This is a genomic window from Yokenella regensburgei (genome assembly GCF_003634235.1).
In the GTDB taxonomy this organism is placed as follows: Bacteria; Pseudomonadota; Gammaproteobacteria; order Enterobacterales; family Enterobacteriaceae; genus Yokenella; species Yokenella regensburgei.
The window spans coordinates 1,030,162-1,085,663 of record NZ_RBIZ01000003.1; the positions used below are offsets into that span (position 1 = coordinate 1,030,162).

At 55.3% G+C, this 55,502-nt stretch carries 57 protein-coding genes and 3 tRNA genes (2 of these 60 only partly in view); 33 read left to right on the forward strand and 27 right to left on the reverse strand.

Going from position 1 to position 55,502, the window contains the following annotated elements:
• From sufS to ldtE, 3 genes are all read left to right on the forward strand, one after another.
• Positions 1–128, forward strand: partial view of a cysteine desulfurase SufS gene (gene sufS / locus C7387_RS05160; RefSeq protein ID WP_120816219.1) — the 3' end only. It extends 1,093 nt beyond the left edge of the window; the window shows 128 of its 1,221 coding nt (coding positions 1,094–1,221); its start codon lies beyond the left edge, outside the window; it ends in the stop codon at positions 126–128.
• Between the two features lie 12 nt (positions 129–140).
• Positions 141–557 (forward strand): cysteine desulfuration protein SufE, encoded by a 417-nt coding sequence (gene sufE / locus C7387_RS05165; protein ID WP_006820167.1) that lies wholly within the window; start codon positions 141–143, stop codon positions 555–557.
• A 97-nt stretch (positions 558–654) separates the two neighbouring features.
• A complete protein-coding gene (gene ldtE / locus C7387_RS05170; protein WP_120816220.1) occupies positions 655–1,659 on the forward strand; it encodes a L,D-transpeptidase LdtE in 1,005 nt (334 codons plus the stop codon).
• Positions 1,660–1,724: 65 nt separating this feature from the next.
• Here the strand turns inward: ldtE and lpp are convergent, their stop codons facing one another.
• The 3 genes from lpp to ynhH form a co-directional block, all read right to left on the reverse strand.
• Complete coding sequence (gene lpp, locus C7387_RS05175) at positions 1,725–1,961, reverse strand: murein lipoprotein Lpp (protein WP_001082307.1); 237 nt, start codon at positions 1,959–1,961, stop codon at positions 1,725–1,727.
• 310 nt (positions 1,962–2,271) lie between these two features.
• Entirely contained in the window at positions 2,272–3,693 is a 1,422-nt protein-coding gene (pykF, locus tag C7387_RS05180) for a pyruvate kinase PykF (protein WP_038257233.1), read from the reverse strand.
• A 7-nt stretch (positions 3,694–3,700) separates the two neighbouring features.
• The gene (gene ynhH, locus C7387_RS23345; protein WP_420378143.1) at positions 3,701–3,931 is read right to left on the reverse strand and encodes a protein YnhH; all 231 of its coding nucleotides are present in this window, start codon (positions 3,929–3,931) and stop codon (positions 3,701–3,703) included.
• Between the two features lie 222 nt (positions 3,932–4,153).
• Between ynhH and fumD the strand changes: the two genes are divergently transcribed.
• Positions 4,154–4,366 (forward strand): fumarate hydratase FumD, encoded by a 213-nt coding sequence (gene fumD, locus C7387_RS05185; RefSeq protein ID WP_006820163.1) that lies wholly within the window; start codon positions 4,154–4,156, stop codon positions 4,364–4,366.
• Positions 4,367–5,104, forward strand: coding sequence for an extracellular solute-binding protein (locus C7387_RS05190; protein ID WP_120816221.1), 738 nt, complete (start codon positions 4,367–4,369; stop codon positions 5,102–5,104).
• On the opposite strand, the gene C7387_RS05195 is transcribed toward C7387_RS05190, so the two are convergent.
• The 4 genes from C7387_RS05195 to C7387_RS05210 form a co-directional block, all read right to left on the reverse strand.
• Positions 5,084–5,830, reverse strand: coding sequence for an ABC transporter ATP-binding protein (locus C7387_RS05195; protein ID WP_120816222.1), 747 nt, complete (start codon positions 5,828–5,830; stop codon positions 5,084–5,086). The genes C7387_RS05190 and C7387_RS05195 overlap by 21 nt on opposite strands.
• On the reverse strand, positions 5,827–6,804 hold the full coding sequence (locus C7387_RS05200) for a FecCD family ABC transporter permease (protein WP_420855515.1): 978 nt from the start codon (positions 6,802–6,804) through the stop codon (positions 5,827–5,829). Before C7387_RS05200 ends, C7387_RS05195 begins: the two co-directional genes overlap by 4 nt.
• Before the next feature lie 13 nt (positions 6,805–6,817).
• On the reverse strand, positions 6,818–7,885 hold the full coding sequence (locus tag C7387_RS05205) for an ABC transporter substrate-binding protein (RefSeq protein ID WP_006820159.1): 1,068 nt from the start codon (positions 7,883–7,885) through the stop codon (positions 6,818–6,820).
• 143 nt (positions 7,886–8,028) lie between these two features.
• Positions 8,029–10,200: a TonB-dependent siderophore receptor gene (locus tag C7387_RS05210; RefSeq protein ID WP_120816721.1), complete on the reverse strand. Its 2,172-nt coding sequence runs from the start codon at positions 10,198–10,200 to the stop codon at positions 8,029–8,031.
• A 421-nt stretch (positions 10,201–10,621) separates the two neighbouring features.
• Here C7387_RS05210 and C7387_RS05215 point away from each other — a divergent pair, with 421 nt between their 5' ends.
• The 9 genes from C7387_RS05215 (at position 10,622) to C7387_RS05255 (ending at position 18,379) form a co-directional block, all read left to right on the forward strand.
• The gene (locus tag C7387_RS05215; RefSeq protein ID WP_120816224.1) at positions 10,622–11,452 is read left to right on the forward strand and encodes an ABC transporter ATP-binding protein; all 831 of its coding nucleotides are present in this window, start codon (positions 10,622–10,624) and stop codon (positions 11,450–11,452) included.
• Positions 11,449–12,465 carry a FecCD family ABC transporter permease gene (locus tag C7387_RS05220; RefSeq protein WP_120816225.1) on the forward strand — a complete coding sequence of 339 codons (1,017 nt, stop codon included), beginning with the start codon at positions 11,449–11,451 and terminating at the stop codon, positions 12,463–12,465. Before C7387_RS05215 ends, C7387_RS05220 begins: the two co-directional genes overlap by 4 nt.
• Complete coding sequence (locus tag C7387_RS05225) at positions 12,462–13,514, forward strand: FecCD family ABC transporter permease (RefSeq protein ID WP_120816226.1); 1,053 nt, start codon at positions 12,462–12,464, stop codon at positions 13,512–13,514. The genes C7387_RS05220 and C7387_RS05225 overlap by 4 nt, the downstream gene beginning before the upstream one ends.
• 12 nt (positions 13,515–13,526) lie before the next feature.
• The gene (locus C7387_RS05230; protein WP_120816227.1) at positions 13,527–14,483 is read left to right on the forward strand and encodes an ABC transporter substrate-binding protein; all 957 of its coding nucleotides are present in this window, start codon (positions 13,527–13,529) and stop codon (positions 14,481–14,483) included.
• A complete protein-coding gene (locus C7387_RS05235; RefSeq protein WP_120816228.1) occupies positions 14,480–15,382 on the forward strand; it encodes a MurR/RpiR family transcriptional regulator in 903 nt (300 codons plus the stop codon). Before C7387_RS05230 ends, C7387_RS05235 begins: the two co-directional genes overlap by 4 nt.
• A 69-nt stretch (positions 15,383–15,451) precedes the next feature.
• Complete coding sequence (locus C7387_RS05240; protein ID WP_040904037.1) at positions 15,452–16,219, forward strand: basic amino acid ABC transporter substrate-binding protein; 768 nt, start codon at positions 15,452–15,454, stop codon at positions 16,217–16,219.
• Positions 16,220–16,283: 64 nt separating this feature from the next.
• Positions 16,284–17,048 (forward strand): amino acid ABC transporter permease, encoded by a 765-nt coding sequence (locus C7387_RS05245; protein ID WP_006820150.1) that lies wholly within the window; start codon positions 16,284–16,286, stop codon positions 17,046–17,048.
• Complete coding sequence (locus C7387_RS05250) at positions 17,035–17,757, forward strand: amino acid ABC transporter ATP-binding protein (RefSeq protein WP_120816722.1); 723 nt, start codon at positions 17,035–17,037, stop codon at positions 17,755–17,757. Before C7387_RS05245 ends, C7387_RS05250 begins: the two co-directional genes overlap by 14 nt.
• A gap of 307 nt (positions 17,758–18,064) precedes the next feature.
• A complete protein-coding gene (locus C7387_RS05255) occupies positions 18,065–18,379 on the forward strand; it encodes a hypothetical protein (protein WP_038257262.1) in 315 nt (104 codons plus the stop codon).
• 255 nt (positions 18,380–18,634) lie between these two features.
• On the opposite strand, the gene C7387_RS05260 is transcribed toward C7387_RS05255, so the two are convergent.
• Positions 18,635–18,856 (reverse strand): hypothetical protein, encoded by a 222-nt coding sequence (locus tag C7387_RS05260; protein WP_120816229.1) that lies wholly within the window; start codon positions 18,854–18,856, stop codon positions 18,635–18,637.
• Between the two features lie 255 nt (positions 18,857–19,111).
• Here C7387_RS05260 and C7387_RS05265 point away from each other — a divergent pair, with 255 nt between their 5' ends.
• From C7387_RS05265 to C7387_RS05275, 3 genes are all read left to right on the forward strand, one after another.
• Complete coding sequence (locus C7387_RS05265; RefSeq protein ID WP_120816230.1) at positions 19,112–20,434, forward strand: sensor histidine kinase; 1,323 nt, start codon at positions 19,112–19,114, stop codon at positions 20,432–20,434.
• Positions 20,427–21,050: a response regulator transcription factor gene (locus C7387_RS05270; RefSeq protein WP_006820146.1), complete on the forward strand. Its 624-nt coding sequence runs from the start codon at positions 20,427–20,429 to the stop codon at positions 21,048–21,050. Before C7387_RS05265 ends, C7387_RS05270 begins: the two co-directional genes overlap by 8 nt.
• Positions 21,051–21,128: 78 nt before the next feature.
• Positions 21,129–21,608 carry a GlcG/HbpS family heme-binding protein gene (locus C7387_RS05275; protein WP_006820145.1) on the forward strand — a complete coding sequence of 160 codons (480 nt, stop codon included), beginning with the start codon at positions 21,129–21,131 and terminating at the stop codon, positions 21,606–21,608.
• A 36-nt stretch (positions 21,609–21,644) separates the two neighbouring features.
• Here C7387_RS05275 and C7387_RS05280 read toward each other — a convergent pair whose 3' ends face one another.
• Positions 21,645–23,213, reverse strand: a complete 1,569-nt coding sequence (locus tag C7387_RS05280) for a GGDEF domain-containing protein (protein WP_120816231.1) — start codon at positions 23,211–23,213, stop codon at positions 21,645–21,647.
• Positions 23,210–24,628, reverse strand: coding sequence for a putative bifunctional diguanylate cyclase/phosphodiesterase (locus tag C7387_RS05285; protein WP_120816232.1), 1,419 nt, complete (start codon positions 24,626–24,628; stop codon positions 23,210–23,212). Before C7387_RS05285 ends, C7387_RS05280 begins: the two co-directional genes overlap by 4 nt.
• Before the next feature lie 363 nt (positions 24,629–24,991).
• Between C7387_RS05285 and C7387_RS05290 the strand changes: the two genes are divergently transcribed.
• Positions 24,992–26,968 carry an alkyl/aryl-sulfatase gene (locus C7387_RS05290; RefSeq protein WP_120816233.1) on the forward strand — a complete coding sequence of 659 codons (1,977 nt, stop codon included), beginning with the start codon at positions 24,992–24,994 and terminating at the stop codon, positions 26,966–26,968.
• Between the two features lie 38 nt (positions 26,969–27,006).
• Here C7387_RS05290 and C7387_RS05295 read toward each other — a convergent pair whose 3' ends face one another.
• Positions 27,007–27,147, reverse strand: coding sequence for a hypothetical protein (locus C7387_RS05295; protein ID WP_006820141.1), 141 nt, complete (start codon positions 27,145–27,147; stop codon positions 27,007–27,009).
• A 153-nt stretch (positions 27,148–27,300) separates the two neighbouring features.
• On the opposite strand from C7387_RS05295, the gene C7387_RS05300 reads away from it, so the two are divergent.
• From C7387_RS05300 to C7387_RS05320, 5 genes are read left to right on the forward strand one after another with little or no spacing between them, the layout of a single operon-like run.
• On the forward strand, positions 27,301–28,416 hold the full coding sequence (locus C7387_RS05300) for a BamA/TamA family outer membrane protein (protein ID WP_120816234.1): 1,116 nt from the start codon (positions 27,301–27,303) through the stop codon (positions 28,414–28,416).
• Positions 28,417–28,444: 28 nt separating this feature from the next.
• The gene (locus tag C7387_RS05305) at positions 28,445–29,380 is read left to right on the forward strand and encodes a porin family protein (RefSeq protein WP_120816235.1); all 936 of its coding nucleotides are present in this window, start codon (positions 28,445–28,447) and stop codon (positions 29,378–29,380) included.
• Positions 29,380–30,510 (forward strand): BamA/TamA family outer membrane protein, encoded by a 1,131-nt coding sequence (locus C7387_RS05310; RefSeq protein WP_120816236.1) that lies wholly within the window; start codon positions 29,380–29,382, stop codon positions 30,508–30,510. The genes C7387_RS05305 and C7387_RS05310 overlap by 1 nt, the downstream gene beginning before the upstream one ends.
• Positions 30,511–31,617, forward strand: coding sequence for a DUF4056 domain-containing protein (locus C7387_RS05315; protein ID WP_006820137.1), 1,107 nt, complete (start codon positions 30,511–30,513; stop codon positions 31,615–31,617).
• A 9-nt stretch (positions 31,618–31,626) separates the two neighbouring features.
• On the forward strand, positions 31,627–32,418 hold the full coding sequence (locus C7387_RS05320; protein WP_120816237.1) for an MBL fold metallo-hydrolase: 792 nt from the start codon (positions 31,627–31,629) through the stop codon (positions 32,416–32,418).
• Between the two features lie 40 nt (positions 32,419–32,458).
• Here the strand turns inward: C7387_RS05320 and C7387_RS05325 are convergent.
• The 3 genes from C7387_RS05325 to C7387_RS05335 form a co-directional block, all read right to left on the reverse strand.
• A tRNA-Val gene (locus tag C7387_RS05325) sits at positions 32,459–32,535 on the reverse strand.
• A 4-nt stretch (positions 32,536–32,539) separates the two neighbouring features.
• Positions 32,540–32,616 (reverse strand) — tRNA-Val (locus tag C7387_RS05330).
• Positions 32,617–32,618: 2 nt separating this feature from the next.
• A tRNA-Val gene (locus C7387_RS05335) sits at positions 32,619–32,695 on the reverse strand.
• A gap of 266 nt (positions 32,696–32,961) precedes the next feature.
• Here C7387_RS05335 and C7387_RS05340 point away from each other — a divergent pair.
• Positions 32,962–33,792: a CPBP family intramembrane glutamic endopeptidase gene (locus C7387_RS05340; protein WP_120816238.1), complete on the forward strand. Its 831-nt coding sequence runs from the start codon at positions 32,962–32,964 to the stop codon at positions 33,790–33,792.
• A 37-nt stretch (positions 33,793–33,829) separates the two neighbouring features.
• Here C7387_RS05340 and mdtK read toward each other — a convergent pair whose 3' ends face one another.
• Positions 33,830–35,203, reverse strand: a complete 1,374-nt coding sequence (gene mdtK / locus C7387_RS05345) for an MdtK family multidrug efflux MATE transporter (protein WP_038257377.1) — start codon at positions 35,201–35,203, stop codon at positions 33,830–33,832.
• Between the two features lie 234 nt (positions 35,204–35,437).
• Between mdtK and C7387_RS05350 the strand changes: the two genes are divergently transcribed.
• On the forward strand, positions 35,438–36,079 hold the full coding sequence (locus C7387_RS05350) for a riboflavin synthase (RefSeq protein WP_006820133.1): 642 nt from the start codon (positions 35,438–35,440) through the stop codon (positions 36,077–36,079).
• Positions 36,080–36,108: 29 nt separating this feature from the next.
• On the opposite strand, the gene cfa is transcribed toward C7387_RS05350, so the two are convergent.
• Together cfa and punC are read right to left on the reverse strand one after the other, a co-directional pair.
• A complete protein-coding gene (gene cfa, locus C7387_RS05355; RefSeq protein ID WP_120816239.1) occupies positions 36,109–37,257 on the reverse strand; it encodes a cyclopropane fatty acyl phospholipid synthase in 1,149 nt (382 codons plus the stop codon).
• A 301-nt stretch (positions 37,258–37,558) separates the two neighbouring features.
• Positions 37,559–38,749, reverse strand: coding sequence for a purine nucleoside transporter PunC (gene punC, locus C7387_RS05360; RefSeq protein ID WP_006820131.1), 1,191 nt, complete (start codon positions 38,747–38,749; stop codon positions 37,559–37,561).
• Positions 38,750–38,866: 117 nt separating this feature from the next.
• On the opposite strand from punC, the gene punR reads away from it, so the two are divergent.
• Positions 38,867–39,796 (forward strand): DNA-binding transcriptional activator PunR, encoded by a 930-nt coding sequence (gene punR, locus C7387_RS05365; protein WP_006820130.1) that lies wholly within the window; start codon positions 38,867–38,869, stop codon positions 39,794–39,796.
• Here punR and purR read toward each other — a convergent pair whose 3' ends face one another.
• Complete coding sequence (purR, locus tag C7387_RS05370; RefSeq protein ID WP_006820129.1) at positions 39,797–40,822, reverse strand: HTH-type transcriptional repressor PurR; 1,026 nt, start codon at positions 40,820–40,822, stop codon at positions 39,797–39,799.
• Positions 40,823–41,119: 297 nt separating this feature from the next.
• Here purR and cydH point away from each other — a divergent pair, with 297 nt between their 5' ends.
• The gene (gene cydH, locus C7387_RS05375) at positions 41,120–41,209 is read left to right on the forward strand and encodes a cytochrome bd-I oxidase subunit CydH (protein WP_112471396.1); all 90 of its coding nucleotides are present in this window, start codon (positions 41,120–41,122) and stop codon (positions 41,207–41,209) included.
• 167 nt (positions 41,210–41,376) lie between these two features.
• Positions 41,377–42,543, forward strand: a complete 1,167-nt coding sequence (locus tag C7387_RS05380; protein WP_120816240.1) for an MFS transporter — start codon at positions 41,377–41,379, stop codon at positions 42,541–42,543.
• Between the two features lie 39 nt (positions 42,544–42,582).
• Here C7387_RS05380 and sodB read toward each other — a convergent pair whose 3' ends face one another.
• A complete protein-coding gene (gene sodB, locus C7387_RS05385) occupies positions 42,583–43,164 on the reverse strand; it encodes a superoxide dismutase [Fe] (RefSeq protein ID WP_006820126.1) in 582 nt (193 codons plus the stop codon).
• 241 nt (positions 43,165–43,405) lie between these two features.
• On the opposite strand from sodB, the gene acuR reads away from it, so the two are divergent.
• Together acuR and acuI are read left to right on the forward strand one after the other, a co-directional pair.
• The gene (gene acuR, locus C7387_RS05390; RefSeq protein ID WP_120816241.1) at positions 43,406–44,074 is read left to right on the forward strand and encodes an acrylate utilization transcriptional regulator AcuR; all 669 of its coding nucleotides are present in this window, start codon (positions 43,406–43,408) and stop codon (positions 44,072–44,074) included.
• Positions 44,075–44,204: 130 nt separating this feature from the next.
• Positions 44,205–45,191: an acrylyl-CoA reductase (NADPH) gene (gene acuI, locus C7387_RS05395; protein ID WP_120816242.1), complete on the forward strand. Its 987-nt coding sequence runs from the start codon at positions 44,205–44,207 to the stop codon at positions 45,189–45,191.
• Positions 45,192–45,254: 63 nt separating this feature from the next.
• Here acuI and C7387_RS05400 read toward each other — a convergent pair whose 3' ends face one another.
• A complete protein-coding gene (locus tag C7387_RS05400; RefSeq protein WP_120816243.1) occupies positions 45,255–46,073 on the reverse strand; it encodes a C40 family peptidase in 819 nt (272 codons plus the stop codon).
• A 342-nt stretch (positions 46,074–46,415) separates the two neighbouring features.
• Here C7387_RS05400 and grxD point away from each other — a divergent pair, with 342 nt between their 5' ends.
• Positions 46,416–46,763 (forward strand): monothiol glutaredoxin 4, encoded by a 348-nt coding sequence (gene grxD / locus C7387_RS05405; protein WP_006820121.1) that lies wholly within the window; start codon positions 46,416–46,418, stop codon positions 46,761–46,763.
• 78 nt (positions 46,764–46,841) lie between these two features.
• Here the strand turns inward: grxD and rnt are convergent, their stop codons facing one another.
• The 4 genes from rnt to C7387_RS05425 all read right to left on the reverse strand — a co-directional run bounded on the left by rnt (position 46,842) and on the right by C7387_RS05425 (position 49,835).
• On the reverse strand, positions 46,842–47,492 hold the full coding sequence (rnt, locus tag C7387_RS05410; RefSeq protein ID WP_006820120.1) for a ribonuclease T: 651 nt from the start codon (positions 47,490–47,492) through the stop codon (positions 46,842–46,844).
• Between the two features lie 107 nt (positions 47,493–47,599).
• Positions 47,600–48,007: a lactoylglutathione lyase gene (gene gloA, locus C7387_RS05415; RefSeq protein WP_006820119.1), complete on the reverse strand. Its 408-nt coding sequence runs from the start codon at positions 48,005–48,007 to the stop codon at positions 47,600–47,602.
• A gap of 75 nt (positions 48,008–48,082) precedes the next feature.
• On the reverse strand, positions 48,083–49,180 hold the full coding sequence (gene nemA / locus C7387_RS05420) for an alkene reductase (RefSeq protein WP_120816244.1): 1,098 nt from the start codon (positions 49,178–49,180) through the stop codon (positions 48,083–48,085).
• 55 nt (positions 49,181–49,235) lie between these two features.
• Positions 49,236–49,835, reverse strand: coding sequence for a TetR/AcrR family transcriptional regulator (locus C7387_RS05425; protein ID WP_040903586.1), 600 nt, complete (start codon positions 49,833–49,835; stop codon positions 49,236–49,238).
• Positions 49,836–49,971: 136 nt separating this feature from the next.
• On the opposite strand from C7387_RS05425, the gene C7387_RS05430 reads away from it, so the two are divergent.
• Positions 49,972–50,211, forward strand: a complete 240-nt coding sequence (locus C7387_RS05430) for a DUF1289 domain-containing protein (protein WP_006820116.1) — start codon at positions 49,972–49,974, stop codon at positions 50,209–50,211.
• A 15-nt stretch (positions 50,212–50,226) separates the two neighbouring features.
• Here C7387_RS05430 and C7387_RS05435 read toward each other — a convergent pair whose 3' ends face one another.
• Complete coding sequence (locus C7387_RS05435) at positions 50,227–51,663, reverse strand: glycosyltransferase family 39 protein (protein ID WP_166791139.1); 1,437 nt, start codon at positions 51,661–51,663, stop codon at positions 50,227–50,229.
• Positions 51,664–51,854: 191 nt separating this feature from the next.
• Here C7387_RS05435 and C7387_RS05440 point away from each other — a divergent pair, with 191 nt between their 5' ends.
• Positions 51,855–52,751: an aldo/keto reductase gene (locus tag C7387_RS05440; RefSeq protein ID WP_120816245.1), complete on the forward strand. Its 897-nt coding sequence runs from the start codon at positions 51,855–51,857 to the stop codon at positions 52,749–52,751.
• A 21-nt stretch (positions 52,752–52,772) separates the two neighbouring features.
• Here C7387_RS05440 and C7387_RS05445 read toward each other — a convergent pair whose 3' ends face one another.
• Positions 52,773–54,788 (reverse strand): FUSC family protein, encoded by a 2,016-nt coding sequence (locus C7387_RS05445; RefSeq protein ID WP_120816246.1) that lies wholly within the window; start codon positions 54,786–54,788, stop codon positions 52,773–52,775.
• Positions 54,788–55,502 carry the 3' portion of an efflux RND transporter periplasmic adaptor subunit gene (locus C7387_RS05450; protein WP_006820112.1) on the reverse strand. The gene runs 140 nt beyond the window's last position, so 715 of the gene's 855 nt are visible here — the last part of the coding sequence; its start codon lies beyond the right edge, outside the window; it ends in the stop codon at positions 54,788–54,790. Before C7387_RS05450 ends, C7387_RS05445 begins: the two co-directional genes overlap by 1 nt.

A 55,502-nucleotide genomic window follows, 5' to 3' on the forward strand; every position in this document is an offset into this window, starting at 1 on the left:
CCATGCCGCTGATGGCATTCTATGGCGTACCGGCGATGTGCCGGGCGTCGCTTGCGATGTATAACACCTACGAAGAGGTGGACAGGCTGGTCGCAGGGCTCAAGCGTATCCACCGTTTACTGGGCTAGCAGGGAGACAAAATGGCTGTTTTACCCGACAGAGATAAGCTTCTGCGTAATTTTTTGCGCTGCACCAACTGGGAAGAAAAGTATCTCTATATGATTGAACTGGGGCAGCGCCTTGAGCCGCTGAGCCCGGCTGAACATAGCGCAGAGAATATTATTCAGGGCTGCCAGAGCCAGGTGTGGATTGTGATGGAGCAGGGAGAAGATGGCATCATGACCCTGCGCGGCGACAGCGATGCCGCGATAGTTAAAGGGCTTATCGCTATCGTGTTCATTCTTTATCATCAGATGACCGCAAAAGACATTGTCGCCTTTGACGTGCGCCCGTGGTTTGAAAAAATGTCCCTGACGCAGCATCTCACGCCCTCGCGTTCGCAGGGGCTCGAAGCAATGATCCGCGCAATTCGTACTAAAGCGGATTTTTACAGCTAAACTTATATCGCTATGCTCCTGTTTTGCGGGGTGGTTTTTCGCCCCGCGGGTCTTTCAGCTTTCTGGCCGCTTGCCAGTGAATACAGGAATCAAAACGATGATAAGAGCGTCTTTCAGTACACTAACACTTATAGGCGCCCTGAGCGCCTTCTCCTCTGCCTGGGCGCTGGATTACCCCTTGCCGCCTGCGGGCAGCCGTCTCATTGGACACAATCAAACCTACACCGTACAGGAGGGGGATAAAAACCTGCAGGCTATTGCCCGACGCTTTGATACCGGGGCGATGCTGATCCTCGAGGCCAACAACACGATTGCGCCCGTGCCTAAGGCGGGCACTACCGTCACCATTCCCACCCAGTTACTGTTACCGGATGCTCCACGCGAGGGGATTATCGTGAACCTTGCTGAACTGCGGCTCTATTACTTCCCGCCGGGTGAAAACATCGTTCAGGTGTTCCCGATCGGTATCGGCCTGCAGGGGCTGGAAACGCCGGTGATGGAGACGCGGGTCGGGCAAAAAATCCCGAATCCAACCTGGACGCCGACGCCGGGGATCCGCAAACGCTCGCTGGAGAAAGGGATAAACCTGCCCCCTGTGGTGCCAGCAGGGCCAAATAACCCCCTGGGACGCTTTGCACTGCGTCTGGCGCACGGCAATGGCGAATACCTCATCCATGGCACCAGCGCGCCGGACAGCGTCGGTCTGCGCGTTAGTTCGGGCTGCATCCGCATGAATGCCCCGGATATCCAGGCATTGTTTTCACAGGTGCGCACCGGAACGCCGGTGAGGGTGATTAATGAACCGGTGAAATACTCGGTTGAGCCTGACGGTAAACGCTATGTCGAAGTGCACCGTCCGTTGTCGCCGGAAGAGGAACAGAACGTGCAGACGATGCCGTATGTCCTTCCTGCCGGGTTTACCGCGTTTAAGGAGAGTAAAGCGGTAGATCATGCGCTGGTAGAAAAAGCGCTGTACCGTCGTGCCGGGTATCCGGTGGTGGTCTCCACGGAGCAGTCGCCGGTAGCCAGTAACGGCTCAGTTGAGTCAGCGCAGAATGTCTCGCCGGTGAATAGTGCTGAAGGACGCGCAATGCAGGAGTGAGGGGAGCGAGATTCGGGGCAAAAAAAATGGCGCACAATGTGCGCCATTCTATTACACAGGTACTATTACTTACGGTATTTAGTAGCCTGGTTGTCCAGACGCTGGTTAGCGCGTGCTGCGTCGTCTTTAGCAGCCTGAACGTCAGAACGCATTGCGTTCACGTCGTTGCTCAGCTGGTCAACTTTAGCGTTCAGAGTCTGAACGTCAGAAGACAGCTGATCGATTTTAGCATTGCTGGAGCAACCTGCCAGCAGAGTAGAACCCAGGATTACCGCGCCCAGTACCAGTTTAGTACGATTCATTATTAATACCCTCTAGATTGAGTTAATCTCCATGTAGCGTTACAAGTATTACACAAACTTTTTTAGGATGAGAATATTTTTTTAATGCGAATGCACTTATTTTTGATCGTTCGCTCAAAGAAACACCGACTCTGAGAAAAACGTGCAAAAAACTGTGTTAAAACAGGACGCTTCCATCGGATTCATCTTAGATAATCCGCGCTTAAATAGTAAAATCCGATTTGATTTTTTATTGATAGTGACTATCAGTGGGAATAAAAAAGGCGCTCCGGAGAGCGCCTTTTAAACAAACCAATTAGTTTGTGTATTATTACAGGACGTGAACAGAGGCGGTATTGGTGGTTCCGCTCGGTACCAGCGCACCAGAAACCATCACGACAACGTCGCCTTTTTGTGCCAGACCACGCTCAACCAGCTGCAGTGCCACTTCTTTACCCAGACGGTAGAAATCGTCGGTAGAAGCGATTTCTTTCACCAGGTGAGGAATAACGCCTTTGCTCAGCACCAGCTGACGGGCAGTTACTTCGTTGGTGGTCAGCGCGAGGATGGTTGCATCCGGGAAGTATTTACGGATAGCGCGTGCAGATTTACCGCCCTGGGTGGCAACCACGATCAGCGGCGCTTCCAGTTTCTCAGCGGTTTCAACGGCACCACGGCATACGGCTTCAGTGATACGCAGTTTACGGCTGTCGTTGTTGTAGTCCAGACGGCTGGTCATCACGCGGTCAGTACGCTCACAGATGGTCGCCATGATGGTGACCGCTTCCAGCGGGTATTTACCCTTAGCAGATTCACCAGACAGCATAACAGCATCGGTACCGTCGAGGATGGCGTTTGCAACGTCGCCGGCTTCAGCGCGGGTTGGACGCGGGTTCTTGATCATTGAATCCAGCATCTGGGTCGCGGTGATAACGACTTTGCGCGCGCGGACGCATTTTTCGATGATCATTTTCTGGGCGAAGATAACTTCTTCAACCGGGATCTCAACGCCCATGTCGCCACGAGCAACCATGATGCCGTCAGAGGCTTCGAGGATTTCGTCGAAGTTGTTCAGGCCTTCCTGGTTTTCGATTTTGGAGATGATCTGGATGTTCTCGCCGCCGTGAGCTTTCAGGTGCTCACGGATTTCCAGCACGTCAGAGCGCTTACGGATGAAGGATGCCGCAACGAAGTCAACGCCTTGCTCACAGCCGAAGATCAGGTCCTGTTTGTCTTTCTCAGCCAGCGCCGGCAGGGCAATAGAAACGCCCGGCAGGTTAACGCCTTTGTTTTCGCCGAGGTCGCCGTTGTTCAGGACTTTACAGATAACTTTGTTACCTTCAATCGCGGTGACTTCCATACCGATCAGGCCATCATCAACCAGAACGGTGTTGCCCACTTTCAGGTCAGAAGGGAAGCCTTCGTAGGTAACGGCAACGATTTCGCTGTTACCAACAACGGATTTGTCGGTAGTGAAGGTGAAGGTCTGGCCTGCTTTCAGGGAGACGTCATTACCGCCTTCCAGCTTGATGGTACGGATTTCCGGACCTTTAGTGTCCAGCAGAATCGCCGCTTTTTTACCGGTTTTGCTCATCACGTTGCGCAGGTTTTTGATGCGCTGACCGTGTTCAGCATAGTCGCCGTGAGAGAAGTTCAGACGCATGACGTTCATCCCTGCGTCCAGCATTTTGGTCAACATCTCTTCGGATTCGGTTTTCGGTCCGATGGTGCAAACAATTTTGGTCTTTTTCATGACAGTCTTAGTCTTTAAGTTGGGAAGGATATGGAAATCTCGATCCATGGGCGTGCTGCCATGGAGTTAAACCTGTAGTGCGAAAGTTCAGATGCCACGACCTAAGGATAGGTGACATCAAAAAAGCGTGCAGAGGAAAGTGTGCTGGTGGTTCAGCCCAGCAAAGGAGGCGATTTTTTAAGCGTTGAAGTGTGCAATCCAATGCGCTGAAACCATTCAATAAATAAACGAAGCGCATTATACGATGTTACGAGTAAAAAAGAAAATGAAAACGCTGTTTCAAAACGTCAATAGGTTTAATAACAAATTAAAAACCATTTGCCTGCTGTCCGATAACCGTTTGCCGCTTTTAAACTGAAATTAACGTGTCATTCCGCCCAATGACTCGGTTGTTATTTGATATATATAAATTTTTTATCAATAATAATCCTATGAATAACGTCGCAGCGGAGCGTGAGTGATGGGGAATCAGGCAAAAGAAGACGCCCTTTACCAGGAAATGTGTCGGGTCGTGGGAAAAGTGGTGCTGGAGATGCGCGATTTGGGACAGGAACCCAAGCATATCGTGATAGCCGGGGTGCTCAGAACCTCGCTCGCCAACCGCAAAATCAAACGCAGTGCGCTTACCGAGCAGGCGATGGTCGAAGTGGTTAAGGCGCTGGCGGGGGAATAAATGACCGCCTCGTTGATCCTTTTCGCCGCAGGCAGCCTGCGACGTGCGCTGGTGCCGCTGCTGGAGACCTTTCAACAACAAACCGGAATACGCGTGGAGACCCACTTTGGCCCGGCCGGTCTTCTGCGTGAACGTATCGAGGCCGGAGAGCGCTGTAGTTTGTTTGCCTCTGCTAACACGGCGCACCCACAGGCGCTACTGGCGGCCGGGAGTGCAACAACAGTGCACTCGTTTGCTGCCAACCATCTCAACCTCACCGTCAGAAACACGCCCGACACGGCAAATGCCGACTGGCTGAGCCTGTTGCGCAACACATCGCTTCGGGCGGGCACCTCCACGCCGGGCTGCGATCCTTCCGGCGATTACACCTGGCAACTGTTCGACAATATTGAGGCTCTGGTGCCTGGGCTTGGCGACGCGTTGAAGGAAAGGGCGCAAAAAGTGGTGGGTGGGCGTGACAGTGTCACAGTTCCGGAAGGTGAAATCGCCAGCCTGTGGTTGATTCGCCAGAACCTTGTGGATCTGTTTATCGGTTATGCGCATTACGCGCAGGCGCTTGCCGGGCAAAAAGAGGTGCGCGTAGTGGCTATTCCTCCGGCTTACAATCCGCGTTGTGAATACCAACTGGCAGTGCTGGATGATGCGCCTGAGGTGCGTCAGCTTGTCGCGTTTATTACCGGGCCTGAGGGGCAAGCCCGGCTGCGGGAGGTGGGTTTTCTACCGCTGAATGGCGAATAACGGCGCCAGTACCGCACCGTGCGCCAGCGCCAGGCGGCGAACCGGTAATCCGTAGGCTCGCTGCAGATTTTCCTCGCTCAATACGCTCTCGCTTTCCCCCGCCAGCCATTGCCCGTCTGGCAGCAATAACAGCGTGTGGCTGGCAACCTGTAAGGCATGGGTAGGATCGTGGGTGGTGAACACCACGCTACGTCCCTGGCGGTGCGAAAGGTCGCTCAGCAACTGCAGCACCACCTGCTGATTAGCCAGATCCAGCGCCGAGCAGGGCTCATCTAATAAGATGGTCTGGCTGCCGTTGACCAGCGCCCGGGCTATCATGACTAACTGCTGCTGCCCGCCGGAGAGCTCACTGAACGTTCTCTGCGCCAGCGGGGCAATGTTCAGCTGTGACAGCACGGCTGCCACCTGATTTTCATCTTCCTGGGCTGGCTGGGAAAACAGCGGCACATGGCGAGCGCGTCCCATGAGCACGACATCCTGCACGCGCCAGGCAAACGCCGGGCGAAAAGACTGCGGCACGATACTGACGCCGCCCACTATCTCAACATTGCCGGCAAGCGCCGGCAGTACCCCGGTCAGGGTATCCAGCAGTGTGCTTTTTCCGCGCCCGTTAGCGCCGAGCACCGCCCACACGTCGCCCGCCCGGCAGGTGAAGCTCAGAGGGGCAAACAGCGGTTGACGGTGACCAAAGAGCAGCTGCGAGACCTGTAACGACAGGGTATTCATCTGAGCCTCCGTCGGTTGCTGCGAATCAGTAAAAAGGCGAACACCGGGGCACCCAGCAGGGCGGTGAGGATCCCGATGGGAATTTCCGCCTGGGTCAGGGTTCGCGCCACGTCGTCGACCACAATCATAAAGCTGCCGCCAATCCAGAAGGAAACCGGCAGCAGACGGCGGTGGTCGGCCCCCACCAGCAGCCGCGCCAGATGGGGGATAACCAGCCCAACCCAGGCAATGCTGCCGCTGACGGCCACCTGGGCGGCGACCAGCAACGCGCAGCATACCAGCACGCCACGACGCAGGGGCTTGATATCAACCCCCAGCGCCCGGGCATCTTTTTCATCGAGCGACAGCAGATTGATACGCCAACGAAGCATCCACAGCACGCAGCCAGCCATCAGCACCGGCACCGCAAGGATCTGCACTTTATGCCAGTTGGCCGTGGCGAAACTGCCGAGCAGCCAGAAGACGATGTTCGGCAACGTCTCTTCGGTGTCGGCGAGGTACTGCATCAGGCTCACCAGCGCGGCAAAAAAACCACTGAGGATGATCCCGGAGAGGATAAGCACCAGCGTACTTTCCCGATTTTGCAGCGCTGCAACGGCGTACACCAGCCCCAGAGCGGCGAGACCAAAGGTGAAGGTTGAGCTCATCATCAGCATGGGGCTTAAACCCAGCAAAATAGCCAGGGTCCCGCCGAAGGCCGCGCCAGAGGTCACGCCGATGATGTGCGGATCGACCAGTGGATTGCGAAACACGCCCTGAAGCGTTGCGCCGCACAGGCCCAGCGCACCGCCCGCCAGCAGCGAGGTGATAACGCGCGGTAACCGCACCGACCAGACCACCTGTTCGGCAATCCCTCCTGCATCGGCGGTTCTTATCATCTGGCTGATAACCTCAGGCAGGCTGAGTCGGTACTGTCCAAGGCATAGCGAGGCCAACGCCAGCACCACCGTCAGCAGGATGAGCCCAGCCTGCAGGCAGGCAAAGCGCTTATTTGTCACCGTCTGGCTGCCATTGGGTGCGATAAAAACGCTGGTACCAGTCCTGCGCGACGGCATCGACATCTGTATTCAGGTAGCGCTGCGGGTAGAGTTTTTTCGCCATCCACAGTTCGCCAATCGCCATTGCTTCCGGCATCGGGTAGCCCCAGGCTTTGGCATATTCCGGCATCAGCCAGACGCGGTGGTTTTTTACCGCATCAATCTGCTGCCAGCTGGGATCGTTCTGTATCTGTTTCACCACTTCCGGATAGCGGTCCTGAACAAAAATAACTTCCGGGTTCCATTGCAACACCTGCTCAAGGGACACCTGGCGTGCGCCTTTGATGCTCGCCGCCGCTACGTTAAGCGCGCCCGCGTGGTTCATCATCAGCCCGGTGTATTTGCCGGAGCCATAGGTGTTGAGATCCGGGTTGGCCATATACACGCGGACCCGTTTTTCCGCCGGAATATCCGCAACCGGGGCGTTGAATTTTGCCCGCAAACGGAAGGTCTCTTCGATAAGCGTCTCGCCCTGCGGCTGGCGGCCCACCACGTCGGCAATCAGACGAATTCCTTGCTTAAGCCCGTCGTTGTAGGCCTGCTCTTCGTTGCCCATCGTCGGGTTCATTTTATTCTTTTCGCCCGCGCTGTCCTGGCGCAGGGAAATGGCCACCACCGGGATCCCGGCGTTCTGGATCTGCTGGATCATTGCCTCAGGGGCGTAGTTGGCCACGAATACCACCTGCGGGTGCAGCGTCAGCAGGCTTTCAATATTGACCTGGTTGAGATCGCCAGGCGTCGGCAGCTTCTCTATTCCAGGCAAAAAGCGGGCGAATGCCGGGCCGAGCTGCTTTTTCCAGCTGCTCAGTACACCAACGACATCCTGGCCAGCATCCAGCTGCACCAACAGGTTGAGGGTTTGATGTTGAAGTACCACTACCCGATTAACATGGTCAGGGATAGTGACCTGGCGGCCAAGCTGGTCGGTGACGGTGCGGTCAGCGTGTGCGCTTGTCGCGGCAAACAGCGCTGCACCTGCGAGCCACAGGCTCAGCAATAAATGGTGTGGTTTGGTCATAACGTGGACTCAGTAAGAAGGGGGAAATTCGGTGTGTATTAAATTATATAACGATGTGAGGGGCAAACCTTTTACTGAGAAACGCGATATTTTTTGAGGAACAATAAAATGCAGCCCTCTCACTGGAGAGGGCTGGTGGAGGATCAGAACGCCATTTTTACCGTCAACTGTACTTCACGTGGCTCGCCAACCTGGTTACCCAGATTATTGGTGGCGATAGATGAGGTGTAGTAGGTCTTGTCGAACAGGTTTTTGATGTTCATCTGTAGCGTAACCGGGTACTGCAGCTTCAACTGATAAGCGGCAAATACGTCGGCAACGGCGTAGCCCGGCAGATAGTAGTCTGCGCCATTGGTGCCAGAGCGTTTGCTGACGGCGTGACCACCGGCCCCAAGCGTCAGCGTATTGCTGTTCCAGACGTTGTGAATGTCGTAAGACAAATACAGGGAACCGGTATGCTTCGGCACGTTAGGCAGCGGTTTACCGGCGTACTGCGGATCGTCGAGTACCGTGGCGTCGGTATAGCCGTAGCTTGCGATCACGTTGAGGTTATCCGTTAGCGCTCCGGCCACGTCGAACTCCACGCCCTGTGAACGAACTTTGCCCGCCGTTTTCGCCACGATTTCGCTGCCGACCTGCTCGTTATACAGCACGTTGCGTTTATGAATATCGAAGAACGCGAGGTTGGCGGTAATACCGGTAAAGAGATCGAATTTCGCACCTAATTCGTATGCGGTAGACTCTTCCGGCGGCAGTTCGCCAATGTAGCTGGCAATAGACGACTGCGGCATAAACGCCTGCGAGACGTTACCGAACAGTGATACGGCAGGCGACAGCTTGTAGACCAGGCCAAATTTTGGCGTCCATTTTTCATCGCGACTGTCAGTGTTTTCACGGAACGGACGCCCTTTACCGGCAAACTGGGTGTAGTACTGATAACGTACTCCGGTCACCGCAATCCACTTATCGGTGAGGTACAGCGCGTCCTGCACGTAGGCGGCGTAGCTTTCCTGCTGAATACGCTGGTCGCTGTCGGCGGCCGATACGGTAGTGCACTTATCGAGCGTACCGTACACCGGGTTGTAGATGTTGAGGCTGTTTTTCACGTTCTTACAGCGGATCATATCGGTACGCAGCAGATCGTAATTCTCATACGCCACACCGGTCAGGATCTCGTTATAAAAGCCACCAATCAGCACATTGCCCTGTAAATCGGCGCGCGTGGTGTGCATCCGCTGGGTCGAGCCCTGGGTGGCATCCACGCGGCGGGTGAGGTTGCCGGTGGTGGAGTCATAGGCCATCACTCGCGCCTGGTTGTCGCTGTATTTATCCTGGCTGTAGCTATAGTCGAAACGTGCGGTCCACTGGCTGTTGAGGCGATATTCCGCATTTAGCTGAGCAAGGTCCGAGAAACCGTCGGTAATGTTAAAAGGTTCGTCGAAGCGGGTGCGTGGGTCGACGTCAACCATCCGGCCTTTTTGCATATCGTAGATCGTACCGCGATCGAACGGCACGCTATAGTCGCGGTGGGTGTAAGCCACGTTAATCGTCGCGTCATCGCCAAACCACGTCAGGGAAGGGGCAATAAACGTGCTCTTCTCTTTGCCGAAGTTGCGCCAGTAATCCTCGTTCTGGTATTCACCGATCAAGCGGTAAGCCAGACGAGTCCCTTCAATCGGGCCGGTAACGTCAAACTGGCTGGTGCCGCCGCCAAAACTGCTGGAGGTGGCGGAGATGGAACCACCGAAGGTGCGCTCCGGGCGTTTGGTCACCACGTTAATCAGACCGCCAGGGTCGAGGATCCCGTACAGGGTCGACGCCGGGCCTTTCAACACCTCAACGCGAGAGGTCGCCGCGTTAAAGCTGCGCGGTAGCACGGTGCGCAGACCGTTGGTCATGATTGAACCGTCACGGTTGGCACCAAAACCACGGCGTACAAAAGCATCCTGTGTACCGCCAAGAGTGTTGGTCTGCACGACGTTGGCGACGTTATACATCGCTTCGTCGAGCGAGGTGACGTGCTGATCTTCCAGTACCTGATCGCTCACGGTGTTCACCACCTGCGGGATATCCAGCAATGGCATGTTGGTGAGCGTCGCGGTAGCACTACTGACCGGTTGATAACCACTGGTGGTCGGACGGTCCGCCTGGGCGACCCCGCCGACCACCGTCATGGTGTCTTCGTTTTTTTTGTCGTTAGTTGCGCCGTGCTTTTCGGCGGCCATCAGCCCTGGTGAGGCGAAGGTTCCAATAAAAAGGAGTGAGAAAAGTGCACGCCCTTTTTTCCCCGTCATGGTTGGGGTGAATACTGTCATTATCTGTTTCCCAAAAATCCCGCCTGCGCTGTTGCGGCAGAAAAAGCCAATAAAATCATTGCTCATTACATTTTTATCTCACCGGTCAGGCTACGATGGCCGTCCGGATGTGTAATTGAGAATCATTCAATCACGTGAGAATGTAGTAGTAAATGCAAAAGCGTGGAAAAAAATCTGCCGCTGAAAAATTGCCTTTTGGAGTTGTTTCTGTAATGCCGTTAAATAATTAATATTTTGTTATATAAGGAATTATTTTGTTGTTGCTGGCTGGGGCCTTGCCAGAGGTGGTCTGAAATAACCTGAGTTTTTCCAGGGTTTGAGAGGTATTGACTACTACAGCGATAGCTATCATGATCAAAAGAGAATGAGATTTATTTATATTTAGTGCACAACGCCATGCCGTTGCGGCGCAGGAGAGAACATGCCACAGCGGGTGGAATCACAAGTGAGCCATAACGGGCAGGGACTAGTGCTGGAGGCGCTCAGCGCCGGGTACGGTAATCGCGTAGTGGTCGACAACGTTTCTCTGGAAATTCCACCGGGGAAAATGACCGTCCTGGTCGGCGCGAACGGTTCCGGGAAATCAACCCTGCTGGCGACCATCGCCCGCATGCTCAAGCCGCAGGGCGGCAGCGTGCTGCTCGAGGGCGAGAGCATTCACCATCTGCCAACCCGTGAAGTCTCACGGCGTTTAGGCATTCTGCCCCAGGCTCCGCTCACCCCCGAAGGACTCACCGTTTTTGAACTGGTTTCGCGCGGACGCTACCCGTGGCAGGGCTTTTTACGTCAGTGGTCCGACGCCGATGAACGTGCCGTGGAAGACGCCCTGCGGTTGACCGGAACGGCGGCCTTTGCTCATCTTCCCGTCGACAGCCTGTCCGGTGGCCAGCGGCAGCGCTGCTGGATTGCGATGGCGCTGGCACAGCAAACCAGCACCATTTTGCTTGATGAGCCGACGGCGTGGCTGGATCTGCGCTACCAGGTGGAGATCCTCGAGCTACTGCAAACGCTGACCCGCCAGCACGGACGCACGGTGGTTGTCGTCCTTCACGATCTTAATTTCGCCGTCAACTATGCCGATATGCTGGTGTTTCTGCGCCAGGGAAAATTATGCGGCGTAGTGAACGAAGGGGAGTCTTGTACCCCGGAAATGATTAAAACCGTCTTTGACGTCGATGTGCAGATGTCGGTAAATCCTCTTAACGGTAAACCGTTCTTTATTCCTTTCGGCGCCCCGGCGGAGTCCGCATGATGGCGGCTATTTCGATCGCTCGCCCGCAGAGCCGTCGCCGTTCGGGTGTCGCTGTCGCGCTGCTGACGGGGCTATTGGTTGCGGCAAGCGTTATCCACCTGGGCCTCGGCGCACGCTACATTGCGCCGCAAACCGTGGTTCAGGCGCTGACCCATTATGATCCGCATAACTTCGATCACCGAATTGTGGTGACTCTGCGTCTGATGCGCCTGCTGGCAGCCTTGCTTACCGGTGCGGCACTGGGCGTTGCCGGGCTCCTGCTGCAAACGCTGATCCGCAATCCGCTGGGAGAACCGCACATCCTCGGGTTGAACGCCGGGGCGGCGCTGGCGGTGGTGGCGGGCTCTGCCCTGGGGCTGCGCGAACTGGCGCAACCCTGGCTTGCCATCGGCGGTGCCGGAGCCCTGTTCACCGTGGTGATGCTGCTGGCTTCATCAGGCCGTGGAGGCGTGACGCCGCTGAAGGTGACGCTCTGCGGGGTTGCGCTCTCGGCGTTTGCCTCGTCGATAACAGCGGCAATCCTGATCCTTGACGAACAAACCCTGCTGGCGATGCGTACTTGGCTGGTGGGCGATCTTGCCGGGTTGCGCTGGGACATGCTGCAAACGGCAATGATCCCGGCAGGAGCTGGCGCGCTGCTTGCCTGCGCGATTGCGCCGCGGCTCAATATTCTGGCTCTTGGCGATAACATTGCGCGCGGGCTGGGCGTCAATTTACTCGGCACCCGCGTCTGGGGATTGCTGGCGACCGCGCTGCTGTGCGGCGCTGCGGTATCTCTCGCCGGGCCGGTGGGTTTTATCGGTCTGGTAGTGCCGCACCTGATCCGTCGCCTGGTGACGGAGGATTTGCGCATCGCGATTCTGCTTGCCGCACCCACCGGGGCTTTGTTGCTGTTGCTGGCAGATATTGCCGCCCGCACCCTGCTGGCACCGCAGGAGCTTTCCACCGGTGTGATGACCGCGCTGGTAGGGGCTCCGGTCTTTATTGCGATTGCGGTGAGGTGTTTTAAATGAGCCGGGCACTGCACCGCGCCGGTTTTCGCCGCGCAAAATGGGCAGACCGTAGCCTGCTGCTGCGCCCGCGTCCGCTGCTGGTGGGTAGTGCAGTGCTGCTGGTGGCGTTGTTGTTGCTGATGTACAGCTTAACCCGTGGCTCGATGCCCGTTCCCAGCAGTGACATTGCCCGGGCGCTGCTGATGCCGCAGGCGCTCAACGAACAGCAGCAGTTTATCGTCTGGGATATTCGCCTGCCGCGCCTTCTGATGGCGGTGGTGTGCGGCGCTATGCTCGGTATGGCCGGAGCAGCGATGCAGTCGATCACCCGTAACGGTCTGGCCGATCCTGGACTTATCGGAGTGAAAGAGGGCACCAGTATCATGGTGCTGTCGTTAGTGCTGTTCTTCCCGACGGTTGGGCTGCTGTGGCGGCCGTTGGTCGGATTGCTCGGCGGCCTGTCCGTGGCGCTGCTGGTGGTGGTGCTTGCCCGCGATCTCTCTCGTCCTCGTTTCATTCTGATCGGTATCGGCGTCTCCTGGCTGCTGGCGGCAGGCGTTGGCATGTTTATGACCACCGCCGATGTGCGCGATGTGCAAACCGCGATGATCTGGCTCTCTGGCAGCTTACAGTCCTCCACCTGGCCGCTGCTGATGGTGGCGCTGGTCTGGGGATTGCCCGGTGTCCTGCTGCTCTTTTATACCGCCCGGGCGGCTGACGTGGCGCTGCTTGGCGACCATACGGCTACCGGGCTTGGCGTTCAGCTTCCCCGGCTGATGCTGCTGCGTTTTCTCGCGCCGGTACTGCTGACTTCCGCCAGCGTCTCTTGCGTGGGAAGCCTTGGTTTTGTTGGCCTGATGGCCCCACACATGGCGCGTTTTGTGCTGCGCGGGGGCCAGGTTTCACTGTTGTGCGGCAGTGCGTTAACCGGTGCATTACTGGTGCTGGCGACAGACACCATTGGTCGGCTGGCGTTTGCACCTTTGCAGATCCCGGCCGGGATCGTGGTGGCGCTGGTCGGCACGCCGTTTTTTATTCTGTTGCTCTGGCGTCGTCGCGACGCGCTTTAAAAGAAGGACGTTATGCGAGGGTTGATCTCATTATTGCTGCTGGCAAGTAGCGCCGCGTTTGCCGCCCCGGCAACCACCCAGGTTTTTACCGACGATTTAGGTCGCCAGGTGACGGTACCGTTACATCCAAAACGCATCGTTTCGATGCACGACCTGGATATCACTATTCCGCTTATCGAGCTTGGTGTGCCGCCCGTTGCCAGCCACGGACGCACGCGTCCGGACGGCAGCCATTATCTGCGTTCGAGCGCACTGCTGACCGGCGTTGATTTTGATAACAGTGATATCAAGTTTATTGGCACGGCAGATATCGATCTTGAAGCGGTAGCGGCGGCGAAGCCTGATCTCATCATCACTGAGCCAAATCGCAACGTCTCCGTTGAACAGCTGGCAAAAATCGCCCCGACGGTGAGCATCGATCATCTGCTGGGCAGCGCGCCGCGAATCTACGAAAAGCTGGCGCTGCTCACCGGCAGCCAGCCGCGGCTGGCTATTCTTCAGCATCGCTATGCCGCGCAAATAGCCGCGCTCAGGCAAACCGTCGATCCCTCAACGGTCACGGTGTCAGTGATTCAGGCCAATAACGGCAAGGTAACGGTACATCACTCCTATCATGCCCTCGGGCGGGTGCTGCGCGATGCCGGGTTCCGCTTTCCGCCGCTGATAGACAGCATTCCCGACGGTCAGCGCATTGACGTTAGCGCCGAACGTCTGCCGGAGCTGGATGCTGATGTGGTATTCGCTACCTGGCGCTCGGATACCGGTGGCAAACCGCAGGATGAGCTACAAGCCATGGAAACGGTGATACCGGGCTGGTGCGATTTCATGCAAGCCTGCCGCAGCGGTCATTACGTCCTGCTGCCACGTGAAACGGTTATTTCCAACTCCTATGCGGCGCTGAGCCTGATGGTGGCCGAAGTGGAATCGCATATTGCCGGGCGACCGATACCCGGGCAGGAGAAAAAATGACCGGAGTAAGCAAAAAACCGCGCCACCGTCCGGATCTGTATGGCGATCGTTACCGGGCCCGGGCGTATCAGCTTTCGCCGCGCCTGCAGGTGGTCGCGGGGTGGATCAACGACAACCGTGAAGCCGTGCTGGAGCTGACGGCGCTGGAAATCGCGCGAGAAACGCAAACCTCCGATGCCACGGTCGTACGCGCTATTCAGGCGCTGGGGTTTGCCGGGCTGCGTGACCTCAAGCAAACCATGGAGCGCTGGTTCGGGCCGACCATCACCTCGTCGGAGAAAATGCGCTCCACGGTCAGCACGCTCTCGACGGATGTTCACGCGGGTATCGACTTCGTGCTGGAAGGGCATCTGCGTGCCTGCGAGGTCCTGGGCAGGCCTCACAACCGTGCGGCGGTAGCGCAGGCGGTGGCGCTGCTTTCCGGGGCGCGGCAGGTAGCGATTTTCGGCATCGGGGCATCGGGGATCCTCGCAGAATATACTGCCCGTCTTTTCAGCCGTATTGGGTTGCCTTCCTGCGTGCTTAACCGCACGGGTTTTAGCCTTGCCGAGCAGCTTATCAACCTGCAGCGGGGAGATGTGCTGGTGATGATGGGGCAAAAATCGCCGCATCGCGAGGGGATGACCACGCTACGGGAAGCGAAAAGGCTCGGGATCCCCACGGTGCTGCTGACTCAGTCCACGGATTCACGCTTCAGCCAGGAGGCGCAGGTGGTGATTGAAGTCCCGCGCGGCGGTGAGAATGGACGTGTACCGCTGCATGGTACCGTGCTGGTATGCCTTGAGATGCTGGTTTTATCGGTAGCAACCGCGGCGCCGCAAAAAACGGTGAAGTCCCTGAAGCGTATAAATGAGTTCCACCGGGCTATTGGAAAATCGGGAAGTAAACGCAGCGGGTAAATAACGATTGCATCGTCATGATTGTCTATGTATTTTTATGCAAACAATATGCATAAAAAGGTGATTATCATGATTAAGCTATGGATGAAAGTATGCTGCCTCACGGTGGCCCTGGCCGGCAGCGCATACGCGGCACAAGAGACTTATGTGGTGGGTGCCGGCGGTACCTACCGCCCGTTTGAATACGAAAACAGCCAGAAGCAGCTGGAAGGCTTTGATATCGACATCATCAAAGCCATCGCCAAAGCGGAAAACTTCAATATCAAGCTGGTCAACACGCCGTGGGAGGGGATTTTCGCCACCCTCGGTTCGGGTGACCGCGACATCCTCATCTCCGGCATCACCATCACCGACAAGCGTAAGCAGATGGTCGATTTCTCGGCACCATACTTCCCGGCTGAACAATCCATTGTGGTGCCACAGGGCTCTGGCGTTACCTCTCTGGCTTCGCTGAAAAATGAGAAGGTCGGGGTGGTTAACTCCAGCACCGGCGACATCGTGGTTTCTCAGGAGTTGGGTAAAAACAGCACCGCTATCAAACGCTTCGACAACACGCCACTGATGCTGCAGGAGCTGTTTGAAGATGGCGTCAGCGCTGCCGTGGGCGATGTTGGTGTAGTGAAGTACTACATCAAACAGCACCCGGAGAAATCCTTCAAACTGGTTCCGGATGCTAAGTTTGAACGCCAGTACTTCGGTATCGCCGTGGCAAAAGGCAACAGCGAACTGCAGGCCAAAATCAACGACGGGCTGAAGAAAATCGTGGCCGACGGCACTTACGCAAAAATCTATAAAACCTGGTTTGACGAAAACGTGCCTGCGCTGCCGGCTGAGTAAATCGCAATTCATTTTGCGGCTATCGCAGACGCTGTGGTAGCCGCTTTCTTTTCAGGGAACTTTTATGTCGGGATTCCGTTGGGAAATTATTGAGGAGTATGGGCCGCTCTTTGTCGACGGTGCCATTATGACCCTCAAATGCACCATTATCTGTGTGATCCTCGGAACGCTGTGGGGACTGACGCTGGGGCTTGGGCGCATGGCCAAAGCTGAGCACGGGCCGTGGAAGTACGTTCTGCGCTGGCTGGTGCAGTTTCCGGTGCGCTTTTACGTCAGCGCCTTTCGCGGTACGCCGCTGTTCGTGCAAATCATGGTGGTGCACTTTGCGCTGGTTCCGCTGTTCATCAACCCACGTGACGGCCTGCTGGTTACCAGCGGCATGATGAGCAGTGATTTTGCCCGCATGTTACGTTCGGAGTATGGCGCGTTTCTCTCTTGTATTGTGGCGATAACGCTGAACGCCGGGGCATACGTTTCCGAGATATTCCGCGCCGGGATCCAGTCTATAGATAAAGGGCAGATGGAGGCCTCTCGTGCGCTGGGTATGCCGTGGTGGAAAACTATGCGCAAGGTGATCCTTCCGCAGGCGTTTCGCCGCATTTTGCCGCCGCTGGGTAACAACGCTATCGCTATCGTTAAGGACTCATCGTTGGCCTCGGCTATCGGGCTTGCGGACCTGGCTTATGCCGCGCGTACGGTTTCAGGAGCCTATGCAACCTACTGGGAACCCTACCTGACCATTTCTCTGGTCTACTGGGTCTTCACCTTCGTGCTGGCGCAGCTGGTTAACCGTCTGGAAATGAGGTTTGGCAAAAGTGATTCACATTAAAAATCTGCATAAGCACTTTGGTGACAGCCACGTTCTGCGCGGTATTGACTGCGATATCCGCCCACAGGAAGTGGTGTGCATTATTGGCCCATCGGGATCGGGGAAAAGTACATTTTTACGCTGCATGAACGCGCTGGAAAGCGTCACCGAAGGCGAGGTGGTAGTGAATGGTTATGCGGTGCATGACCGAACCACCGATCTCAATAAAATGCGTGAAAGCGTCGGTATGGTATTCCAGCGTTTCAATCTGTTCCCGCATATGACCGTGCTGGAAAACCTGCTGATGGCGCCGCTGGCGTTGCAGGGCCTAACCCGTGCTCAGGCACGGCAACTGGCGGAAGAGCTGCTACAGAAGGTGGGGCTTAGTGATAAACGCGACGCCTGGCCGTCAAGCCTTTCCGGCGGGCAGCAGCAGCGCGTGGCGATTGCCCGGGCGCTGGCGATGAAGCCGTCGATTATGCTGTTTGATGAACCAACCTCTGCGCTGGATCCCGAACTGGTAGGGGATGTTCTGGAAGTGATGAAAACCCTCGCCAGCGATGGCATGACCATGGTGATAGTCACCCACGAGATGGGTTTCGCCCGGGAGGTGGCCGACAGGGTCATTTTCATCGACCAGGGCGTTATTCAGGAAGAGGGCACTCCGCAACAGATCTTTACCGCCCCCACCAATCCGCGTACCGCCGCATTTTTAAGCAAAGTGTTGTGATCCTGCCGCTGACCGGTTACCCAATTCCGGTCAGCACATCTTGATAGGCAAAACTGATGGATTAGCCGTAATACATAAGTCAAATTAGCTTGATTTTTGCGCGAACGATGCATCAAGAGCGTGCGCGACCTCAAAAAACGTCAGTTTTTGCTTTTCGTTTTCCTGATTTATCAGTATCTTCTTAGTGCGCCCTAAGACTTTTCTTGGATGGATTGGCGTATTAAGCGTAGTTTCCGCGACATGACAGGATTGTCAGTGTGAAGACCGGAAACCACAACAGTTGCTCACAGGACGTGGGGTAAAAGGTATGAAAAAATCTCTCTTTGCAGGTGCGCTGTTTGTAACAGCACTGTCTCTCTCTTCTTCTGTCATTGCCGCCGGCGATGGTCAGTCCGGTGTTATTCATTTCCGTGGTGAAATTGTTGAAGGCGCCTGTAGTGTCGGCCGCGACAATCCTCTGCATGCCAGCGTTTCTTGCCTGCGCGACGGCACCAGTCGAACGCAGACTGTTGCTCTGAACTCTCGCGGCAGTACGCCGTTGATGCAGGATCTTGGCACGGTTGAGCGGCATTCGGTCAACGGTAAATCTAATCTGCAGTTGCTGGTGGTAACCTACCGCTAAACGGCGGTGATTTATTAATAAACGTTATCACTGTTGTCGCAATCACGGTGCGAAACTATAGTGCTCCTGGCTCACCGGATCGCAAGCCCGGTGCGCCAGATGAAGCATTGCAAGAGTGCCTCATCATCAACCTAATCCGTTCCCGTCGGATTGAGTCTGATACAAGCAACCCTGTCGTCTAATTAAAAAGAAAAGTTTCTTCCCGTTACCCCGATGCCACATCGGGGTTTTTTTTATTCGCGGGAAGACGCTCTGTCAAAATGCCAGGGTGCGCAGGTACTCAGAAGTGGCAACGACTTTTCCGCGTTTCATCACGACTCGCCTCGCCGGTAAATCGAGGATAACGTCGCTCACCGCCGTGGTGTCCAGCAGTACCAAATCGGCATTTTTCCCCTCGGGCAGACACATCACGCCGATCCTCGCGTTGCTGATGTTAATATTGTGTTGATGAGCGTTTTTATCCGCCCAAAGCATCATCGGTGCAGACCGCAGTCATTAGGGTGGAGTGGGTCACAGGCGGCCTATTATTTAAAATTTTAAATTAACGGGTTGGGTATTTGAAAAGGGATTTAAATGATGTTGTGGTTATTATTTTCTTCCTGAATTAAAAATCTCATGGCTTATTTATACGTAATAATAAAAAGTCGGAATAAACTCAGCGTTGGTAATGAAGGGGATAACAGGTTATAAATACTGACTCACCGCTGCCCCCAAGGGAACCCCCAAATAACTATGCATCGTCGTCTGTTCTGGAAACGCGGTCTGCTCGTCTGGCTGCTGGTTTGTTTACTGAGTAGCGCACTGCTGTATGCCGAACAGATCCGCCGTCAGTACTGGCAGCTAACCGGGGATTTCAATACGCTGTTTTCGGGGCTGAGCGCGGTACTCACTCAGAACGAATCTATTATTCCGCTGCTTGGCGGTCATGAGTCGCTCGCCGAACTGCAGAAAAAATTTCCGCAGATCCAGGCGCTGGAAGCGACGTCCGGCCGTGAACGGGATGCCGCTCGCGTCGAGCCGACGCACGACGGCCGCTACTGGCTGTATAACCCGTGGCGGCAGATCCGGGTGCTGATTAACCTGCAGCCGTTGATTCAGCTTCCCTCCGGTTTTAGCAAAACGCAAATCCACCTTGAAGCGCCGCCGCGCACGACTTCTGAGGCGTTCTGGCACTGGCAGCGGACCTTCAACCAGCATTTTCAGCCCTTTGTACTGGAGGCGGAAGCCCGTCCGGCATGGCGACAGGTGGCTTTTTTGCCACATTTGCTACTGTGGCTTGGCTGGGCCGCGGTGATTACGGCGGGAGGGATGCTGCTGTGGCAGCGTCGTTTGCGTCGCTTCGCCGACGAGCGAGCAGATTATTACCAGCACGCCCGGTTGAATACGCTCGGTGAAATTACCGCCGGAATAGTCCACGAGATTAACCAGCCGCTGACCGCAACGCAGACGTGGATCCAGGGCGCACAGCGTCAGCTGAATCAGGGACAGACGGATCCTGCCCGGCAGGCGCTCACGGCTGCGCTCACCCAGACTCAGCGTATTGCCGATCTGTTGACCCGTTTTCGCGCCCATGTGGTAGAGGACGCGGTGTCTCTTGAACCGACCGATCTCACGCTTTGCTGGCAGCGGGTGGGGGATCTGCTGGAGCATGAACGCACGGCGAAACACATTACCATCAGCCAGACCCTTGCCGCCGATGCCAGAATCGTCCTTGCCGATCGCCTGTGGCTTGAGCAGGTGCTGCATAACCTTTTGCGCAATGCGATAGCCGCCCAGCGGGAAAGCGCCCATGGCTGGGTAAATCTCAGCAGCGAGAGACACGGTGAGCAGATTAACGTGGTCATGACCGACGGCGGGCCGGGTTTCAGCCCGGAGGCGCTGGAGAACGCGTTTATGCCTTTCTACAGCGAAAGAAAAGAGGGCATCGGTCTTGGCATGACGCTCACGGAATCGCTGATGCTGCGGATGAACGGTAGCATTACCCTCGGCAACGCGCCGGAGGGGGGCGCACGCATCACCCTGACATTTAACGGGAGCCAGACAAGCCATGGATAAGCAGATCTACCTGATTGACGATGACGCCTCTATTCGAGAGTCGCTGAGCTTTTTGTTTTCCACCCTGAACTGGCCGGTGGTCTCTTTTGCAGGCATCGATGCTTTTGTTGCCGCGCATCCGCCGGGCAGCGTGCTGTGCGGTTGTCTGTTGCTGGATATGCGCATGCCGGGCAAAGGCGGGCTTAGCTGGCTTGAAGAGGGAGAGTGGCCCTGGCCGCAGCTGCCGGTTGTCGTGATGACCGGGCACGGGACGGTAGACGCCTGTCGTCGTGCGTTTCGCCACGGCGCGTTTGAGTTTTTCACCAAACCGCTGGATGCCGATCGCCTGATTGAAAGCGTGCAGGCTGCCTTCGATGACAGCGATAAACGTTTTGCACAGTGGCAGGAGCAGCAGCGGCTGCAGACGCTGTTTGGTCAACTGACCGTACGCGAAAATGACGTGCTGGTGGAGCTGATGGCGGGGCTCAGCAACAAAGAGGTGGCGCAGCGGCTGAATTTATCGCCACGCACCGTCGAAGCGCACCGTGCGGCGATATTCAGTAAGCTCGGCGTCAGCAGCCTGGTGCAGGTCATCCGCGAACATGACAAGTTTATCCAGGTAATTCTACCAGGATAAATGCGTATTCAACCGAATAACGTTTGCTTTTCGCTCGCGGTAGCATCGCTATGTCAACGATGAAAAAGGCATATTGCGATGAAAAAGTTAGTGATTTCTATGGCGCTGCTGGCGGGCCTGACCGCGGTGAATGCGCAGGCAGCGGCTATCAGCCAGAAAAACCTGTCCCTGACTCAGGCGAACGCGCTGGCGAGTGCGGCAATTGGTGCCTGCACCGCGAAGAATTACCAGGTCACAGTGACGGTGGTGGATCGCGCGGGCGTGGTGAAAGCGGTACAGCGTACCGATAACGCCGGGCCGCACACGGTGAAAGCCAGCGAAATGAAAGCCTTTACCGCGCTCAGCACCAAAAATGCCTCTGGTAAGGTGATGGAAGCCGCGCAAAGTAATGCGGGCGCGCAAAATATGCGTGATGTGCCAGGGTTCCTGCTGCTGGCCGGTGGTTTGCCGGTGAAAGAGGGCGATGAAGTGATTGGCGCGATTGGCATCGGCGGTGCGCCGGGTGGCCATCTCGACGAAGCCTGTGCCCAGCAGGCGCTGGACAGCGTGAAACTGTAGTTTCTCAGGCTCCGATCACCCGGAGCCTGTCTTTAATTATGCCACCTGCGGCTCTGACGCCCTGATGCAGTCGCGTCCGGAACGTTTTGCCCAGTACAGCGCCTTATCGGCCTGCGCGAACAGTTCAGCCAGCGCACACTGATAGCCGGAAGCAATGCCGATGCTGGCGGTGACCTGCAGCTGGCCGCCTTCAGGTAGATCGACGCGTAGTGCACGGATATCCCGTTGCAGGCGATGGGCATAGCGCAGCGCGTCCTGAGCGCCGCAGTTACGCAAGAAAATCGCAAACTCCTCGCCGCCAATGCGTGCAATCACATCTTCATGACGAACCGAACGGGTCAACGTCTGACTCAGCGATACCAGCACCCGATCGCCAACCGGATGTCCCCAGGTGTCGTTCACCTGCTTAAAATGATCGATATCGAGCACCAGCAGCCAGACAGGCCGGTTGGCACAGGCGCGCAGCAGCGCCGTGCGGGTAAAGGAATCGAAGGCGCGGCGGTTGAAGAGCCCGGTCAGCGAATCCTCCTCTGAGCGACGCTTAAATTTTTCGCTAAGCGACGTTTGCTTCGAGAGCTTATCACCCAGCGTACCGCTGTAAAACACCGCGAGAAACGTCAGAATGTACAGCGCCGACAGCATCCCCAGCACCATCAGAAGGTGCTGCAACGCCCGGGCTTCCATCTGCGCATAATGGGTTTTCAGGGCCTCCAGGTACACATCCAGCAGATGATTAAAGGAAGAGACGCTGGCGTGATACTGCCTGGCAAAGGTGCTGGCATCCAGGCTGTAAGGCTCGCCATTAATACTCTGCGTTTTGAGTTTCTGGATTAAGGCCGTACCTTCCTCGGCATATTTTTGCTCTGTCGATTTCAGCAGAGGCAAATACTCCGGTACCGACGCGATCTCCGGACCCTGGGTCTGCAGAAGCCACCACAGGGTATGGACGCGTTCGACGCCACGGCTTATCGATTCAATACCCTGCGCGTCGACAGGCTCGCGAGTATAGAGCGGAATAAGCAGGGCCGAACCGAGACGTCCACTGGCGTCGCGCAGTTCACCGAGCGCCTGAGCGCGCAGAATTTGTCCCAGCGCCGCGGGCTCCAGGCGAATGAACTGCGACGTTTTACGAAACAGGCCGGCATGAAAGCCGTCGGTAGCGGCAAGCATAGCGTTGATTGCGGCGCGGGCATCGGCTGGCGGCACGGTTTCACGGGTCAGAAAGGTATCCACTTGCCGACGGGCCGTGGTCAGCTGTTGTATCGTAGCGGCGAGCAACGTTGGGCTTAGCAGCTGTGCCGGAACCTCGGCCAGCGCGCTGTCCGTCATTCGACGGCTACGGCGCAGTGCCCGCCAGGCCTCGACCTTGTGCTCCGGGGCGCTAAAGATCATCTCGTTCGCCCAGGCGCGCTCGGCAGCCAGCGCATTCGACACATGCAGCGCCTTGTCGAAGGCGGAGAATTGCAGCATGTCGTTCTGCGCTCGCCGGTAAGCCTGGTATGAGTCAGAAACCAGCCACCAGGAGAGGATTGACGTCAGCACGATAATCGCCGCGGCAATGAGGCAGAGAATTTTTACCGTCCTCGACTGTAGGGTTCTCATCATGATGTGCTCTCCGTGGCGCCGAGCAGAAACTCGCCCTGTACCGGGTGCCAGTCGCTGAATGGGCGAGGGCGGCCATAGAGGAATCCCTGCGCCTGCTGACAACCCATCGACTGCAGCTTTTTGCCCATCTCTTCGGTTTCAATGCCTTCGGCGACCAGCGGTACTTTGAAACTGCGCGACAGGCCCAGCACCGAAGAGACCACCGCTTCACTTTTGCGGTCGTGCAGAATATCTTTCACAAACTCACGGTCAATTTTGAGGCAGTCGAACGGCAGGGTATGCAGCCATGACAGGCTGGAAAAGCCGGAACCAAAGTCGTCTATCGCCACGTAAATTCCCTGCTCGCGCAGATTTGCCAACAGGCGGGCCGCTTTGCCATCATCCTCCAGTAGCACGCTTTCGGTGAGCTCAAGGCAAAAATGGTGGTTATCAAGCTTAAAGCGGCGCAGCGTTGCCAGCAGGTGGCTTGAGAAATCTGGCTGCTTGAGCTGAATGGCCGAGACGTTGACGTGCAGGCGGAAATCCGCCGGCGCACCGCGGGCGATGAACGCCGCCAGCTCCTGGCAGGCTGTTTCAATGATCCAGCGCCCCATCGGGACGATCATGCCAGATTTCTCCGCGAGGGCGATGAATTTGCCCGGGGGCACATAGCCGATAGCCTCGTTTTCCCAGCGGATCAGGCATTCTCCTTCGTGGCAGTGAGAGCTGTCGTTCAGGGCGATAATCGGTTGCAGCACGAGGTGGTACTCTTCGTTCTGAATGGCATCGCGCATTTTTTCATGCAACGTATAGTTGGCCAGGGCTTCGTCACGCATTGGTTGCGAAAAGAGTTGCGCTACCGCATTTCCGTGGGAACGAGCGTTATGTAACGCAATGCCAGCATTCTGAACAATATCGCTGATAGTCGCGGGCGTAATATTTTCATGAACCAGGCCAGCATTGCCGCTGAATATATGCCCGTGCGTGCGGGGACATTCCCGATTACTGATATCGAGAAATAAAGATTCTATTTTTTTAAGCGTCAGTGCAATACAGGATATATCCTGCATTGCAGGTAATACGACCAGTAATTTATCCGTACGCTCGCGACAAATAAGCGTTCCTGGTGGTAGCAAAGCGCTGAGCGTCTGCGCGGCACTGCGCATTAACGCTCCAGCATATTCCCGCCCCAGAGTGTTGGTAATGGAGGCGTGATTGCTGATATGCACCAGCGCCAGCAGATTGCGATTTTCAAATAGCGCGTGCTTTTTGACTAACCCGGTATAAGTTGGCAGCCCGGTCTCGCTATCTTTATCCAGCCGGGGGCGGAAGAACTTAATCAGCAGGGTAGTTATCATTAGCCAGACCAGTAGCGCGATCGCACAGGCTCGCTCCAGCAGCAGCGGATTATAGAGAAATTGACAAAGACTATTCATAAGTAATATTAACTAGTCGGGTGCGGACAGGATTGTCCGGGTACCAAAAAGCAGGGCTTTTATTTACGGTAACAGGCATGCCAGGCGGGAAATGAACAAAAAGTGGCGTTGAATATTTAATATTAAATCATTAGTTCTGAATGGTTGATGAAATTTAATTTTAAATTAGCTATTGATTGAACCTGATCGTTAAGGGGGTATTCTGCCTCCCTCTATTTCTGGCGCGAATTCGGCGTCATCTGACCGTTGTTTTCATAATCGCTCCTGTAACTAGCTGAAAAAATTACGAGTTGTTTGTTGGCGTGATTCGTCATTCGCCACAATACTTGGTGGGCACGATTTTGAAAACTTATCGAGGCTTGCATGAAATTAAAAAAGATAGTCGGTTATCTGGCCCTGGCCGGTTTGTTAAGTAGCTCTACGTTTTCCGTTTTCGCGCAGGAAGCTGCGAAAGATGCCACCTCTGCCACCAAATCTGCTAACGACGCGCTATATAGCCAGCTGCCGTTTAGCGACAACACTGATTTCACCAATGCCCACAAAGGATTTATCGCGCCTCTTCCCACGGAGGTGATTAAAGGTGAGAAGGGAAATGTGGTCTGGGATCCGCAAAAATATGCGTTTATCAAAGAAGGTGATAAATCGCCGGACTCCGTTAACCCCAGCCTCTGGCGCCAGGCGCAGCTGATTAATATTAGCGGCCTGTTTGAAGTGACCGACGGCGTTTATCAGATCCGCAACCTTGACCTCTCTAACATGACCATCATCGAGGGTAAAGAGGGGATCACCGTGGTTGACCCGCTGGTTTCTGCTGAAACGGCAAAAGTGGGGATGGATCTCTATTACAAAAACCGGGGTAAGAAACCGGTGGTGGCGGTGATTTATACCCACAGCCACGTTGACCATTACGGCGGCGTGCGCGGCGTGGTTGACGAAGCCGACGTTAAATCTGGCAAAGTGAAAGTTTATGCGCCAGCCGGATTCATGGAAGAAGCGGTTTCAGAGAACATCATGGCCGGTAACGTCATGAGCCGCCGTGCCAGCTATATGTACGGCAACCTGCTGCAGCCGGACAATAAAGGTCAGGTTGGCGCCGGGCTCGGCACCACGACCTCTGCCGGTACGGTAACGCTGATTGCACCGACCAACTACATCACCAAAACCGGGCAGAAAGAGGTTATTGACGGCCTGACCTACGACTTCCTGATGGCACCGGGCTCTGAAGCACCGTCCGAAATGCTCTGGTACGTTGAAGAGAAGAAGATGATCGAAGCGGCAGAGGATGTGACCCACACTCTGCACAACACCTACTCGCTGCGTGGCGCGAAAATCCGCGATCCGCTGGCATGGTCGAAATATATCAACGCCGCCATCGAGCGCTGGGGTGACAAGGCCGAAATCATTATGGCCCAGCACCACTGGCCGACCTGGGGTAATGAGAACGTGGTCAAGCTGATGAAGAGCCAGCGTGACATGTACCGTTACATCAACGACCAGACGCTGCGCATGGCGAACATGGGTATGACGCGCGACGAAATTGCCGCTGACTTCAAGCTGCCTTCTGGCCTTGCTAATTCGTGGGCGAGCCGCGGTTATTACGGTTCAGTTAGCCACGATGTGAAGGCGACCTACGTGCTGTATCTTGGCTGGTTCGACGGCAACCCGGCGACCCTCGACGAGCTGCCGCCGGTCGATGCGGCGAAGAAGTACGTCGATTACATGGGCGGTGCCGACAACATCCTCAAAAAAGCGAAAGCGGATTTCGATCAGGGGAACTATCGCTGGGTTGCGCAGGTGGTCAGCAAAGTGGTGTTTGCGGATCCGGAAAACAAAGCGGCCCGCAATCTGGAAGCCGACGCGCTGGAACAGCTGGGTTATCAGGCAGAATCTGGCCCATGGCGTAACTTCTACCTGACCGGCGCGCAGGAGCTGCGTGACGGCGTGCAGAAGCTGCCAACGCCGAATACCGCAAGCCCGGATACGGTGCGTGCGATGTCACCTGAGATGTTCTTCGATTATCTCGGCGTGCATATTAACGGTGAGAAAGCGGCCGACGCCAAAGCGGTGTTTAACGTGGATCTCGGCAGCGACGGCGGGAAGTACAAGCTGGAGCTGGAAAACGGGGTGCTGAACCACACCGCCAACGCGCAGGCGAAAGACGCCGATGCCACTATCGTGCTGAATCGCGATACGCTGAACAAGATTATCCTCAAAGAGGTCACGCTGAAGCAGGCTGAAGAGAAAGGGGATGTGAAAGTCACCGGCGATGGTGCGACACTCAACGATATGCTGGGCTATATGGACAAGTTTGAATTCTGGTTCAACATTGTTACGCCATAACCCAATCACCGGTGCCTGTTCAGGCACCGGTTTTTTTATTAGATCTTGCAGGCGTCGCCGCAGTCGTCATCGGCAATGATGGCCTGCGCTTTTTTGTCGGCATCTTCCAGACGTTCTGCGTTGCGTTCTTCTGCTTCATCCAGCCCATCAAATACCAGTTTGTCGAGATCGATTTCCATTTTTCACCTGCTGTCTTTCGTTTATACGTCGTCTCAGTATAGGGCAAAGAGGCGCTGTGCAGACAGTGCGTTACGTGCGACTTACGTTCGGGTGAAAGAACGCCAGAGCTGGTCTATTCTGAATCAGAGCATTTTGCCCGACGAGACAATGATATGAGAGGGACGGTACTGGCGCTGTGTCTGCTTGCCTGGCAGGTGGAGGCGGCAGGACTTATCGATCCGCAGGACGGAATGCTCGATATGAGCACGTATCTGCGGGATAACCGTTATGGTTTTTTGCCCGTGCCGGTTGTGATAACGGAACCTGCGGTGGGCTACGGTGGCGGGTTGTTTGGTCTGTTTCTTCATGGCGAGGGCAAAGAGCAAGCCGGGCGCTTTATTCCGCCGGATATCAGCGTGTTGGGCGGCGGCGGTACGCAGAACGGTACCTGGTTCGTTGGCGGCGGACACCGGCACACGTGGCAGGACGATCATATTCGCTATCTGGTGGGAGCCGGTTACGCCAACGTCAATCTGGATATCTACTCCGGCGATCTCGCGGGCTTCGCGAATGATAAAGCGATTAATACCGAAACGCGCGGCTACGGGGGGATGCAAAAGCTGTTGTTTCGGGTAGCGGATTATCCGGTGTTTCTCGGCGCGTCGCAGTTCTGGGCGCGGATGGATATTTCGGCACAGGATAACCCGCTGCTCAATCGCCTCTGGCAGCAAACGCTGGGCGAAACCAGCACGACTTCGGCATTCGGTCTTAACGCCGAATATGACACCACGGATAACTATTTCTGGCCGCAGAAGGGGCTATCGCTCAACGCCGAGTACCAGTTTTACGGCCATGCGCTGGGCGGCGATTTTCGTTACAACCTGCTGACGCTCGAAGGAAAATATTTCCTGCCGCTCGCCGCCGACTGGACGTTGGCGCTGGCGGGGGAATATCAAAACTTGTCGAACCCGAGTGCGCATTTACCGCCGACGGCGCGTCCCTTTATCGATATGCGCGGTATTGCCAAATACCGCTATCAGGGGAATGCAGTGAGCACCGTGCAGGCCCAGCTTGCCTGGGAAGTTACTCCGCGCTGGGTGGTGCAGGGATTTGTCGGGGCGGGTAGCGCCGCCGACAGTACACAGGAGCTTTACAACAACACCCGATTAGCCTGGGGGAGCGGTTTTCGCTATCTGATAGCGCGCGAATATGGCTTACGAACGGGTATAGATGTCGCCTTCAGCGAACATACGCAGGCGGTCTATTTTAACGTGGGCTCCGGGCTGTAAGGGAGCGAGACAGAAGGGCAAAAAAATAATGAGATGGCATGCCACACTGGTACCGCTGCTGCTGGTTTCAACCGCGGCTTTTGCCGATGACAGCGATAGTACGTTTCCCATCTGGGGGGATGAAGCCCGGGCGCGCGGTTACACGCTCCCGCTGCCGTTCGGCGCCAACCTGAGTTATATGAATATCCGCCAGGATGTGAACGTCGACAGCATCAGTTTCTCTGGCCTGATGCTGGGAAGTCATCCTATTCCATCTTCCATGTTTATCATCGATGCCGGACATACGCGGGAATCGAGCAAAACGGAAAACCTGCGCCTCGACATGTGGGTTTTCCCGTTTCTTAACGTCTATGGTCTGGTGGGGCATACACGCGGTTCATCAATTTCTAACGTGTCGGTGAACAGCGATCCCAGCCAGTATAGCGGTCTGGATCGCCTCATCTCCGGCGCCGTGCACCAGCTCTATCAGAGCGGACAGCTGCAGGACATTGATTTTAAGCTCGATTTTAAAGGGGTGACCTGGGGTTCTGGTTTTACCCTCGCCGGGGGCTATCAGAACTGGTTTGCCCTGGTGGATACCAACTATACCCGTACCGATTTTGACATTCTCGATGGCAGTATCTCTGCGTTGACGGTGTCGCCGCGCGTGGGTTATCGCTTTGCGTTTGACGGGCCTGCCGGGCCTTCGCATCTTGGTATCTGGATAGGCAGTATGTATCAGGACGTGCAGCAGGAATTTAAAGGCAGCCTTTCCGATTTACAGATGCCCGCCGAGCTGCAGCCGCTTATCAACGCCGTGGATCAGAACGGTGATGGACGCTTTTCAGTTAAGCAGCATCTGACATCCCCGTGGAATATGCTGGTGGGAGCGCAGTACGAAATCACGCAGAACTTCAACGTGCTGACGGAAATAGGCTTCAAAGAGCGCAACAGCTTCTTTATTGCAGGTGAGTATCGCTTCTGATGAGAGCCTGGCATGGCGTGCTCGCCGTGGTTCTGGCCGGTACCGCGGTGCCGGTAAATGCGCTATTACCCGACAGAAAAACGATTGATGAACTGCTGGCCGGGCTGGGGGCGGATAATCAGTACGATCCGGCAAAAGGTATCGACTGGAGCGTACTGCCGGGGCCTTTTTATACGCCTGAACTGAAGGTCGGTCTGGGGATGGCGGTTGCGGGGCTCTATCGGGTTAATCCGCTGGATACCACCACGCAGAACTCCTCCATTTCGTTCTCCGGCTTTGTCAGTACCAGCGGGGCGCTGGGCCTCGGTTTCAAAAACTATACTTTTTTCACTGACGACAAATGGCGTCTGTTTGTTGAAGGTAACGTCAATAAGATCCCCACCGGTTTCTGGGGGATTGGCTATGATGCTGCGCAGGGCGATGAGCAAAAGTACACCAACAACTCGCTGCGGGTGCACCCGATGCTGCTGCGCGAGCTGGCGAATAACTGGTACGCCGGGGTGGGCTGGGATTTTTCCGCCATGAGCGCGAGCGTTGATGATCCTCATCCGGGGGATAACTTCTCACGCTATGGGGCACAAACCTCGCCGGTGGCATCCGGCATGGCCTTCAGCGCCAGCTATGATACACGTGACGTTGTCACTCGTCCGCAGCACGGGCAATACTTCAGCGCGAAATATACCTGGTTTGATCCGGCGCTGGGCTCAGACAGCCATTTCAGCGCAACCGAATTGCAATACAACTATTACCATCCCATGAGCGAAAGCGAGGTGCTGGCGTTCGATCTGTGGGGGCGTTTTACTGAGGGTGATGTGCCCTGGGACCGACTGTCTATGGCGGGAGACGATCAGCGCCTGCGCGGTTATTACCAGGGGCGCTATCGCGACAACGATGTGGTCAGTGGGCAGGTGGAGTACCGTAAAAAACTGAGCTGGCGCCACGGATATGTGCTGTGGCTGGGAGCGGGGGCGCTGGGTGATTCACCGGGGGATCTCAGCCATCATCCGCTTTTGCCTACGGTGGGCGCAGGATATCGTTTTGAGGTGAAGCCAGCGATGAATATTCGACTGGATCTTGGCATTGGTAAAGAGAGTGCGGGTTTTTATTTTCAGGTGGCGGAGGCGTTTTGAATGCGTAAAGGATGGCTGGTATGGCTGATGTTTTCTGCCGTGACCTGGGCTGATGACGGCGTGTTGCCGGTAGTGACGGCAAGTAAGGTGACGCCGGTGGTACAGCATGTTGCGCCGCCAGAATCACTGCGTCCTTGCTGTGCTTTCGGCTACGATCTGCAGGTGCGGGCGCTGGGCGTACCGGTTCCGGTGTATCAGATAGGCAACGTCCTGACGCTGGACACCCTCGGCCATCATCACTATCACGACAATGCGCTGGCGGCGGTGAAAAACCTGGTGGGTTTAAGCGATGAAGCCAACGGCATTCTTTATACCCATCGCGGCGGGTTTATTGATATTGCCCATGTGCGCGACACCGCCGATAACACGTTCTACCTGTTTTCACGAATCTATCCGCATCTGGGGCAGCGCTGGCGTTTGTTTTACAGCGAGGAATTGGGAGTCAGAAGGGTTCAGCTGTTTGCCTTCACCCCTCCGGCATCGCCGGTTGCGCGCTATACGCTGACCGCCTGGCTGGCGGGCCATCTGGCGTTTCAGCTGGCGCAGTGGCATGAAATTGCTCAGTGGTATGGTTTCCAGTCGGTACCGGGGTTTTCCGAGGAGATCTCTGCGTTCTCGCCGGAAGATCTCTACTCCAATCTGCTTGGCGCGAGGCTGGCGGTGGACGTCATTTTGCAGGGCAACGTCAGAACCGTTGCCGAATTTAATCAGGCTTTTGATGTGGCGCTGAAAGAGGTGCTGGTCCGGCTGGGCATTGTCACCCGCGCGGAGACGGAAAAAGAGTTTCGCGAAGTGGATGGCGACTGGTGGAATAGCAAACGGCGGGTGCCGGATAAATTTCTGGTACTGAAACGCAACTATAACCTGGCCGAGAACCGTGTACCGACGCCGGTACCGTTCGAGACCGCGCTGCCGTACCGGCTGACCTGGCCGTCGCAGGTGGAAGGGTACAACCTCACCGAGCTTGGTGAGCTGCAAATATTCCCCGGCCGCGAGATGCGCGCATTACCGGTTCCCAAAACTTACTACGCGCCGCCGCAGTTCCGCACGCTCGCCGAACGGGCACAGGAGGCGGATAGCACCCAGCTACAGCGGATGGAAAAATAAGGAGTCGTGATGATCACACTATGTAACGCATGCGGAACGTCCTATGACACCGCGAACGGGCGGGTGGAACACTGCAAAATCTGTGAGGATGAAAGGCAATACGTGCCGGTTAGCGGCCAGGCGTGGATAACCCCGGAGGCGCTTGCGGCTAACCATTCGAACATCTGGCGACAGCTTGAGCCACAGCTTCTCAGTATTCGAACGGAGCCGACGTTTGCTATCAATCAGCGCGCGATACTGCTGAGAACCCCCGAGGGCAATGTACTGTGGGACTGCGTCGCCAATCTTGACCCGGCAACCCGGACGCTGGTGGCGGCGCTTGGCGGCTTAAGCGCTATCGCCATTTCTCATCCGCACTATTACACCACCATGCAGGACTGGGCGAGTACCTTCAACGCTCCTGTGTATCTGCACGCCAACGACCGTGAATGGGTGATGCGCAGCAGCCCGGCTATTCGCTTCTGGGAAGGCGATTCACTGCAGATCCTGCCTGATGTTCGTCTGTTACGCCTGGGAGGACACTTCCCAGGAGGAACCGTGCTCCACTGGCGCGAAGGGAGTGGTGTTATTCTTGCGGGCGACATCGTGCAGGTGACGCCGGGGGCTGATGCGGTTTCGTTTATGTGGAGCTATCCGAATATGCTGCCGCTGGCGGCGAAAACCGTGGAAGGGGTGATCCAACGTTTGCAGGATGTGCCGTTTGGCCGGCTTTATGGCGCTTTTGCGTGGCAAAACATAACCGAGCGGGCGGACGAAATTGTCCAGCAATCAGGGAAGCGGTATATCGCGTGTCTGAGATAAAACCAGGGGATAAAAGGGCACCATATCACCGAAAGTGAAATGGTGCGTCCGAGTGGACTCGAACCACCGACCCCCACCATGTCAAGGTGGTGCTCTAACCAACTGAGCTACGGACGCAGAATGGTGCGTTTAATTGGACTCGAACCAACGACCCCCACCATGTCAAGGTGGTGCTCTAACCAACTGAGCTATAAACGCAATGGTGCGTTCAATTGGACTCGAACCAACGACCCCCACCATGTCAAGGTGGTGCTCTAACCAACTGAGCTATGAACGCACAACGGGGACGAATATTAGCGGCAGGGATGGGCGGTTGCAAGTAGAAAATGGCAGTTTTCTTTCCGTTATCACGCGATTGCAGAACAATTAGGCATAATCCCCCTATTACTATGATGCGAAAGAATATTTTTTGCGCACCATGCTTATCAGGCAATCAGAAATTTGCATTAACACAGCTTTTACATCAGCGTTAGGTGAGAATGATAAGCATATGTAATAATACCCCCGCGTGATAAAGCAACAAAAGCAATTAAGGAAGATGTTATGTGGTATTTACTTGCAGCCTCGCTCGCTGTTCTGGCCTTTAATCGGTCACTGGCATGGATCCTGTTGGCGATAACCGTCGTCCTGGGATTCAGTCAACAAACGCTTGGGGCACCTGCAATTTTGGTGATTGTGCTGATTGCCGCCTGTGGGCTGGTGATGAAGAAGGCAGGGGAAAAGTCAAAAGTCCTGAAATATGCCATTGAGGGACTTTGTGTCCTGATAGCCCTCGGGCTGATGCTGCATATGATCCCGGGTTTTCATAATCTGAAGGTCCTGGATGGCTTAATGGCGGGTCCGCAAAGCGCGCCATTCAATATGTATTACAACTTTGATAAGGCGCTGGTCCCGTTTGCGCTGGTAGCAGGAATGGGGAGCCTGTTTGTGGCGAATTCCTCAGGCAAACCGGGAAAGCTTGGCTGGGCGCTGCTGATACTCGCCGTACCGGCACTGCTGCTGGTGGCGGTTGCGCTGGGGGGCCTGAAAATTGAACCGCATCTGCCGAACTGGTTGCCGCAGTTTATTCTGGCGAACATTTTCTTTGTTTCCCTGGCGGAAGAGGCCCTGTTCCGCGGCTATCTGCAACAGCGACTCTCCCGGTTAATGCATCCGGTGCTGGCGCTGGTCATTACGGCCGCGCTGTTTGGCGCGATGCATATGGCAGGTGGCCTGTTGATGGTTATTTTTGCGGGACTCGCGGGGCTGATTTACGGCTTAGCGTGGATGTGGAGCGGGAAACTCTGGGTGGCTGTGCTGTTCCACTTCGGGCTTAACGTTATCCATCTGCTGTTCTTCACCTATCCGGTGTTTCGTCATACCGCTGGCGTGTAGTTAAAAAGGCAACCGCCCGAGGGCGGTTGCCTGGCGTTTAGCGCGCGGCGCGCTGCAAAATCACCACAGAAGGTTGACGCTGCAGGAAACGAATGCGCAGCGTCATCATTATCGCCGCTGACGTAAGGCCGAGAATGAATCCCCACCAGAAACCTGCTGGACCCATCCGCGGCACCACCAGATCGGTTAATCCCAGAATATAGCCACTTGGCAGCCCCAGCACCCAGTACGCGGTAAAAGTGATAAAGAAGATAGAGCGGGTATCTTTATAACCACGCAGAATGCCGCTGCCGATAACCTGAATGGAATCGGAAATCTGATACAGCGCGGCCAGCAGCATCAGCTGCGATGCGAGGATGATGACCTCCGGATTGTCGTTATACAGCAGCGCAATTTGCTCACGCATGGTGACGGTGAAAATAGCCGTCAGGGTTGCCATACAGACGCCAACTCCCAGACCCGTGCGGGCGGAGGTTTGCGCATCAAGCGTTGATCCTTGTCCCAGACGATAACCGACGCGGATCGTTACCGCCGCGGCGAGCGACATTGGCAGAACAAACATCAGCGAGCTAAAGTTGAGGGCTATCTGGTGTCCTGCCACGTCGATGATGCCAAGCGGGGAGACCAGCAGAGCAACAACCGCAAACAGCGTCACCTCAAAGAACAGCGCCAGCGCGATCGGCAGACCAAGCTGCACCAGACGTTTCATCACGGCGGTATCTGGTTTATGGAACCCGGCCTCATGACGAATATCGCGCATTGAACGCGCACGCTTAACAAAAGAGAGCATGCTAAAGAACATCACCCAGTATACGGAGGCGGTTGCAACACCGCAGCCAACGCCACCGAGTTCCGGCATACCGAAATGACCATAAATAAAGATGTAGTTCACTGGAATATTAACCAGCAGGCCAATAAAGCCCATTACCATGCCCGGTTTGGTTTTGGCCAGGCCTTCACACTGGTTACGACAGACCTGGAAGAATAAATATCCCGGCGCGCCCCACAGCAGAGCACGTAAATAACCGACGGCTTTATCCGCCAGCGCCGGGTCAATGTTGTGCATGGCACGAATAATATGACCGGCGTTCCAGAGAACCACCATGATAAGCACTGAGACAAAGCCCGCGAGCCAGAACCCCTGGCGCACCTGATGCGCAATACGGTCACGTCGGCCAGAGCCGTTCAGTTGCGCGACGACCGGGGTCAGCGCCAGCAGCAGGCCGTGACCAAAGAGGATAGCCGGCAACCAGATAGAGGTACCGATAGCGACGGCGGCCATGTCGGTAGCGCTGTAGCCACCGGCCATGACGGTATCAACAAACCCCATTGCGGTTTGGGCGACCTGCGCGAGGATCACCGGTATTGCCAGTGCTAGTAACTGACGCGCTTCGATAAAATACTTCTGCACGTAAACACCCATATATTGTTGTTATTGGAGAGACTAAAAAAGCCGCCGTAACTGGCAGCGAGAAGAAGAACAGGGGAATTTGCCAGTCTATTGTAGCGAGGATTAGCCATTAAGCCAGTCAAAAAAATAGCAGGGAGTGCGCATGGGCTGGCAACCTGTTTTTTCTGCTGTTATTGTTCTGGGTAATGAATGCGGTCACGCAAATGACATAATGGAATTACAGGAGTCAGCAGTATGTTTACTGGAATTGTGCAGGGCACAGCGAAAGTGGTGTCCATTGATGAAAAACCCAATTTTCGTACCCACATCGTTGAAATGCCTGACGATATGCTGGATGGACTGGAAACCGGCGCTTCGGTCGCACACAACGGCTGCTGCCTGACGGTGACCGAGATCAACGGTAATCGTATCAGCTTCGATTTAATGAAAGAGACGCTGCGCATCACCAATCTGGGCGAGCTGAAATCGGGTGACGAAGTCAACCTTGAGCGCGCGGCGAAGTTCAGCGATGAGATTGGCGGGCATCTGATGTCGGGCCACATCATGACGACTGCGGAAGTGGTGAAGATTCTCGCTTCTGAAAACAATCGTCAGGTGTGGTTTAAAGTGCAGGATCCTGCACTCATGAAATACATCCTGTACAAAGGGTTTATCGGCGTGGACGGCATCAGCCTGACGGTGGGCGAAGTGACGCCAACCCGTTTCTGCGTCCATTTGATTCCGGAAACCCTGGAGCGTACAACGCTTGGGAAGAAAAAAATCGGTGAGCGCGTGAATATTGAGATTGACCCGCAGACGCAGGCGGTGGTTGATACGGTTGAACGTGTGCTGGCGGCGAAAGAGACCGCAACGCGACAGGCAGCAACAGAAGAGTAAAAAAATCCCCGGCTTGCCGGGGATTTTTATTAGCGGGGAACGCGTAAACCGTGCTCGATTCCGCGAGAGAAGACCACCTGCCAGAGCTGAATATCGCGGGCGCGAAATGCTCCGGCACAGGCATTCAGATAATAGGTGAACATGCGTTTGAAGCGTTCAGAATAATTATCTGCAATGTCTGGCCAGCTCGCGAGGAACCGTTCATACCATGCCATCAGCGTGGTGTCGTAGTCCGCCCCAAAGTTGTGCCAGTCTTCAACAATAAAGTGCGACTCGCTGGCGTCGGCAATATGACGCACCGACGGCAGACAACCGTTAGGGAAGATGTACTTGTTGATCCACGGATCAACGTTATGGTCGGTAATTTTTGAGCCGATGGTGTGCAGCAGGAAAATACCTTCTGGTTTCAGATTGCGGTCGGCAACCTCGAAATAGGTATTGTAGTTTTTCGGACCCACGTGCTCGAACATCCCTACGGACACAATACGGTCAAACTGATCGTTCAGGTCGCGGTAGTCCTGCAGCCGGATATCAACATCCAGCCCTTCGCAGCGGTCCTGCGCCATTTTCTGCTGTTCAGCAGAGATGGTCACGCCAACGACGCCCACCCCGTAGTGTTTTGCCATGTAGAACGCCAGTCCACCCCAGCCGCAGCCAATATCCAGCACTCGCATGCCTGGCTTGAGCTTCAGTTTCTGGCAAATCAGATCCAGTTTTGCCAGCTGCGCATTTTCAAGCGTTTTGGCATCTTTCCAGTAACCACAGGAGTATTGCATTAACGGATCTAACATCTGGCTGAAAAGATCGTTGCCAAGATCGTAATGCTCTTTACCCACAATCCAGGCTCTTTTTTTACTTTGTAGATTAAATAAACGAGCGCCTGCGATTCTCAGCGTGTCTTTCAAGTGGTGGGGCAGTTTTTTGTCCAGCTCGGCACTCAGTACCTTTTGAAAGAAAACGTCCAGCCGTTCACACTCCCACCAGCCGTCCATATAACTTTCACCAAGGCCAAGTGATCCTTCCTGGAGGACACGCTTGTAGAAACGAGGATTGGTAACCTGCGGATCGGAAGGTGCAGATCCGTTAATGGTGACATCTGCCTGACTTAACAGTTCATTGGCAATTCGGTGCCATTCGTCATTTGGCACGCTTACTTCATCAATACACGATGAACTCATAGCTTCTCCATCACGCGCTAGTGATTTAGATCCATAAAACAGCGTAGTCGCTTTTTTTTAGGCTTGTGAGAAATTTCACGGAAAGTACCGTGAACCAGCTATCCGACGTAGAACAGAGAAGGGTGAAAACCCTTACTGAAAGGCCATCCATGGAGAAGCGGGAACAAATCCTGAACCCGTTAATGCATAATAAACTTCATAATTATGTGTAACGGGTTCAGTATAGGCCGCTAAAAGCAGTGATTCAATAAAAAAATGTTAGCAGACAAATATTATCAATTAAGTATTATATTTTCCGTAATTAATTCGTGGTTTCTGCGACGACCGGCTTAGCTTCACCGCGCTGCGCCTGCATGGCGTATCCGATACCTGCCAGCACCACCGTACCCAACATCACGCTGGTTGTTGCGGTTAATGGCGCGGTGATGAAGGTAGAAACCAGCAGGCTTGCCAGGAAGCACAGTCCTAATTGCAGCGTATTTTGCAGCGCCGCGGCGCGACCGGTAGCCTGCGGGAAGGGCTGGAGCGCCTGGGCAACCACAATCGGGTAAATAGTCCCATTCGCCATCGCCATAATGCAGAACGGAATGAGCAGACCGGTGAGCGTAGCGTTATCGAACAGACCCACCGCCCAGGTGGCAATGGTGCTAAGCGCAAACAGCATCATCGCCCACGGCAGCAGCTGTTTACCTTCCCATTTCTGCAGCGCAGCACGACAGCCGTAACCCCCTACCAGGAAGGCAATAGTTTGCGGCACATAGCTCAGACCAATAGCACCCGGGCCGTAACCCATCTCGTGCAGCAGGAACGGGGAGCCGGTCAGCCACGCGAAGAAACAGGCTGAACAGGCACCATAAACCAACACGTTGCCGCAGTAGGCACGGGAGCGCAGCAGGGTAAAGAAGGTCAGTTTCTTTTCTGATTTTTGTGCTGCTTTCTCGGCAGGCTTCTTCAGGCGCAGCGCCGGGATCATCAGAATCAGCGTAATAATAAACAGCGCTCCGAAAATGGCCTGCCATTCCAGATGTACCAGGATCCAGCTACCCAACAGCGGCGCCAGCGCCGGAGAGAGGGCAACCAGCGGCATGATGGTGGCAAAAATGCGGTTGGTGCGGTGGGCCGGATAGTAATCGGTGACCATCGCCTGCCAGGTTACCGTTGCTGCGCAGACGCCAACGGCCTGCACAAAGCGCAGGACCAGCAGCAGCATGCCGTCACGTACCCACAGCATGCCAAGGCAGCCAAGGGCAAAAATGGTTAAACCGGCGAGCAGGATCCACTTGCGACCATAGCGGTCGGACAGCGGTCCCCACAGCAGTTGCGCGACGGCGAAACCGGCCAGGAACAGGCTCAGGCTTGCGCTCACGCTGGCGGCAGGTATTTGTAGATCGCTTTGAATAGCGGCAAAAGCGGGCAGGTACATGTCCGTCGCCAGGAAGCCGAGCACGCTTAAACCGGCCAGCCAGGCAAGAAATAATTTTCCAGGTTGCATATCACTTTCTCTTTATAGATGCAGGTGTACGACTCAGGCGCTGAGTGTAGGGAGTGCAAAGCGGCTTGTGAAACGCTAATATTTGTTTAGTGAATTCAAAATTTTTGTAGGCAGAAAATGTGGTCTGAATATTCTCTTGAAGTGGTCGATGCTGTCGCCCGTAATGGCAGCTTCAGCGCAGCGGCCCAGGAGCTGCATCGCGTGCCCTCCGCGGTCAGTTATACGGTACGTCAGCTGGAGGAGTGGCTCGCCGTACCGCTCTTTGAACGGCGCCATCGCGATGTTGAACTGACGCCTGCCGGTGTCTGGTTTTTAAAAGAAGGGCGTTCTGTTATCAAAAAAATGCAGATCACCCGCCAGCAGTGTCAGCAGATTGCCAACGGCTGGCGCGGCCAGTTGCCCATTGCCGTCGATAATATCGTCAGGCCGGAACGTACCCGGCAGATGATCGTTGATTTCTATCGCCATTTTCAGGACGTCGAGCTGATTGTCTACCAGGAAGTGTTCAACGGCGTCTGGGATGCACTGGCTGATGGTCGGGTAGAGATGGCGATCGGCGCGACGCAGGCGATCCCGGTCGGGGGACGCTACGCGTTTCGCGATATGGGCACACTGCACTGGGTGTGCGTGGTTGCGCATCATCATCCGCTGGCGAGCATGGAAGGCGTGCTCAGCGATGAGGCGTTGCGCAACTGGCCTTCGTTGGTCACCGAAGATACCTCGCGATCGCTGCCAAAGCGGACCACCTGGCTTCTGGATAACCAGAAACGCGTCGTGGTGCCGGACTGGACATCGTCGGCCACCTGTCTGTCGGCGGGGTTGTGTGTTGGCATGGTGCCAGAGCATTTTGCTCGTCCGTGGATCGAAAGCGGGGAGTGGGTGGAACTGTGTCTCGAAAACCCGTACCAGGATTCTGCCTGTTGCCTGACGTGGCAGCAGCAGGATATGTCTCCGGCGCTGGCCTGGTTGCTGGATTATCTTGGGGATAGTGAAACGCTGAACCGGGAGTGGCTGCGGGTACCGGAGGCTCCGGACCCGCAGAAGTGATTAACGACGATAATCGCGGAACGGGCCGTCGGCAACGGAGCGACGTTCCACCAGACGCGGATGCACCTCGATGGACTGCGAGGTTTCGCGTTTGTTGACGATACGGTCGAGCAGCATATTGAACGCCGTTTCACCCAGAGAATCTTTCGGCTGGTGAATGGTGGTCAGCGCCGGGGAGAAATAGCGGGCGTTGCGCACGTTATCATAACCGATCACCGAAATATCCGTCGGCACGCGCAATCCCATCTCGTCGGCGGCGCAAATGGCACCCATCGCCATGATATCGCCACCGCAGAATACGGCGGTGGGGCGGTGCTGCTGGCCGAGGATCTGCTGCATGGCGCGATAGCCGGATTCTGGCTCAAAGTCGCCCTGTACAATCCAGTGCTCCGGCACTTTAATCAGCGCTTCTTCCATGGCTTTCATAAAGCCGGCAAGACGGCCCGCGCCGGTGTTGCGCTCAAGCGGTCCCGGGATCACGCCGATTTCACGGTGGCCACGCTCAATCAGGTAGCGGCCCGCCATATAACCGCCTTCGAAGGCGTTATCGATAACGGAGTCGGTGAAGTCGGCATGAGCTTCGCCCCAGTCCATCACCACCATCGGGATATGACGGTACTCTTCCAGCATTGAGATAACCGATTCCGGGTACTCAGAACACATGACCAGCAGGCCATCGACGCGCTTTTGCGCCATCATCGACAGATAAGCACGCTGCTTTTCAAGGTTGTTCCAGGCGTTACCCAGAATCAGGGTATAGCCTTTCTGGAAGCAATTTTTCTCAACCGCTTCAATGATTTCAGCGAAGTAGGCCGCTTCGCTGCTGGTCGCCAGCAGGCCAATCGATTTCGTGTGATTAACCTTCAGGCTACGGGCGACGGCGCTCGGGGAGTAGTGCAGCTCTTTGATCGCTGCCCACACCGCGTTGCGCGTCTCTTCCGCCACAAAGCGGGTTTTGTTAATTACGTGTGATACGGTTGTAGTGGAAACGTTTGCGCGCTTCGCTACATCTTTAATCGTTGCCATGGCTCTCACTCCAGACCATATCCTGAACTCCTGTATAACTTGCTACGTAAACGTTTGCCTCTACACACCCTGACGCAATCATTTCAGATTGCATTACGCCGGGAAAACGACACAGGACGACAGGAGGGGGTCAATGGCCGGTACGCTTTTAATTTAGCGTGGGATTTTGGCTCATCCTGGCGCAAAGGGAAAGAGAAATAATGATCATCGCGACGAAAAGCGTGCAGATTTTTGTGCTTAACTATGTAAAAATGAGCAAGCTCACTTTTCATGTGGGGATAAAAAGGAGAAAAATTGATGAGTACCGAACTGAAGCTCTCTCTGACTACCACGATCATTACCCTGGCCCTGATCGTTGCGGCCGGGCTGACGGCCGTTCTGCACTGATTTTCATGAGGGAGAGCCATCTCCCTCAATCCCTTCCCCCGCCATTGTTATCAATTGCGCAATAATCTTTTGCCAATTCCTTCACTTCTGTTTTTTGTGATTGCTGTCATACTTTCAACTTCTTAATAGGGTACCGCGCCTTCGCCGCGGCTGACCGGAGTTGTTAGATGAAAATCAATTTTCCATTAGTAGCCCTCGCGATAGGCGCGTTTGGCATCGGTACGACCGAGTTTTCACCCATGGGCCTGCTGCCCGTCATTGCGAAAGGGGTTGATGTTTCTATTCCGGTTGCCGGGATGTTAATCAGCGCCTACGCCGTTGGCGTGATGGTGGGTGCACCACTGATGACGCTGCTGCTGTCTCACCGGGCGCGCCGTAACGCGCTGGTGTTCCTGATGGCTATTTTTACCCTCGGCAACGTGCTGTCGGCGATTGCGCCGGATTACACCACGTTGATGCTATCACGCATCATCACCAGCCTTAACCACGGCGCGTTCTTCGGCCTGGGGTCAGTGGTGGCCGCAAGCGTCGTACCGAAGCATAAACAGGCAAGCGCGGTGGCGACCATGTTTATGGGCCTGACTATCGCCAATATCGGCGGTGTGCCGGCGGCGACCTGGCTTGGTGAAACCATCGGCTGGCGTATGTCTTTCCTTGCTACCGCCGGCCTGGGCGTTGTGGCGATGCTGAGCCTGTGGTTCTCTCTGCCAAAAGGGAGTGCCGGTGAGCGCCCTGACGTTAAACGCGAGCTTTCTGTACTGATGCGTCCGCAGGTATTGTCAGCGCTGCTGACCACCGTGCTGGGTGCCGGGGCGATGTTTACGCTTTATACGTATATTTCACCAGTCCTGCACACCATCACCGACGCCTCTCCGCTGTTTATCACCGCGATGCTGGTGCTGATCGGCGTGGGCTTCTCTATCGGTAACTACCTTGGTGGTAAGTTTGCCGACCGTTCGGTCAGCCGGACGCTGAAGGTATTCCTGCTGCTGCTGATGGTCATTATGCTGGCAATTCCGCTGCTGGCGCGCAGTGAAATTGGCGCCGCTATCAGCATGGTGGTGTGGGGCGCCGCAACCTTCGCCGTCGTACCGCCGCTGCAGATGCGTGTGATGCGTGTGGCTCACGAAGCTCCAGGGCTTTCTTCTTCAGTGAATATTGGGGCGTTCAATCTCGGTAACGCACTGGGTGCCGCCGCCGGTGGCGCGGTGATCTCCGGTGGCCTCGGCTACAGTTTTGTACCGGTGATGGGGGCGATTATTGCCGGGCTGGCGCTGGTTGTGGTGCTGTTCGGTGGGCGTTCTCAGCCTGAAGAGGCGATGGTCAGTCAGTGATAAAAATACGCAGAAGGGGTGACCCTTCTGCGTTCTGGTTTATGCTGCCAGGTTCTTCGCAACAAAATTCCAGTTTACCAGCGCCCAGAAATGCTCGAGGTAGTTCGGGCGGGCGTTACGGTAGTCAATGTAATACGCATGTTCCCACACATCGACGGTCAGCAGCGGCTTCGCGTCAGTGGTCAGCGGGGTACCCGCGTTAGAAGTCGAGACGATAGCGAGGCTGCCGTCTGCTTTCTTCACAAGCCAGGTCCAGCCAGAACCGAAGTTCTTGATAGCCGCGTCGGTGAACTGTGCTTTGAAATCTGCAAAGCTGCCGAACGCTTTAGTGATGGCTGCAGCTACTTCGCCGGTTGGCTCGCCGCCGGCCTGCGGTGCCAGGCAGTTCCAGTAGAAGGTGTGGTTCCACACTTGTGCTGCGTTGTTGAACATGCCGCCTTCAGAAGTACGAACAACTTCTTCCAGTGATTTGCCTTCAAACGCGGTGCCTTTTACCAGGTTATTCAGGTTGGTGACGTAGGTCTGGTGATGCTTGCCGTAGTGATATTCCAGCGTTTCTGCGGAAATGTGCGGCGCCAGGGCGTCTTTTGCATACGGTAATGCAGGTAATTCGAACGACATTGCTACTCTCCTTTATTATTGTATGAACACTCAATAACCACGTATCGAGTATGGGTAGGGTAGCAAATTGAAAGGCGAGACAAAAGAGGAACTTAACCTTACATCTGGCCGGGTTGTGTGGCGAGGCTCATACCGGCAAAGCGTGTCAGACTGGCGCTGAGAGGGGATTTTTATGGTTCCCGTGGCACTTGCGCGCTTATACTGTTAAGCCAGTCTTTTTATTCTGATTTTGTGAGGTTGCATGTCCTCTGAACTCTCTGCGAATAGCCCAACGGACAGCGCGACGCCTCGCAGGAAACGCGGACGCCCACCGAAAGCGGTCTCCGTACAGCTTGATGTGAAGCGCACTATCATCTGCACCGGAGTGGAAGTGCTGACCGAGTCACCGTTCAGCGCCAGCAGCCTTGATTACATCCTCAAACGTGCCGGCGTCCCGAAAGGCTCTTTCTATTACTATTTTGAGAGTAAAGAAGCCTTCGGGATGGCGGTGCTTGAACAGTACGACAGTTTTTTCGCGCGACTCCTTCAGCGTACCCTGGGTGACGAAACCCGTTTACCGCTCGACAGGATCGCAGCCTTTGTGGATGCGGCAGCCTCAGGAATGGCGAAGTATCAGTTCAATCGCGGTTGTGCAGTGGGCAATCTGGCGCATGAGGTGGCAACACTTCCGCCAGCGTTTCGCCAGAAATTAATGCAGGTCTTTGATCAATGGGAAGCGTCGCTTGCGGTATGCCTGCGTGACGCCGTGGCAGCAGGGCAGATAGCGCACCATGTTGATATCAACATTCAGGCTTCGTTCTTCTGGACCGGCTGGGAAGGGGCAGTGCTCCGTGCCCGTTTAGAACAAACCCGCCGCCCGCTGGATCTCTTTCTGCAGGGCTTTATCGCCGGGCTTTCCGTCAGTAACTAGCGCCTCCAGGCCTGTGCCGCAGCAAAAGCAATAGAATTAATTAGACGATCGGTCTATTATTGTCTGATAAACGACGCCTGCATCTCATCGCGCATATTATTGTAGCCAACTGGTCTATTAAGGAATCAGCATGTTTAACGCCATTCTCATCAATAAGTCCGACGCGGGTTATGACGCGCAATATACTTCCGTTGCGCAAAGTGACCTGCCGGAAGGTCACGTCACTGTCGCTATCGATTATTCCTCCATCAATTATAAGGACGCGTTAGCCATCACCGGACGCGGCCCGATTGTGCGCCAGTTTCCAATGGTGCCGGGCATCGATTTTGCCGGAACGGTCACCGAGAGTTCAGACGATGCTTATCGCGTGGGGGATAAGGTTTTGCTCACGGGATGGGGCGTGGGCGAGCGCCACTGGGGCGGTCTGGCGCAAAAAGCCAGAGTGAAGAGCGAATGGCTGACCCGATTGCCGGAAGGCGCTAGCCCACAGACGGTGATGGCTATCGGCACCGCTGGTTTTACCGCCATGCTGTGTGTGAATGCCTTGTTGAAACAGGGGATAACGCCGCAGATGGGCCCGGTGCTGGTGACCGGTGCCAGCGGTGGGGTGGGTAGCTGTGCGGCCATCATTTTGCGCAAACTGGGTTATGACGTTATCGCAAGCTCCGGGCGTCCGGAGAAAACCGCACAGCTGCTGGCTAAATGGGGCGTGAAGGAGATAATCCATCGCGATGAGCTGGGGGCTCCAGGTAAGCCGTTGCAGAAAGAGCGCTGGGCCGCGGCGGTGGATACCGTGGGTAGCCACACCCTGTTCAACGCCTGTGCCGGAACAAAATACAACGGCGTCGTGGCTGCCTGCGGCATGGCACAGGGAATGGATTTCCCGGCAAACGTTGCCCCTTTCATCCTGCGTGGAGTGACGCTGCGGGGCGTGGATAGCGTGATGGTAAGCCAGGCGGTCCGCGAAGAGACCTGGCGCGACGTGTGCCGGTACCTGACCGCCGATGACTTAGCGGGTATCAGCGTTGTGAAACCGCTAAGCACTGCCATTGCCACCGCCGAAGCGCTGCTGGCAGGCCAGGTTCATGGTCGTGTGGTGATTGACTGCAATAAATAGAACTGATGAATAAAAGAAGAAGCCCGCATTATGCGGGCTTCTGTCGTTTGAACAGGGCAGGGATCAGCGAATGGTTTTTGGTGTCATTACGCGACGAGCGCCAACGTAGTGACGGGTCCAGTAGTCTTCGCTCAGCGAGGTCACCTGAATATCGCGACCGGTACGCGGAGACTGGATGAATTTCCCATTACCAACATACACGCCAACGTGATCGGCAGTACCACGACCGCGGGTGCGGAAGAACACCAGATCGCCGCTTTCCAGTTCACTGCGGTTCACCGGGCGCGCGTCGCGCAAGTGGTACATTTCATTAGCCGTACGTGGAATACGAATATTCACCAGATCTTTATAGGCGTAATAAACCAGACCGCTGCAATCAAAACCGGTTCGCGGTGAGGTGCCACCCCAACGGTACGGTTTACCAATCTGGTTCATTAATTTGTTCATTGCGGTTTTCTGCGCTTTCTGCACTTTTGCTTTGTGCACATCGGCCACTTTCAGCGGCTTATCGTCAACGACCTTAACGCATTTCTTCTTGTGGCCTTTGGTGACGGTGCATTTTTGCGTCACTTTGGCGGCAGCGGTTTGTTGCTTGCTGCCCTTATGCGTACTGGAAGCGGTTTTGTGAGTCGAGGATGACGCTTTGCTGGAGGCGGTGGTTTTCTTTTTAGCGCTGGTTTTAGTGCTGGTTTTGCTGGTTGTTTTAGCAGTGGTTTTGGTTTTCTGGCTGGTTTTTTTCTTACGTTCGCTGCTTTTAACCGGGTGCGCTTTTTGGGCTGAAGACGACCGCGCCTGCTGGGAAGCATGCGACAAAGGCGTAAACGATATCGATGTAAAAAGTAAAGCACAGAGCGTGATCGAGGTTTTATTTATCCGCGCCACTGAGCAATCCCCTGTGATTAAGGCAGGCCTGCCATCATGCCTGCGTATGATTTTTCAAAACGCATCGATTCTAATGCATAAGAACACGAAATGTTAATAGCCTTTTTGCATCTGATATCCCGTTTCGTAAGCAAGTGCAAAAAAATGCAGCAGTCGAGCAACATACAGAAATAAAACGCTCAGATTTTCATCCGTGCTGCCGATAAAGAGATATTTTTAAGGCAACTTCTGAACGCAGAAGATAAAATAATGAGGCGTGAACAAAATGTTATTTTCGGACAGCGGTCATAGACGCTACAATGTCAGACTACTGCCGTAAGAGAAGTTATAGGAAGCAAGACAATGACCACAACTATCGAAAAAATCCAGCGTCAAATCGCCGAAAACCCGATTCTGCTGTACATGAAAGGCTCTCCGAAGCTGCCAAGCTGTGGCTTCTCCGCTCAGGCGGTTCAGGCACTGTCTGCCTGTGGCGAGCGTTTTGCTTATGTCGACATTCTGCAGAACCCGGACATCCGTGCCGAGCTGCCGAAATACGCAAACTGGCCGACCTTCCCGCAGCTGTGGGTTGACGGTGAACTGGTTGGCGGTTGCGACATTCTGATTGAAATGTACCAGCGTGGCGAACTTCAGCAGCTTATCAAAGAGACTGCGGCGAAGTACAAAGAAGAAGAGCCGAAAAGCGAATAATGTGTTCTGTCATGCCGGAGGCACTACGCTTATCCGGCTACAGAAACCTGTAAAAAAGCGACCTTACGGTCGCTTTTTTTATTCCTGCGTCTCAGCGACAGGTAGCGGCCAGCCGCCCATACGTTTCCAGCGGTTGACGATTTCGCAAAACAGAATGGCGGTCTGTTCGGTGTCGTACAGCGCTGAGTGGGCTTTGCTGCTGTCAAACTCCATACCCGCTGCGGCACAGGCTTTTGACAATACGGTTTGCCCAAGCGCCAGTCCGCTCAGAGCTGCGGTGTCGAAGGTTACAAACGGATGGAACGGGTTACGCTTGAGTGACGCGCGTTCAGCCGCGGCCATCATAAAGCTATGATCGAAGGTGGCATTGTGCGCAACCATAATCGCCCGGTTGCAGTTGCTGTCTTTGATGCCTTTACGCACGGCTTTAAAGATGGCGTGCAGGGCATCGTATTCGCTGACCGCACCACGCTCCGGATCGTCAGGATTAATGCCGTTGAAAGCCAGCGCTTCAGGCTGCAGATTGGCGCCTTCAAATGGGGTAACGTGGAAATGCAGTGTGGTGTCCGGCATCAGCCAACCTTGCTCATCCATTTTTAGCGTGACGGCGGCAACTTCGAGTAACGCATCGGTTGCTGCATTAAACCCGGCCGTTTCGACATCAATGACTACCGGATAAAATCCGCGGAAACGGTCGCACAGACCATTCAGTTGAGCATTGTCGGACATCAGAATCTCTTGTACTAAATAACGAAGCGCGCATTATGGCAAATTTTGCCCAGGCTGGGTAGGCGGCGGGGAAAAAGAACGGGTGCCGAAGCACCCGCAGGAAGAGATTAGTGGCCGAGACCTTTTCCGGCATCTTTCTCTTCGATCAGTTCAATCTTGTAGCCATCCGGATCTTCGACAAACGCGATGACGGTCGTACCGCCTTTCACCGGGCCCGCTTCACGGGTGACGTTGCCGCCGTTTTTACGGATACGGTCGCAGGCTTCAGCGGCATTCTCGACGCTCAGCGCGATATGACCGTAGGCGGTGCCGAGCTCGTAGCTGTCTACACCCCAGTTCCAGGTCAGTTCAATGACCGCTTCGTCACTTTCCGCGCCGTAGCCGACGAAAGCGAGAGAGTATTTATACTCCGGGTTTTCGCTGGTGCGCAGCAGTTTCATGCCCAGTACGTTGGTATAGAACTCAATGGAACGTTGCAGATCGCCAACGCGCAGCATGGTGTGAAGTAAGCGCATATTTTTCCCTTAAAAAGTCGCGAGTAGAGAGTCTGTGAGTATAGCGGCGGATGCCCGCCGCTATCAATGCGGGGATTAAAGCGTTGGGTAATCGGTATAGCCTTCAGCGCCACCACCGTAGAAGCTTTCCGGGCGCTGCGGGTTCAGTTCCGTTTTGTGCTGCAGGCGAGCTACCAGATCCGGGTTTGCAATCCAGTCACGGCCAAAAGCGACGGCATCAATCAGGCCTTTCGCAATCAGATCGTTGGCTTTTTCCAGTGTATACGCCCCGGCACCGATAATAGGGCCGTGGAAACGCTCGCGAACTTTACGGCGGAACGATTCGTCGTACGGCTTGCCGCCAGCCCAGTCCGGTTCGGACATATGCAGGTAGGCGATACCGCGTTTGCCCAGCTGTTCGATGAGATACAACGCGTCGGCTTCTTCATCCGGGCCGTTACCCACGTTCTGGAAGCTGCCAATCGGGGAAACGCGGATACCAATGCGATCGGCACCCCATTCTTTAATACCGGCATCTACCACTTCCAGCACCAGGCGAGCACGATTTTCCACGCTGCCGCCGTACTGATCGGTACGCTGATTAGATTCCGGTGACAGGAACTGGTGCAGCAGATAGCCGTGAGCGGAGTGCAGCTCAACCAGATCGAAACCGGCTTCGCGGGCGTTGGCGATAGCATGACGGAAGTCATTCACAATTCCCGGGATCTCAGCGGTTTCCAGCGCTCGCGGCATTGAGGTGTCGACGCGAATAGCGTGGCCGTTTTCATCACGCAGCGAAGTGCGGGTACCGGCAATGATCGCAGAAGGCGCGACCGGCGCTTCACCATGTGGCTGAATGCTATGGTGAGAGATACGGCCGGTGTGCCACAGCTGGACGGCGATATGGCCATTTTCAGCATGTACACCTGCGGTGATTTTTTTCCACGCGGCAACCTGCTCCGGGCTGTGCAGCCCTGGTGCACCGGCATAGCCTTTTGCCTGCGCGGAAACCTGGGTGGCTTCAGAGATAATCAAGCCGGAGCTGGCGCGCTGGCGGTAATACTCGGCCATCAATGGGGTCGGGATATCGCCGGGCTCAATGCTGCGCAGACGGGTCAGCGGCGCCATGAAGACGCGATTCGGCACGTTGATGGCGCCGACGGTAAGCGGGGAAAACACATTCTTCTGGGACATGATGACTCCTGAGTAGACCGGTCGTCTAGTAATTCGCTAAATAAAAACGCCTGGTTTACACCGAAGGCGCCGCAATCATAGTTTTTGCATGGGCCAGCGCGCTTTCGAGCGGCGTGGCGCTGCGTGACATCTTGGCCTGCAGATTGGCACCCAGCCACAGGGAGTAGAGCACCTGTGACTGCGTTAGCGCGTCACCCTGAAAGGTGAGGCTACCTTCGCGTTGGCCGTTTTCCAGCGCCTCGGCGAGCAGGACGATAATTTGGTTCGCGCCTTTGTTCATCTCGCTGCGCATCATCTCTGAGAGATCGCAGACTTCAGCAGAGAGTTTTACCGTCAGGCAACCGCTGATGATCCCTTGCTGGCAGAACTGGTTCAGCGTTTGCTGGTAGTAGGCCAGCAGGCGGTCACGGTAGTTTCCTTCACCTGAGGCGAAATGGTTCTTCAGCCGCAGATGGTAATCCGCATAGTGACGCTCAAGCATCGCTACGCCAAAAGTCTCTTTTGAGCGGAAGTAGTGATAGAACGAGCCTTTCGGCACTTCCGCCGTCTTCAGTAGTTCACTCAGACCCATGCCGGTAAAACCCTTGAGCATGCAAAGACGCTCGCCGGTGGCAAGGATATGTTCTCGGGTATCACAATCAACAGGTCTGCTCATGGGGAAATAATGTAGTAGACCGATTGGTCTAATGCAAGAAAAATTGTGCGTCCGTCGAAGCTGTATCGATTAAGGGTTGCGCAAGGCGAGTGAAACGTCTTCAATGGTATAACAATCTTTTAACGGGAGACAGGGCATGGCTGAACAACTGGAATTTTTTCCGGTACCGAGCCCATGTCGGGGAATTTGCCAGTCCGACGAGCGCGGCTATTGTCGAGGTTGTATGCGTAGCCGCGAAGAACGCTTTCAATGGCAGGCGATGTCTGACGGGCAAAAACAGGAGGTGATCCGCCTGTGCCGTCAACGGTTGCTGCGTAAATTGCGCGCCAACAAACCCGCTGCGGCAGAAGATCCGGAACAACCCTCCCTGTTTTAATGTTGATCGCGGGCTTTACGCGCCCGGTTTTACGAACCCAATACACAGCGGATAGCCTTCATGCCGCTTATCCTGGTGAAAGGTTATCTGGCTAATGGCATCCAGCTTTATCTGCGGCCACTGCGTCAGCGCCTTGCTAAACGAGGCATCTGTACAGTTTTTATCTGAATGACCAATCAGCAATGCGCCAGAACGCGCAATCTCTGCATACCGGATCTCCGCGTTGTAGATATTAGGTTCTGTGCTGTTGCTCCAGGGGGTAATGGTTTTAGGTCCTGACGGCGCGTAAAAGAGAAGCCAGTCGGCCAGGTGCTCCCCACCGACCAGGCGCAGCGGTGTGCCGTAGCGTTGGTGCCATAACTGGTCAACCCTCTGGCTGAAGGGGATAATTCCACTCATTTTTTGTCCGGCATTGCCCACGTTAGCGGCCATGACCGCGCTGTACCCCAGCAACACCAGTACCGCGGTACCGATAAGAGCAATACTGGCCCCCCTGGCCGGCTGCGGGTTAGGGGTGACGACGCATCCGACAAGCAGCGCCGGGGCCAGGATGAAAAACGGCTGTAACCATTCCGTCAATCGCCCGCCGTGATGAAACAGGAACCACAGGCAAATGGGGGCCAGCGGCATTACGCTGACCAGCAGCAGAACGCGTTTATTGGTATCGACAGGCCAACGGAGCTGAATGTGGCTGCGACGCAGGATCCACCATAAGAACAGCAGCGGGTAGTAGATGCTCAGCAGTTTTATGAACAACGCCGGATTAAACTGACGTTTGATCTGCGAATCCACCCAATGGAAGGCCACAAAGTTGTGCTCCCATAGCCATGCCAGGTTTGGTGCAATAATGGCAAGACCCGCAATGAGTGCCAGATAGAACAGCGGTTGACGATAACAGTCCCGAATTTTTGGCACCACAATGGTCGCGATGAAGGCTGCGCCGACAAATGCCAGCGTTGAGTACTTCGCCATCGAGGCCAGCCCTGCTGTTATCGCGAATGCCAGCCACCAGCCGGGGTGACGGGTGATCGCATGGTAAAAGAACAACAGCATCCACGGCCACAGCATAACCAGCAGATAGTTATCGTTATAACTAATGATGTCGAAGTTAATGATCCCTGAAAGATTGAGGGTAAGCAGGGCAATCCAGGCCAGACGTTCGCTGCCGCTCAGGCATTTGGCGAGCGACCAGCACCCCACCATGCCAACGGCAATAGCCACAAAATGGGTGATGTACCAGTAAGCGCTGAATGAGATACCCGAAAACCACAGCGCCGGGCGCCATACCATACCCACCAGCCAGGGATTCTTTGGCGAACCCCACTCTGCGTTTTGTGCCCAGTTTAGTGCTTCAACGGCATCGTAGGGAACGGTAGGGTCAAGAAATATCGTTGCCAGACTCCACAACAGAGCATAAACACCCACCCAAACCATTAAAACGACTCGACTCATCGACCTTCCTTATTGAATTTATCCTCAGAGAAACTCCTTATCCTGGGCATCTATAGTTAAATTGCGGGCAAACAGAACTTGAATAACAGGTTTTTACCTGACAGGGGCGGTAGGAACAGAGAGCACAAGGACATGCGTTTCGCGCCGAATCATGTGTATACTCGAAACAGGTCTTTTTTGAGGATGTTGCTATGGTTCAGCGTATTACACTGGCGCCGCAAGGCCCTGAATTTTCGCGTTTCGTGATGGGGTACTGGCGTCTGATGGACTGGAATATGTCCCCGTGTCAGTTGGTCAGCTTTATTGAAGAACATCTGGATTTAGGCGTGACAACCGTCGATCACGCAGACATCTACGGTGGATACCAGTGCGAAGCCGCATTTGGTGAAGCGATGAAGCTGGCTCCGCATCTTCGTTCGCGTATGGAAGTGGTCAGTAAATGTGGCATTGCCACGACCGCGAAGGCAGAAAACGCCATTGGTCACTACATAACGGATAAACACCACATCATCAACAGCGCCGAACAGTCGCTGAAAAACCTCGCTATCGATGCGCTGGATCTGCTGCTTATTCACCGTCCCGATCCGTTAATGGATGCGGATGAAGTGGCGGAAGCGTTTCTGGCGCTGCATCAGGCCGGGAAAGTGCGCCATTTCGGCGTGTCTAACTTCACCCCTGCGCAGTTCACTCTGCTGCAGTCGCGCCTGCCGTTTACGCTTGCCACGAACCAGCTGGAGATCTCCCCGGTGCATCAACCGCTGCTGCTGGATGGCACGCTGGATCAGCTCCAGCAGTTGCGTATTCGCCCGATGGCATGGTCGTGCCTCGGCGGTGGACGGTTGTTTGAAGATGCTGAGTTCCAGCCACTTCGCGATGAGCTTGCCATTATTGCGCAGGAGCTGAACGCTGCCAGCATTGAGCAGGTAGTTTATGCGTGGGTGATGCGTCTGCCGTCGCAGCCGCTGCCGATCATCGGCTCAGGCAAAATTGAACGCGTCCGTTCTGCCGTAGCGGCCGCAGCGTTGAAGATGTCTCGCCAGCAGTGGTTCCGCATTCGTAAAGCGGCGCTGGGGTATGACGTACCGTAAAACCTGCCGGGGTGGCGTTCGTCACCCCGAAATGCTGCCTTCCGCTGGAGCCTGCTCCAGCTGCGAGAGCGAGCAGTACAGGCGCCAGATAAGCGTGCCCAGTTCGCGAGCGGCAGGTTGATGGTGCCGGGCGAGAGCATCGCAAATCCGCTGAAGTTCCTGCAACGACGCCGCTAACGGCCGCTGACGTACCCCGCGCTCGCTCATGACATCACGCAATAGTGAAATACACATATCACGCACCTGCGAGAGCGGGTCGGATCGGCTTTCCCAACTGCGCAGTTGCCAGACAACGTGCGAGCAGTTCAGCAGCACCACGCCCCAACGCAGTAACCAGCGGCGGGCCAGCGCATCCTGGCTGTTACTCAACTGACTGATGTGGTGGTAGACCAGCGACTCAAATTCATGCTCAGAATAAGCCGGTTTACGACTTAACTGGTCAATAAAGTGACGCCGTAACGCGCGAATGTGCCGACGGCTCTTACGTGCGTCAGAGCCGGGACGAAGTACCGCAAACGCCAGCCATGCCGCGCCCACACCGAGGATCTTCGCCAGATTGTCGTTGAGAAAACCGTCGAAGTTGTAATCTGGTGGGTTCGTCACCGAAACAAACGATCCCATAAACACGATAAGTTGCCCCCACAGCCCGGCAAACTTCGGCATTTGCTGCTTAAAGAGCTGCATAGTGGTGAGCAGCGGGAATAAAAATAACAGGAACTCCCACAGCTCGGTTATCTGTACCATCAGGCCGAACTTCACCACGAAGCTGAACAGCGACAGCAACAACAGTGTTCGCATCAATAAGCTCAGAGAATTGAACGGTGAAGGGGCAATGGAATAGAGCACGCAGGCGATAGAGGCCAGCGTTAGGGCTGCCGGGCCGGATCCCCATTGCGTGTTGATGCTCAGGGAACCAATGAAGAACAGGGCGACGAAGGTGCGGATCCCGTTCCACAGCGCCTCTGCGTGATCGGTATGACGAGCCAGTGCCGGAGCGCCGGGTACCGAAAACTCCGTCACTGCAGTCGCATTTTCAAGACGCTGAAGCCAGTAGCTGGAGCGCAGGTAAACCCGACAAAAATAGCGCAGCCGGTTCCAGAACGCCTGGTGGTGATAATCGGCGGCGTCAGTGGGAGCAAGGGGGGCGATGATTTTCGCAACGGTATAAATATCGGCTCCCGGTCTGGCCAGTTCAAGGACGAGGCTGTCAATGACCGTTCGCAGGTTTTGGGGGGGATTCGGCCAGTTCACTATCATCCGTCGCAGGCTGGAGATTACGCTTGTCAATCGCAGCTGCTGATGCAGTAAATAGTTCAGCAGGCTGTTTTGCCGACGAAAACGGTAGTGGCTCCAGAATGCCTGGATGCGTAGCAGATTCATGGTCAGGATCTGGCCGATAACGTTCTCGTGCGCGGTGCGAATGGCGTCGGTCGTGTTTGGTTGCCAGAGGAGGCTGCTGTGTTCCAGCAGCCGCGCGTGCATATTCTTGAGCGCGGTGAGAAGAGCGGTGCCATCGGAAGTGCTCGGCAGGATCATCATCATCGTCCCACCGCAGAGAATACCGACAATGACTTCACACACCCGTGACTGGGCGAGATCCCAGAGTACGGCAGGGTCAACGACGTTGACCATCGGGAAAGCGATCATGGCGCAGGTGTAGCCTGCCAGCTGGAAAGCGTAGGCCGCGTTATTGGTGAACATGGCGCAGGCCCAGGTACAAAAGGCGAGCCAGGCAGACATGTAAACCAAAAATAACCACGGGTCGGTCAGCGCGTGACCCGCAATAATCAACGCAATACAGGCACCCAGCAGGCTGCCGGCGATGCGGCCTAAACTTTTACTGATAACTCCGCCGACCGTAGGGAAGCTCACGACTGCCGCCGACGTCATCGCCCAGTACGGCTCGTCGAGATTAAGCCAGTAGGCAATGCTCAACGCCAGGCACATGGCGATGCCGTTGCGTAAGGCATAGCGCCACTGTCCCCGGGTCGCCTTTATCCACGGTAAGGATTGCCAGCTGAATGCGGGAAGATTCATCAGGGCTTGCCAATCGATACGGTACAGGTGGTACCGGAGACCAGCGTGATGTCCTGTGGAAGCGTATCGAATTCAATGCGTACCGGAACCCGCTGCGCCAGCCGCACCCAGGGGACGTTGGGTTTAATGTCCGCCACCAGGTCTTTATTGCTATCGACGCTCTGATCGTAAATGGCTCTACCGATACTGGATACGTGACCCTGTAACGTTTTTCCGGAGCTGTACAGAATGATATCCGCACGGTCACCTGAGCGGATATGGCGCAATTTGGTCTCTTCAAAGTAACCAACCACGTAGAAAGAGTGGCTGTCGACAAGGGCAAACACCGCTTTCCCTTCGCTGGCATAGTTGCCAACACGGGTTGATAAATTTGTCACCCAACCGTCAACCGGCGCCTTTACCACCGTTTGACTGAGCTGCCAGCGCGCGTGCTCAAGGGTTGCCTGCGCAGCACTGACGACGGCTTTGGCCGCCTTCTCGGCCATATTGGCGCTATCGCGATCCTCTTCCGAAATAAAGTTTTGCGGCAGATTATGACGTCGGCTGGCTTCACGGCTGGCTTTCAGCTGCTCAGATTGCGCTTTCGCAAGGCCTGCTTCGGCGTTCAGCACGGCAATTTTGTAGGGAGTATCGTCAATTCGGAACAGTACGGTACCGGCTTTTACTAACTGGTTGTCTTCAACGTTGAGTTCCTGAATGCTTCCGGATACCTGT

Excerpts from the sequence above, each read along its gene's own strand:
- C7387_RS05445 (WP_120816246.1), bottom strand. The coding sequence starts at position 54,788 with ATGAATCTTCCCGCATTCAGCTGGCAATCCTTACCGTGGATAAAGGCG.
- C7387_RS05305 (WP_120816235.1), top strand. The coding sequence starts at position 28,445 with ATGAGATGGCATGCCACACTGGTACCGCTGCTGCTGGTTTCAACCGCG.
- C7387_RS05265 (WP_120816230.1), top strand. The coding sequence starts at position 19,112 with ATGCATCGTCGTCTGTTCTGGAAACGCGGTCTGCTCGTCTGGCTGCTG.
- C7387_RS05350 (WP_006820133.1), top strand. The coding sequence starts at position 35,438 with ATGTTTACTGGAATTGTGCAGGGCACAGCGAAAGTGGTGTCCATTGAT.
- nemA (WP_120816244.1), bottom strand. The coding sequence starts at position 49,180 with ATGTCCCAGAAGAATGTGTTTTCCCCGCTTACCGTCGGCGCCATCAAC.
- C7387_RS05430 (WP_006820116.1), top strand. The coding sequence starts at position 49,972 with ATGGCTGAACAACTGGAATTTTTTCCGGTACCGAGCCCATGTCGGGGA.
- C7387_RS05290 (WP_120816233.1), top strand. The coding sequence starts at position 24,992 with ATGAAATTAAAAAAGATAGTCGGTTATCTGGCCCTGGCCGGTTTGTTA.
- C7387_RS05425 (WP_040903586.1), bottom strand. The coding sequence starts at position 49,835 with ATGAGCAGACCTGTTGATTGTGATACCCGAGAACATATCCTTGCCACC.
- C7387_RS05315 (WP_006820137.1), top strand. The coding sequence starts at position 30,511 with ATGCGTAAAGGATGGCTGGTATGGCTGATGTTTTCTGCCGTGACCTGG.
- acuI (WP_120816242.1), top strand. The coding sequence starts at position 44,205 with ATGTTTAACGCCATTCTCATCAATAAGTCCGACGCGGGTTATGACGCG.
- cydH (WP_112471396.1), top strand. The coding sequence starts at position 41,120 with ATGAGTACCGAACTGAAGCTCTCTCTGACTACCACGATCATTACCCTG.
- C7387_RS05295 (WP_006820141.1), bottom strand. The coding sequence starts at position 27,147 with ATGGAAATCGATCTCGACAAACTGGTATTTGATGGGCTGGATGAAGCA.
- C7387_RS05190 (WP_120816221.1), top strand. The coding sequence starts at position 4,367 with ATGACCGCCTCGTTGATCCTTTTCGCCGCAGGCAGCCTGCGACGTGCG.
- acuR (WP_120816241.1), top strand. The coding sequence starts at position 43,406 with ATGTCCTCTGAACTCTCTGCGAATAGCCCAACGGACAGCGCGACGCCT.
- lpp (WP_001082307.1), bottom strand. The coding sequence starts at position 1,961 with ATGAATCGTACTAAACTGGTACTGGGCGCGGTAATCCTGGGTTCTACT.
- C7387_RS05215 (WP_120816224.1), top strand. The coding sequence starts at position 10,622 with ATGCCACAGCGGGTGGAATCACAAGTGAGCCATAACGGGCAGGGACTA.
- sodB (WP_006820126.1), bottom strand. The coding sequence starts at position 43,164 with ATGTCGTTCGAATTACCTGCATTACCGTATGCAAAAGACGCCCTGGCG.
- C7387_RS05195 (WP_120816222.1), bottom strand. The coding sequence starts at position 5,830 with ATGAATACCCTGTCGTTACAGGTCTCGCAGCTGCTCTTTGGTCACCGT.
- C7387_RS05260 (WP_120816229.1), bottom strand. The coding sequence starts at position 18,856 with ATGATGCTTTGGGCGGATAAAAACGCTCATCAACACAATATTAACATC.
- rnt (WP_006820120.1), bottom strand. The coding sequence starts at position 47,492 with ATGTCCGACAATGCTCAACTGAATGGTCTGTGCGACCGTTTCCGCGGA.
- C7387_RS05235 (WP_120816228.1), top strand. The coding sequence starts at position 14,480 with ATGACCGGAGTAAGCAAAAAACCGCGCCACCGTCCGGATCTGTATGGC.
- C7387_RS05320 (WP_120816237.1), top strand. The coding sequence starts at position 31,627 with ATGATCACACTATGTAACGCATGCGGAACGTCCTATGACACCGCGAAC.
- purR (WP_006820129.1), bottom strand. The coding sequence starts at position 40,822 with ATGGCAACGATTAAAGATGTAGCGAAGCGCGCAAACGTTTCCACTACA.
- C7387_RS05220 (WP_120816225.1), top strand. The coding sequence starts at position 11,449 with ATGATGGCGGCTATTTCGATCGCTCGCCCGCAGAGCCGTCGCCGTTCG.
- ynhH (WP_420378143.1), bottom strand. The coding sequence starts at position 3,931 with ATGCGCTTCGTTTATTTATTGAATGGTTTCAGCGCATTGGATTGCACA.
- C7387_RS05280 (WP_120816231.1), bottom strand. The coding sequence starts at position 23,213 with ATGATGAGAACCCTACAGTCGAGGACGGTAAAAATTCTCTGCCTCATT.
- gloA (WP_006820119.1), bottom strand. The coding sequence starts at position 48,007 with ATGCGCTTACTTCACACCATGCTGCGCGTTGGCGATCTGCAACGTTCC.
- C7387_RS05225 (WP_120816226.1), top strand. The coding sequence starts at position 12,462 with ATGAGCCGGGCACTGCACCGCGCCGGTTTTCGCCGCGCAAAATGGGCA.
- sufE (WP_006820167.1), top strand. The coding sequence starts at position 141 with ATGGCTGTTTTACCCGACAGAGATAAGCTTCTGCGTAATTTTTTGCGC.
- C7387_RS05240 (WP_040904037.1), top strand. The coding sequence starts at position 15,452 with ATGATTAAGCTATGGATGAAAGTATGCTGCCTCACGGTGGCCCTGGCC.
- ldtE (WP_120816220.1), top strand. The coding sequence starts at position 655 with ATGATAAGAGCGTCTTTCAGTACACTAACACTTATAGGCGCCCTGAGC.
- C7387_RS05210 (WP_120816721.1), bottom strand. The coding sequence starts at position 10,200 with ATGACAGTATTCACCCCAACCATGACGGGGAAAAAAGGGCGTGCACTT.
- C7387_RS05230 (WP_120816227.1), top strand. The coding sequence starts at position 13,527 with ATGCGAGGGTTGATCTCATTATTGCTGCTGGCAAGTAGCGCCGCGTTT.
- punR (WP_006820130.1), top strand. The coding sequence starts at position 38,867 with ATGTGGTCTGAATATTCTCTTGAAGTGGTCGATGCTGTCGCCCGTAAT.
- C7387_RS05340 (WP_120816238.1), top strand. The coding sequence starts at position 32,962 with ATGTGGTATTTACTTGCAGCCTCGCTCGCTGTTCTGGCCTTTAATCGG.
- C7387_RS05300 (WP_120816234.1), top strand. The coding sequence starts at position 27,301 with ATGAGAGGGACGGTACTGGCGCTGTGTCTGCTTGCCTGGCAGGTGGAG.
- C7387_RS05275 (WP_006820145.1), top strand. The coding sequence starts at position 21,129 with ATGAAAAAGTTAGTGATTTCTATGGCGCTGCTGGCGGGCCTGACCGCG.
- cfa (WP_120816239.1), bottom strand. The coding sequence starts at position 37,257 with ATGAGTTCATCGTGTATTGATGAAGTAAGCGTGCCAAATGACGAATGG.
- C7387_RS05205 (WP_006820159.1), bottom strand. The coding sequence starts at position 7,885 with ATGACCAAACCACACCATTTATTGCTGAGCCTGTGGCTCGCAGGTGCA.
- punC (WP_006820131.1), bottom strand. The coding sequence starts at position 38,749 with ATGCAACCTGGAAAATTATTTCTTGCCTGGCTGGCCGGTTTAAGCGTG.
- C7387_RS05440 (WP_120816245.1), top strand. The coding sequence starts at position 51,855 with ATGGTTCAGCGTATTACACTGGCGCCGCAAGGCCCTGAATTTTCGCGT.
- C7387_RS05255 (WP_038257262.1), top strand. The coding sequence starts at position 18,065 with ATGAAAAAATCTCTCTTTGCAGGTGCGCTGTTTGTAACAGCACTGTCT.
- grxD (WP_006820121.1), top strand. The coding sequence starts at position 46,416 with ATGACCACAACTATCGAAAAAATCCAGCGTCAAATCGCCGAAAACCCG.
- C7387_RS05380 (WP_120816240.1), top strand. The coding sequence starts at position 41,377 with ATGAAAATCAATTTTCCATTAGTAGCCCTCGCGATAGGCGCGTTTGGC.
- pykF (WP_038257233.1), bottom strand. The coding sequence starts at position 3,693 with ATGAAAAAGACCAAAATTGTTTGCACCATCGGACCGAAAACCGAATCC.
- C7387_RS05310 (WP_120816236.1), top strand. The coding sequence starts at position 29,380 with ATGAGAGCCTGGCATGGCGTGCTCGCCGTGGTTCTGGCCGGTACCGCG.
- C7387_RS05435 (WP_166791139.1), bottom strand. The coding sequence starts at position 51,663 with ATGAGTCGAGTCGTTTTAATGGTTTGGGTGGGTGTTTATGCTCTGTTG.
- fumD (WP_006820163.1), top strand. The coding sequence starts at position 4,154 with ATGGGGAATCAGGCAAAAGAAGACGCCCTTTACCAGGAAATGTGTCGG.
- C7387_RS05285 (WP_120816232.1), bottom strand. The coding sequence starts at position 24,628 with ATGAATAGTCTTTGTCAATTTCTCTATAATCCGCTGCTGCTGGAGCGA.
- C7387_RS05245 (WP_006820150.1), top strand. The coding sequence starts at position 16,284 with ATGTCGGGATTCCGTTGGGAAATTATTGAGGAGTATGGGCCGCTCTTT.
- C7387_RS05270 (WP_006820146.1), top strand. The coding sequence starts at position 20,427 with ATGGATAAGCAGATCTACCTGATTGACGATGACGCCTCTATTCGAGAG.